Consider the following 57,671-nt stretch of genomic DNA (forward strand, 5'->3'; position numbering starts at 1 on the left):
ACACCCTGAATTTGCATAAATATTAAATAATAGCCTTACAATGTCACAACCATTATCCGACAGAATTAAAAGTTTACCCGTTTCACAAACTTTGGCGATGGCAGCCAAAGCAAGGGAATTAAAAGAACAGGGAAAAGATATTATCAGTTTAAGCCTGGGAGAGCCAGATTTTAATACTCCCGAATTTATTAAAGATGCTGCAATTCAGGCCATCAAAGACAATTACAATTCATACAGTCCTGTCAACGGATATGCTGATCTGAGACAATCGATCTGCAGAAAGTTTAAAAGGGATAACAATCTTGATTATAATATCAATCAAGTTGTCGTTTCGACAGGAGCAAAACAGTCCATAGCCAATGTGGCCATGGTACTGTTAAATCCGGGTGATGAAGTAATTCTGCCCGCTCCTTATTGGGTAAGTTATTCGGCCATTAGTATTTTGGCGGAGGCCACTTATGTTGAAATTCCTTCAACTATTGAGACCGACTTTAAAATAACTCCCGAACAACTTGAAGCAGCCATCACGCCGAAAACAAAAATGATCTTCTTTAACTCACCGAATAACCCCAGCGGAACGGTTTATACTGAAGAAGAATACAGAGCGCTTGCCAAAGTATTGGAAAAGCACCCTCAGATTTTCATTCTGTCTGACGAGATCTATGAACATATCAACTATGGTGTGCCTAATTTTAGTTTTGCTGCCATAGAAAGCATGTACGACAGAACCATTACCGTAAATGGAGTTGCCAAGGCATTTGCCATGACAGGATGGAGAATCGGATATATCGGAGCACCTGAATGGATTGCGAAGGCATGTAACAAGATGCAAGGGCAAATTACATCAGGAGCAAATTGCATCGCCCAAAGGGCAACCATTACTGCCCTGGATGAGCCTGTTTCAAGAATCCAGTATATGGTAGATGAATTCAAGATCAGAAGAGATCTGATTATCGGGTTATTGAGCAACATAGAAGGAATAAAAACCAATGTCGCGCAGGGAGCATTTTATGTGTTTCCTGATGTTTCTCATTATTTTGGAAAGACTATTCAAGGAACCAAAGTAGAAAATGCTTCAGATTTCGCAATGCTTTTGCTTGAAAAAGCTAATGTGGCGACAGTGACCGGGGAGGCATTTGGAGCTCCCGACTGTATCAGGATCAGTTATGCGGCTTCCCAGGATGAGTTAAAAGAGGCTGTTAAAAGAATTGCCGCTCTCTTATCTTAATGAAACTTTTTATTTAGATGAGTTATAAAGTTTCTTTTCTTACACGCTGGTCAGACTTTGACCCTAATAATCATTTACGCCATAGTGCCTATAACGATTACGCAGCTGAATCGAGGGTGAGATTATTCACTAAGTACGGTCTTTCACTAAAGGAATTCAACAAGCTTCATATTGGTCCGGTTCTGTTTCAGGAAAAAACAAATTTTCTTAAAGAAATAGCTATGGGAGAAGACATTATAGTTGAAGTATTGTTACAAGGCAGTTCTACAGAGGGTGAACGTTTCAAATTTCTGCATAATATTTATAGAAGCGACGGGGAGCTCTCCGCTCAGATAGAAGTTTTTGGAGCCTGGATGGATCTTTCAAAACGCAAACTGACAACACCTCCACCCATTATAATTGAGGCATTAAAACAGATGACCAAAACTGATAAATTTGAGATTATTCCTTTACCTCAACATTATCCAAACTGAAAAATGCCCCCTTGTTTTCTTTTCTCGCCATAGATTGATGCACGATTAAATAAGCTACAGCATTCAGGTTCCTCAATTCACAGATTTGTGGGGAGAGTTTTGACTTCTCATAGGCTTTCTCGGTATCCTGAAACAGGTAATTCAAATGATCAAGTGCCTTTTCGAGCCTTTCATTTGATCTTACAATTGCCACAAGGTCTGTCATGATGTTCTGAATGGTTTTCCTGTTATGTGAGATCAACACTTTCTCCTTTGGAACCATAGTGCCCTCTTCATCCCATTCAGGAATCAAAAGTTTGCTATTAAAAATCATGTGAGCCCTGTTTTGAATGATCTCTTGTGCAATTTTATTGCCAAAAACCAATGCTTCCAACAAAGAATTAGACGCCAACCTGTTTGCACCATGAAGGCCTGTTCTTGAGCATTCACCACAAGCAAATAAGTTTCCTATAGAACTGTAACCATTTGTATCTACTTCTATTCCGCCCATAAGATAATGTGCTGCGGGAATTACCGGAATCCATTGAGATTCGGGATTAATTCCTAAGCTTTTGCATTTTTCGTAGATATTTGGAAAATGCTTGATGAATTCGGGCATATCCAGGTGAGTACAATCCAAGTATACGTGCGGGTCGCCTGTAAAGATCAACTCACTGTTTATGGCTCTCGACACTATATCTCTTGGGGCAAGCTCCGCCCTTTTATCTATGGCAAGCATAAAACGCTCACCTTTTTTATTCCTAAGGAAGGCTCCAAAACCCCTAACAGCCTCAGAAATTAAAAATGAGGGGCTTTCTCCAGGTTGATAAAGTGCAGTTGGATGGAACTGCACAAATTCCATATCCGTGATTTTTGCCTTGGCCCTGTAGGCCATGGCAATTCCGTCACCTGTAGCAATCACGGGATTTGTTGTGGCAGCATAAACCTGGCCTATTCCACCTGTAGCCAGAACTACTGAAGATGCAAGGTAAGTATCAATTTTATTTGTTTTCTGATTCAGTATATAAGCGCCATAACAGGATATGCTATCTTGAGAATGTTTTTTATGTAAATGGTGATCTGTAATCAGGTCAATCGCAAAATGATAGGGTAAAAGTTTTATATTGGGCAACTTACTTACCTGTTCCAATAAGGTTTTCTCCACCTCAAAACCTGTTATATCCTTAAAATGCAAAATTCTGTTGGCTGAATGACCTCCTTCTTTTCCCAGGTCTATTTCCCCTTCCTTATTCTGATCAAAATCCGTACCCCAGGTGATAAGCTGTTTCATACAGTTAGGTGCTTCTTCAACCACCATTTTCACCACATTCTGATCAGACAGATAATCTCCGGCCACCATCGTGTCTTTAATATGATCTTCAAATGAATCGAGTTTATCCCAAACCGCAGCGATGCCTCCCTGGGCGTACTTTGTATTTGATTCACTTTCATCTGCCTTGGTAGCAACCAGTATTGACTTTTCAGGTAAGGAAGTTGCTGTTTTAATCGCAATGGAAAGTCCGGCAACGCCCGAACCCAATATGAGTAGATCAGTTTTAAATACAGACATTTTATTTGGAAGATATATCCAGCATTCTTTGGATTGGGATTAATGCCTTTTTTTGTATGTCTTCAGGTACATGAATTTCGGGCAACTCATATTTCATACAGAGATACAGTTTTTTCATTGTATTCATTTTCATGTAGGGACACTCACTGCAAGCGCATGTATTATCTTCGACCGCTGGTGCAGGATACAAGGTTTTATCGGGTACTTTCTTTTGCATTTCATGCAGTATCCCGGCCTCAGTGGCCACGATAAATTCCTGGGCCGGATCGGTTTTGGCATAATTGATCAGGCCGGAGGTTGATCCTATATAGGCTGCTGTTTTTAAAATGTGATCCTCTGATTCAGGGTGCGCAATAATCTTGGCCTTTGGATGGGCATGATGAGTTTTCAATAGCTTGTCTATGGAAAATGCTTCATGAACAATACAGGCTCCCTCCCATAATAACATGTTTCTCCCAGTGACTTTATTAATGTAAGCACCCAGATTCTTATCGGGCGCAAATATGATAGGCTGGTCAAGGGGAATAGAATCGACGATCTTTTTGGCATTTGAAGAAGTGCAGCAAATATCACTTATTGCTTTCACATCAGCCGAAGTATTTACATAAGTAACAACTATATGATCCGGGTGTTTGTCTTTAAAAGCCTGAAGGTCTTTGGCCGTGCAGGCTTCTGCAAGAGAACATCCGGCATTTAAATCAGGAAGAACCACTTTCTTGTCAGGATTGAGAATCTTTGCTGTTTCGGCCATGAAGTGTACGCCTGCAAAAACGATCAGATCGGCGTCAACTTCTGCTGCTTTATATGAGAGTTGCAAACTATCCCCAACAAAATCAGCAATATCCTGTATAGCCGGTTCCTGATAATAGTGCGCCAGGATAACGGCATTCTTTTCTTTCTTAAGCTTTACGATTTCTGCCGCATAGTCGATTTCATCCGATAATTTCAAATCCAAAAACCCCTTCTGATTCAATTCTTTTACAGCTTGTTCAAATTCCATTTTCTTTATTCTTTTTACAAGACTAAATTACTACTTTTTAAACAAACTAATACATAGTCTTCGCTTTAGAATTCAAGCCTTCGACACTGAGTCTGATTCTTTGATTCCCCTGGATTATTGATACTTACAATACGGGAGGCTAACTCAGAAAAAAGCCATTGAGAAACTAACTTTGTCAATTTCATAATATTTTAGTATATTCGGCTCATTATTAACAGCTTATAAAATGAATTTTTAACACTTTAATTGACTCTAAAAAAAATACAACCAGCTCGTCTAAAGCCTTAAACCTCCTCAAATGAACTCCCCTGCAAAAATCTTGATCGTAGAAGATGAAATGATTATTGGTGCCAATATTTCTCTGCAACTTTCCAAACTTGGTTATGAAGTAACCGGTATAGTATCAAGAGGAGAGGAAGCGATAGCTTATGTGAGCCAAAATAAACCTGATATTGTACTTATGGACATACAATTGAAAGGAGAACTTGACGGCATACAAACCGTCATTAAAATGCAAAGTGAAACTGAGGTTCCCGTTATTTACCTTACTGCAAATGCTGATGAAGAAAATTTTGAAAGGGCGAAGGCCACGAATCCATATGCTTTTATTTCCAAACCTTTTAAAAAACTTGATCTACAACACGCCATTGAGTTGACAATGGACCGTATTGGCAGGAAGAATAAGGTTGAAGAAGAGCCGACTTGTATATCTCCCTTTGTTCAAAGTGACTGTATTTATGTCAGAAGAAATGAAAGAATGATCAAAATAATGATCGACGATATATATTATTTTGAAGCCGACCGGAATTACTGTAAAATCTATGCTAAAAATAAAGAATGCCTTTTGGTGATGACGCTTAAAGAGATTGACGACAAATTACCTCCAGAGCACTTTTTGCGTATACACAGGTCTTTTATCATAAATCTTCGTCATGTTGATGAGGTTGCCGGGACCCATGTCGTCATAGGTAAAAAAGCGGTTCCTTTGAGTAAAACGTTACGGCGTGAATTAATGAATCGTTTGCAAACCTTTTAGTCCAAATCAAACTCCATCCTTGTTTTTGTTCCCAAACCATTTATGGTCATAATGGAGCCATCCAGTTGCTGGATAAGCAGATCGATCAATTGAGTGCCAAAACCGCGGCCCGCATCATCCTCCTTATCGAACTCCAGCAAACCTATTCCATTATCCCCAACTTCGAGGAGTATGCGGCTTTCTGTTATATGACGGCAGGTAATACTAATCAAACCTTTAACATTTTTGGGAAACGCATGCTTAAAAGAATTTGTCAATAATTCATTTACGATCAGGCCCATAGGAATGGCTGAATCTACATCAAGCTCCATTTCCTCAAGATCGTAGTTATAAGATATTCTTCCGTCACCTCCATAGGAATCGGATATGTGCTGACTTAAATCTATAAGGTATTCTTTCATTCCAATGGATGAGAGATTCAATCCCTGATAAAGCTTTTGATGAATCATACTCATTGAATACACCCTGTTTCTGCTTTCCTCGATCGCTGAGATAATTTTCGGGTCTTTAATCTTCTCAGCTTGCAAATCGAGCAAACTGGAAACAATCCCTAAATTATTCTTTACCCGATGGTGTATTTCCTTTAAAAGAAACTCCTTTTCTTCATTTTGTTTTTCAAGCAGGATATTTTTCTTTTTATTATTTTCATAGGTAACATACAATACCATAAGCAAAATAAGCAAGAGGCCGGCAATGATCGTGATAAGCGTTTGAGTCGAGCTTTGTTTTTTGATCCTTTCTTCCATTCCTTGGATTGTGATTTCCTTGTCGGCAAGGTCAAATTCTGTCTGAAGCAGGGACATTCTCTTATTTGAATTTTCAATAAAAACCAGCTTTTTTAAAGAATCATAAACACCAAAAGCATCGATCGCCTTTTTATAACTGTGACTTTTGGCATATGCCCTGCTCAACCTTTCATAAGCCTGGCTTAAATAAAACTTATCCCCAAATTCAGGAGTAGCGACTTCCAGTGATTTATTGAGCGTATGTATGGCATCATTATACTTTCCCTGAAAATATTTTAACCTGCCCAATGCAAGCAATGAGCGCATCATTAAAAAATCATTATCGATCAACTTTGCGTATTTGAGAGCTTCCTTACCTGCTGATTCAGCTTCATCATATTGGTTAAGATCGGTGTAAAGGTCAACAAGTGAAATGTTAATATCACATAAATTATTGTAGAAGCCATATCGCTTTCCGATAGAATTCGCATGTTGAAAATACCTGAGGGCCTCCTCATATCTCTTCAGGCTTAGCAGGTTATTTCCTACCACATACAGAACAAAATCATATTCCATATCGTTTAAATTGCGTCCTTCAAAAAATTTTACCGACATCAAACCATATTCAAGGCCTTTATCAAAATCAGAATATTTCCAATACAAATTACTCAAGTCACTGTAAGCCTGTCCAATCGCTCTTTTATCATTTAATTCGGTACCAATCCTTTTCGCCTCCAGCGCATAATCAGCAGCCCTCATGATGTCTCCATTTCTTTCAAATACATATCCCAACTGAGTAAATAAATGTGGTAAATCCTGCTTTTTAACCTTTCCCTTTGCATCCTGAAGAATTGCAAAGGCCGTATCGAGTTGTTCCATTCTCAGGAGTATGGCACCTTCCGTGATCTGAAACCTTCCTTCCCAAAGTATATTCTTCTTTTCCCTTACCATTTTGAGCCCTGATCGCGTAAATTCAAGAGCCTTGTTCAGATCTCTTGTATGGGTGTAATAAGCCAGGTCATTCAAGGCTGCATATTTGAGGCTATCCGTCTTTAGTTTGGGGTAGCCTGCTTCAAGCTCCTCGAGATAGGAAGATCCAAAATTATCTGTGTCGACAAAAATTCTGTTATACGGATTCGATCTGTCAGGGTCAATGAGCTGCTGGGCAGACATTACCCCTAATCCTAAAAATATAAGGATAATAAAAAATTGAAAAATTAAATATTTCTTATTCATACTAAGGTCTGTTGATCCTGTCAAATTATTAGCCACATAAAATCTTGACATCGATAAAAACAAATGAAGAAAACGATAAAAGCCAAGCCTACTGACACATAATTTTGAGAAAGTTACAAATTTAAAGTCAATTTCATTTGATAAATAAAACTACCTCTTCGGACAAGAAAAGGAATCGTTTGTCCTAAGAGGTTTGTTAAATTACTGGTAAGAGAAGTAACTTTAGATAACTAAAAGATCCATTACTCAACTGAATATCCCGCACCATGTCTAAACAATATCGTATAGCATTTTTCTTTCTGCTTCTGTTAGGATGCAGCAATACGGCCTATCAGGAAGAAAAAGAATCACAACATAAAAAAACAGTACTCGATTTTATAGATACGGTTTGGAATAAAAAAGACCTGAATAGCCTTGATCTGTTTTTTTCATCAGAATTTACGCGAAAAGTGAACGATATCGAGGTTGCGACAGAAAATGCAGATTTGACAGCTAATATCAATGTGCTCTTCATTGCTTTCCCTGACCTGAAACTTTCAGTGGAATCAATAGTTGCCGCTGAGAATACCGTGTTTGTGAATTGGAATATAAAAGCTACAAATACTGGTGTATTCGGTGATAATGAGGCTACCGGTAAAAAAATAATAATCAGCGGATTGTCGAGAATTGATTTGAATGAAGAAAGTAAAATCATTTATGAAAACGTATTTTATAATGAACTTTCGCTCCTTCAGCAACTTGGTTATCGCCTTTTAAAACCAAATACAGAATAAAATATTAACTAAAATCAACACAAAATGAAACTTCTAAAACTTTCCCTTATTACACTCGTGATGTTAATTTTACCTGTTTTATCTTCTGCTCAGGAAGAAAATAGCTACCAGACTTACTGGATCCATGAAGACCGGGTTAAACCAGGTATGACAGATGAATACGAGCAAATCGCCAAAGATCTCGTAGCTGCCTGCAAGGAACATAATGTTCAGGAGACCAGATGGCTGACTTTAGCTCTGAATGACAATTCATATTTGTATGTGACTCCCATCAATTCATTTGCAGAACTGGATAAAACAGGCTTCGAAACACTATCCGAAAAAATGGGAGCTGATAAACTGAATGCCCTTTTCGCAAGGTTTAATTCAACCTATGACGAACATGGTGACTATATTGTTTATCTCAACAAAAATTTATCGTACATGCCAGATGGAGTTTCACAAACCATTGAAGGCCAAAACTACAGAACAATGTATTATAATTATGTCACACCAGAAAACAATAAAGGCTTTGTCGAAACAATGAAGAAGATGAAAGCCGCATTTGAAAAAAACAATTCAAAGATACATTACAGGGTTTATAAAACCGGTTTCGGGGTGATGGGTACCTATTATATGATTGCTGTTGCTGCAGAAAATAATTTAGACAGCGCCAAAAAAGGAGATGAAAACTGGAAAGCCATGAAAGATGATTTTGAACCCTTATTAAAAGAAATGAGCAAATACACATGGAAAACCGACGAAAAAAGAGGATGGATGAGAGAGGACCTGGGGTATATGCCTGCCAAATAATAAAATCAACTGATCAAACCTTTATAAACAACCGCTAACCAAACCTTTTGAAATTTAATATGAAAAAAGTATTATTATTTGCATTGCTGCTTTTTATAGTTCCCAGCTGTCAAAATAAATCACCCGAAAGATTTAAAACTGCATCTGCAGAAATAGACCTCTTGAAGAAAGGACTTACCGACTATGAAAATGCCAACTGGGAAGAATGGTTTAAACAGTATGCTGATTCTGCAAAAATATTTCAGAATACCTGGTCTCAATTTGAAAGCCCGGAAGGAGTCATGAAGAGACATCAGGAATTGATCACAAAATTGTTGAGTTACTCATTCGATAAAGAAAATCTATTCTTCGAACAAGTCATTGATGATAAAGGCAGGACCTGGGTGAATTTCTGGGGTCTATGGACCGGCAAGTTAAAGGCCAATGAAAAAATAATTGAAATACCCGTTCACTTAAATTTCCAATTCATAAATGGAAAGATCGTAAAAGAATATGGTTATTGGGATACAATACAATTGTACGAAGAGCTCAAGAAAGCCGAATTCGTGTCTTCTCATAAAGTCGCAGAAGAAGACTCAAAAATGGCACCCTGATGAAAAGAAGAAAATTTGTTTTATTGTCATCTGCTATTGGAACCGCAATCGTTTTAAAAGCCTTTGCTTCGTGTGAAAATGCGCTAAACCCTGAATTCATATCGGGGGCAAATTCCTTACATCTCATATGGAATCACGACACCATAAAGGATATTGGCGCAAAATACCGTGCCCTCTTCCCAATGGAAAACATTGGTGAAAACCTTAAAAAATCTTTGAAAGTAGATGTTCTAAATGAATATTCCATTAGGCTGGAACTTGAAAAAAGAATCACAAAAGATTTTGAAACCGATCAAATCGTCATCCTCGACGGCTGGTTGATTTCGCTGACTGAAGCCCGTCAATGTGCTTTGTATTCAACATTAATGATTTAATTATGCATGTAGACGCAAGAATATTACCTAATGGCTCCATTATTGAAGGAGACATTTGCATCATTGGTGCCGGAGCGGCAGGTATCAGTATGGCTTTGGACTGGAAAGACCTTAAGCAAAAAGTCATATTGCTGGAAGGAGGTGGCTTTGAATATGAAAGTCAAATTCAGGACCTCAACAAAGGAAGTCTGTCGGGTCAAAAATATTACCCGTTAAGATCCTCAAGATTACATTATTTTGGAGGTACAACGGGTCACTGGGCGGGTATGTGCGCCCCCTTTGACGAACTGGATTTCAAAAAACGCGACTGGGTGCCTCACAGTGGCTGGCCAATCTCGAAAAAGGAATTAGATCCATATTATGCAAAGGCCCAAAAAATTTACCAGCTCGGACCTTATAATTACGACCTGAGTTTCTGGGAACAACAGGAAAAAAATTACAATGCGCTCCCATTTAATGAGCAAGTGATCTGGAACAAAATGTGGCAATTCTGTGAATCCTCAAGAATCGGGCAAGTATATGCAGATACGATCAAAGAAGCCAAAAATATTCATTTATACACCTATGCGAATGCGACCAATATAGTGTCGAATGAAGCACTTAACAAGATTACAGAAGTCGAAGTAAAAAACCACGAGGGAAAGAACCATATTGTCAAAGCCAAAAAATTTATTCTGGCTTGTGGCACCATACAAAATGTCAGGCTGCTGCTGGCCTCAAACAAGCAGGCCAAAAGGGGCCTCGGAAATGAAAACGATGTTGTGGGACGTTACTTTATGGAACACATAGAAACATCAACTTCAGACCTTTATCTCTTTAAAGATTTTAAAACAGATCTGTATAGCTGGCCCAGCAATCCCAGATATACAAGAGCTGAATTAGCCTTTACTGAGGAAACCCAAAAAAAACACGAGTTACTTAACGGTACCCTGGGCTTTTTACCTCTGAAGGTAGCAAAACACTTCAAGCCAAGAATGCTCACCTGGCAAAATGAAGATCCAAGAAAATCAGCCGACAACATGTTTTCTAACTGGAGGGAAGCCGATAAACTTTCAAAAAAGAATCCGGATTCTGAAACTGATAAAGCCTATCAGCTGGATATAAGAATAGAGCAGGCCCCGAATCCCAATTCCAGGGTGACGCTAACGTCTGAAAAAGATGCATTGGGAGTTCCTCTTCCTAATCTCAATTGGGAATTGACAGCACTTGATAAAAAGAGCATACGAAGGCTCAATAAGCTATTTGCCCAACAGGTAGGGCTATCCGGTATAGGAAGGGTGCAAATAAGAGATTGGTTAAGAGATGAAAATGACGATACCTTCCCAGAGCATACCAACGGTGGGTGGCATCACATGGGCGCGACAAGAATGAATGAGAATCCTAAAATGGGGGTTGTTGACAGGAATTGCAAAGTACATGGAATAGCAAATCTCTTTGTTGCCGGGGCTGCATGTTATCCCACCTCGGGAGCTCCAAATCCGACACTTACATTAACTGCACTCACCCTAAGGCTTTCTGATCACATAAAACAAAACTTTAAAACATAAGCTATTATGAGCACAATAGACCCTTCAAAAATTATGCAAATTGGCATGGGCTTCTGGGCCTCTAAAACACTGCTTACCGCTGTAAATATGAATCTTTTTACCCATCTTGCCACAGGGGAAAAATCAGGTCAACAAATTCAACAGTTACTTGGTCTTCACAAGAGATCGTTATTTGACTTCCTCGACACGCTTGTGGCCCTTGGGTTTTTACAACGAAAAGGAATCAAAGAAAATGCGATGTACAGCAATTCTCAGGACGTTGATCTCTTCCTTGATAAAAACAAGCTGACGTATATTGGCGGTATCCTTGAAATGTCAAATAATCGCCTGTATCCTTTTTGGAATAACCTGGAAGAAGCCCTTAAAACGGGAAAACCTCAGAATGAATCGAAATCCGGTGAAGCCCCTTTATTCGAAGCCATATATTCGGATGAGAACCGGCTAAAAGAATTTTTACATGCCATGGGGGGTGTTCAGGCAGGTAATTTCGATTTTTTTGCCAGGAATTTTGATTTCTCCGGTTTTAAATCCCATTGCGACATTGGGGGCTCCGGGGGGAACCTGTGCGTTCATATCGCTAAAAATGATCAGCATATCAAGAGTATTTCTTTTGATCTTCCGCAGGTGGCACCTATTGCCGAAAGTAATTTTAAAGCCTTGGGGTTGGACCATAGAATAAAGGCGGTTTCAGGTGATTTTTTTAAGGATGATCTCCCAAAAGCGGAACTTATTACCATGAGCAACGTTTTGCACGACTGGGGTCATGAAGATAAAAAAATGCTTATTCAAAAGGCCTATGATGCCCTGCCGGACCATGGAGCATTTGTCGTCATTGAAAACGTCATAGACAACGAAAGAAACAAAAATGCATTTGGATTAATGATGTCACTTAACATGCTCATTGAAACTGATCAAGGCTTTGATTACAGCCTTGCAGACTTCGAAGAATGGGCAGGGGAAGCAGGGTTCAAAAAAATAAGTGTCATGCCTTTAACAGGTCCTGCCAGTGCCCTGATTGCCCGGAAATAAAAATGAAGTTATATGAATTCCTCAATAAAAAGAACGGGTCAGATAAATGCTTACTGTGAATACATAAGCTTGGGACCAGATATCAACAACTTGACAAGTGCACGTATTTTGAAAATGATCAAAAGGGGGAAAGGTTTCATTATACGTGTCTTGTCTTTTATTCGTTTTCATTCTTTATCTGTTCTGCAAAAAGTATATGCAATATAAACCCAGTCATCCTGAAAAGTGGTGGCTACTTTATTTATAACTATTTTTCATCATTTGTGTGCCCCAATTAAACTGATATCACTATGTTCACAAATCAAAATTCACCGTCATGAAAAAAACCTTAATTCTCATCCTGCTCGTTTTGCTATCCTGCAAAAAGGAAGAACCTGAAAAAACTTATCTTGGCATTGTAAATATTGAGGTTACCGGAAGTGAACTTGCTATTCCTCATTTTGAAAAAGGGCTTTTGCTCCTTCACAGTTTTGAATACACCGATTCCAGAGAGGCATTTTTAGAGGCCCAGAAAGAAGATCCTTCCATGCTGATGTCTTATTGGGGAGAGGCAATGACTTATAACCATAGCCTGTGGTCGGAACAGGATTATGACAAAGGAATAGAAGCCTTGAAAAAACTTAAATCGGTAAGCGCTGCAGCTCAGATTTCACAACTCGAAAGTGACTTCATTGAAGGGATACATATTTTATATGAATCTGACTCCTTGAAAACCACAAGGGATCAAAATTATGCAGACTACATGTCTGGACTAAATAAGAAGTATCCCGACAACCACGAAGTTGCAGCCTTTTACGCCTTATCACTTTTAGGGTCGGTTGCCGATGGACGTGATGACAAGATTTATGGAAAAGGGGCTCAGATCGTCAAAGGAATCCTTGAGGAAAACCCAAATCATCCAGGGGCCCTTCACTACCTCATTCATTCTTATGATGATCCTGAACATGCAAAACTAGCCCTCTCGGCCGCAGATTCTTATTCAGTTGTGGCTCCCGATGCAAGTCATGCGCTTCATATGCCTTCACATATTTATGTGGCTCTTGGCATGTGGGATAAGGTCGTAAGCAGTAATGAAAACTCTTATCAGGCCAGTGTGAACAGAATGATTGCCAAGAACCTTGCGGCAGATGGCAGGGGTTTTCACGCCTTTCACTGGTTAACATATGGTTATCTCCAGCAAGGAAGGATAGAGGATGCCAAAAAACTGGTTATCGATATGGAAGGCTACGCCAAAGAAGCTCCCAGCAAATATTCAAGGGCGCATTTGGTATACCTAAAAGGCACCTATTTGGTAGAGAGTGATGATTGGAACAGTGAGATTGTGACTATACCGGTTGACGTTAAAGATCTTAACCTCACAACACGATCAAAATACAACTTTATAGAAGGTATGAAGGCCTTTAAAGAAGATGATAAGGCTTCTCTGGATACAGTTATCAATGAACTAAAAAAAGATCACGACAAGGAATCTTATTTGGTGAGTTACGATAATGCACCATTCTGTTCGGGAGCCAGCCGTTACGTTACATCACCTTCCATGTTATTGGAAACCGAAATCATGATGTATCAGCTTATGGCATTAAGGTCATGGCTTGACGATGATTCAGAACAGGCCGAAACCCACTTTAAGAAAACCCTCGAGCTTGAAGAGAACCTCAGCTATAGCTACGGCCCGCCTGTTATTCAAAAACCAACGACCGAATTATATGCAGACTGGCTTTTGATCCAGGGAAGGCCTCAGGAAGCAAGGGAACAATATGAAGCAACCCTTTTAAGAGCCCCTAAAAGGAGAAAAGCTCTGGAAGGAGTTTCGGCATGTGAAACAAATATGAGTGGACAAACCTGAACCCGGGGAATTCTTAACAATCAAGAGCAAAAATTCGAATATAAGCTTCATCTCCCTTGAGCAAAGGTTGACTCAATTTTCATGTCTAAATAAGTAACAATTTAGATTCATAAGCGTCATTTATATAACCAAAATAAATACTTATGAAATTATTGCCATTACCCTCATTGATCATTTTTATCATTTCATTTTCCATTTTGGCATGTGAAGATGATAGTTGTATAACAGGCGAAGGAATTATTGAAACCAGAACCATAGAGCTTGCTTCATTTGATAAAGTAAGTTTATTAGGCGTCGATGATCTAACGGTCAAGCAAGGAGACATTCAAGCAGTAAAGGTGACCGGTTATCCGAATATTATTGATCAACTCAACACGAACATCGCAAATAAAGAATGGGAAATAAGACTGAAGAATGGCTGTTATAAAAACGCCAATATGGATATCGAAATAACGATTCCAAATCTGAAAGCTGCAAATTTAACAGGATCCGGCAGTATAAAAATTGAAGAATTCACCAATCAGGAAAATCAGCTTTTCGCAGTCAGTGGTTCCGGAGATATTGAAATTGCCGGCAATAGTGGTACGAAAGAAGTTCTTTTTAATATTACCGGAAGTGGAAACATTGTTGGTACAAATAATTTTACAGATCTGGAATCTGTAAAGCTTAACATTTCCGGATCAGGAGATTTTGATGCCTTTGCTATAGAATCTTTATCGTATGAAGTAATTATTTCGGGCAGCGGTAATGCTAATGTGCACCCTTTAAATCAGCTTCATGGTAACATTACCGGTTCGGGTAATATCAATTATTTAGGTACTCCCGAAGTAAATGTATTGATTACCGGCTCAGGCAAAGTGAACAATGTAAATTAATAATTAACGACATATTAATGTTTTTTTTTAGACTCATATTTTATATATATTTACCGCAAACGTGATTTGCTGCCTTTTTTCCAATTTTCCTTTAATACTTTTCTCAGGTTTGAATTGATGCAGTAATCGTACAACCAAAAATATGGATCGAAGAAAAGCACTGAAAAATTTGGGGCTCCTAACCGGTGGAGTTGTATTATTCCCTTCCTGCGATTTTTCAGAAGAAAAGGTAAGCTTGGCCTTGAACAAATTAAGGATTACCGAAAGTCAGGAAACATTAATGAAAGAACTTGTAGGCTGTATCATTCCCGAAGGAGAAATTCCGGGTGCCGTAAGCCTTAACGTTCATGACTTTGTTTGGATAATGGTCGATGACTGTATGGACGAACCTTCTCAAAAATCTTACCTGGCAGGACTTAACAACTTTGACAACAGTATCAAAAATATAAGCGGAAAACGATTTGGCAAACTGATACCAGAGGACCGCATCAAGGCATTGTCGGGCATACTGGAAAAGGCAGGTGGCACACTGGAACCTGCGGATCAGGATCTGGTTAATTTCGTTCAAACAACCAAAAATTTTACTTCACTTGGTTATATGCGTTCTGAATACATGATGACCGAGGTGATGCCCTATACCCTAATTCCCGGTACATATGGTCCATGCGAGACAATTGACAACTCTAAAAGAATAAATATAAATGGCTAATTTCAATATAGACGCTAACGACGCAAATACCTATGATGTAATTGTTATAGGTTCGGGAATGAGCGGGGGTTGGGCCGCAAAGGAATTCGCTGAAAAAGGCCTGAAAACCCTGGTTATTGAAAGAGGCCCTGAGGTGAAACACAACGTTAATTACCCTACTACCAACATGAATCCATGGGAATTCAAACACAAGGGAATTATTCCGGAAGATGTTAAGAAAGAAAATCCCATTGCAAGCAAATGTTACGTTTTTCAGGAAGATGCCCAACATTTTGTTTCAAAAGACAAAGAGCATCCCTATATACAGGAAAAACCTTTTGACTGGATCAAGGGCTATCAAACAGGTGGAAAGTCTCTTTTGTGGGCAAGACAAACCCAAAGAATAAGTCAGTATGATTTTGACGGGCCGGCTCGAGATGGTTTTGCCGTTGAATGGCCCATCACTTACAAGGATCTTGCGCCCTGGTACAGTCATGTAGAAAAATTTGTGGGAATTGCCGGCAACTATGACGGTATAGATGTTTTGCCTGATGGTGACTTCCTTCCGGGCATGGACCTCAATTGCCTCGAGGAACATTTTAAAGGGGTCGTTGAGAAAAATTATTCAGGAAGGCATGTTATCAGCGGAAGGTGTGCGCATATCACTGAAAACAGAGAGATTTTCGCCCAACAGGGAAGAGTACAATGCCAATACAGAAATCTCTGTCAGCGGGGTTGTCCTTTTGGCGGGTATTTCAACAGTAATTCAAGTACCTTGCCATGGGCCATGAAAACTGGTAACCTTACGATGATACACGATTCTGTGGTCCACTCTATCACCTATGACGAGCAAAAAGAAAAAGCGAGCGGAGTGCTGGTCATCGATGCTAAAACCAAGGAAACCAAAAATTATTATGCTCCTGTCATATTTGTAAACGCCGGTACTTTAAATACGAATTTGATTCTGCTCAATTCAACTTCCAATCGATTTCCAAACGGGCTTGGCAATGATAATGGTCTGCTCGGAAAATTCATTGCCTTTCACAATTACAGGGCACAGCTATTTGCTGAGTACGAAGGTTTTGAAGACAAACATACAACCGGAAGAGAACCTACCAGTGCCTATGTTCCAAGGTTTAGGAACGTACAAAAACAGGAAACAGATTTTTTAAGGGGATATGCAGCCACCTTTGGGGCCAGAAGACAGGTTCTTCAAGACAACAGCGGACTAGGCGAGAAATTGAAAGACGGGTTGCTAAACCCAACATACGGACCGTGGCAAATGGGGGCTCATATGATGGGAGAAACAATTCCAAAAGAAGAGAGCCGGGTAACATTAGATGCTGAAAAAGTTGATGACTGGGGTGTTCCATTACTTAAAATTGATGTGGATTATGATGAAAATGATGAGAAAATGATACAAGATTTTTATGAGCAATTCACAGAGATGTTTGAAGCAGCCGGATTCAGCAATATCAATACCTATGATTCAAAACAGGCTCCTGGATTGGATATTCATGAAATGGGCGGAGTAAGGATGGGCAAGGACCCAAAAACTTCACTGCTGAACAAATGGAACCAACTTCATTCCTGCAAAAACGTCTATGTTACCGACGGCGCTTGTATGACCTCAACTTCAACTCAAAATCCGTCATTAACTTATATGGCATTAACCGCCAGAGCCTGTAATCATGCCATCAAGGAATCAAAAAAGGGATAGGTAGCAGCTCAAAACATCCCGGAAACAGCAAGTAGGGTTCCAACTTTTTTTTCTTAACTTGTTGTTATGAAAAAATATCTGTTTTACGTGCTTTCTTTTTTTACCCTGTTTGTATATGCTCAAGACCGGCAATTGTCACTTGCGGCAGATGTATGGCCACCTTTTACAGATATTGACGGAGAAAAATCAATCCTTTCTGATCTGGTTCAAGAAGCATTGGGCCGAATGAAAATCAATTCAACCATTGAGACGATGGAGTTTGCCAAGATCTTTATCGAGATAAATTCTGGCAGATTCGATGGTAGTCCAGCCTTATGGATAAGTGATGAAAGAGAAAAATATTATTTTTTTTCAAAACCTTATTTTTATAACCAATTGATCTTAGTTGGTAAAAAAGGCAGTGATGTCAGCGCTGCTTCTTTCGATGAGTTAAGCGGCAAGAAGATAGGTGTGATCAATAATTATGCCTATGGTGATTTTGACAAAAATCAGGAGGTCGAGGTTGTCTCAGATCTGAGCAACCAAAAAAATCTGGAGAATCTCCTGTCAGATAAAATTGATTATATGCTGGTCGATGCTTTACTGATACAATACATGCTTACATACCAATTGAATGATGTAACAGAGTTCCTCGCCATTGGCAAGAAGCCTTTGCTCGTTAAATCATCGCATCTGGCATTGGGTAAACATGTCCAAAACGCTAAAATAATCCTGGAACACTTTGATGAAAAAATTAAAGAAATGATCGCTGATGAAAGTTATAACCGAATCCTTGAGTTGAACTGGATCAAGGCTGATGTTGATGGAGACGGAAAAATGGAATTGGTCCTTGGAGGTAATAAAGCCGGAACTTCAGCACCTCAGAATATCTATGGACTGATGCATGATAACAGCTATAAAGAAAAGAATCCTCCACAACGCTATTATGTGGATGGAAAACTATATGAAACCTGGGACAATATTCCTAATAACTACAAATTGGATCTCGTGGTAGACTCAACCCCAAGCATAGAAGACACTTATATCAGATTGGATTTTTTAGACTGAATTGAATTCTTTGTGCTCACTTATTTTATGGACTTGAAAATTTTTGTTTTAAATTAATAAAGGACTAATCAGTTGAACTAGCATAAAGCATAAAATCATGGACTTAAAGGAGGTATTAAAGGAGCTCGAATCTTATGCGGACGAAAGAACCAAAAATACACACATAAAACACGGGGCTAAAGAACCTTTGTATGGCGTACGGGTGGCTGACCTTAAAACGATCTTGAAAAAAACGAAAAAGAACCACGAACTTTCTTTGGCCCTTTTCGAAACAGGAAATTCTGATGCTATGTACCTGGCAGGCCTTATGGCGGATGAAAAAAAAATCAGTAAGGAACAACTCAATCAATGGGTAAAAAGGGCATATTGGTATTATTTAAGTGAATATACGGTTCCGTGGGTGGCTGCCGAAACCCCTTATGGCTTGGAATTGGGCTTGGAATGGATTCGTTCTAACAAAGAAACCATCGCTTCAGCCGGATGGTCGACCTTGTCTAATTATGCCAGTATCGCTGACGTTTTAGACCTTGAAATCTACACATCTCTTCTTGACGAAGTTGCAGAAAAAATTACTGATGCCCAAAACAGGGTCAGATACACCATGAATGGATTTGTCATTGCGGTTGGCTGTTATATTCCAGAACTCACTCAAAAATCAAAAGAAATAGCCTTAAAAATTGGAAAAGTAGACGTTTTTATGGGAGATACATACTGTAAAGTTCCGTTGGCCCTTGATTATATCAAAAAAGTCGAAGAAAGAGGCAGTATAGGCAAAAAAAGGAAAATGGCAAGATGTTAATCAGAATATAAAATGTTTCTCTTGAATGGAAAAGATTGCCTCAACAAAATTCCATTCATAAGCCTAACTATTCTTGACATATGTATACGGCATTCCTTATACATTTTTAAAACCTATCTTTGAGAAGATAATAGAAGTATATGGGCTATAAAGTTGTCATTACCGGAACCACCGGGATGGTTGGAAAGGGAGTTTTACTTGAGTGCATGGACCATCCGTCCATCGAAAACATCTTAATTGTAAACAGAAGCCCTTTGGGTATCACGCATCCTAAAGTAAAGGAAGTTCTGATCGAGGATTTTTTTGACCTATCATCAGTTTTAGATGAGCTAAAAGGATTCGATGCCTGTTTCTTTTGTCTTGGAATTACTTCAATAGGGCAATCAGAAGCTTCCTATACAAGAACCACCTACGATCTTACCATAAATTTTGCCGAAGCTTTTATTGATCAAAACGTCAAAAGCATATTTTGTTATGTTAGTGGAGCAGGAACCGACAGCAGTGAAAAAGGAAGCTCCATGTGGGCTCGTGTAAAAGGAAAAACTGAAAATCGATTGCTCGAAATGCCCTTTAAGAGGACTTATTTGTTCAGGCCGGGTTATATACAGCCGCTTCGGGGCATAAAATCAAAAACTCAATGGTATGCATTATTATACATGATATTCAAACCCATCTATCTTATTCTGAAGCATTTCCCGTCAGCCGCAACCAATTCAACAAATATGGGTTTGGCCATGATCAATTCCCTGGACGGAAAGTATGCCAAATCAATATTGGAAAATAAAGAAATCAATGAGCTTGCCCAACAGTAAAAGTTTAAGCCGTTTCGTGAGGGTCTTCACAAAGAATCCGCTGTGAATCTGGCAAAAATTCATTACATTGAATCAACTTTAGCAATAGACACATTATCATGACACGATATCCAAAAAAAGCGAAAAGCGAAATTGGGCTTTCCCCTACTGAACTTGTTTTCAGAGGCGAGAAAAAGGTCGATCAAATTCAAATGGGTGTAATTGATTTTGACGAAACTTCGGTTGAGGAAAAAACCATTCAGAACGTCAAGGAAATCGCAACCTTTGCTCATAAGAAAACAGTAACTTGGTTCAATATTTACGGCTTACATGATATTGAAATACTCAAGGAAATAGGTGAAGAATTTAATTTCGACAAACTCATTCTGGCTGATGTATTGGAAACACAATCACGCCCAAAAATTGAGGATTTTAATAATTTTGTGTTTATTTCATTGAAAATGATTCAGTTCTCAGAGGAAAAACAAGATATCACTGTCGAAAACTTAAGCCTTCTATTCAATGATAATATACTCTTTTCCTTTCAGGAGAAAAAAGGGGATGTGTTTGAACCGGTGAGAAACAGAATAAGAAACCATAAAAGGAAACTGAGAAGTTCACGGCCCGATTACCTGGCCTTTGCTTTGATTGACACGGTCATTGATCATTACTTATATTTGCTGGGCATGTTGGGAGAAAAAATAGAATCTATTGATGATGTGCTGATCGATCACCCTAATACCAGTGTTATCGACGAAATCAAATCCTACAAAAAGAAAATAAATTATATCCAAAAAGGTATCAAACCTGCAAAAGAAATGATACTGGCTTTATCTAAACTGGAAAGCGATTTTATCCACAAAAAGAATAAGATCCACTTTAAGGAGCTCGTCAATAATATAAACCAGGCAAGCGACAACGTTGATAGTTATCGCGAATTATTGTCTGATCAATTAAATGTTTACCATATGATGATCAGTAGCAGGCTCAATGACATCATGAAATTTCTGACCATATTTTCGGTCATATTTATCCCTCTCACCTTTATTGCCGGGATTTACGGTACTAATTTCGATGTACTGCCTGAATTGCATTTTAAATACGGGTATTATATAATGTTGGGGTGTATGGCTGTAATAGCCATCGCCATGTTGCTCTATTTTAAACGAAAAAAATGGTTGTAAACTTAATTTCTAGTGGTGCCTCTTTTGATCAAAGTCGTCTCAATAACCGTTGTGGTAAAATCTAAGTTCTTATTTTCAAGACGGTTTATCAGTTTTTGAGTTGCTACTTTTCCTATGTCCTTTCCATGCTGGCTAATTGTGGTTAAAGGCGGATTGCTGTTCATCGATAATATCCCGTTTGTAAATCCGATGATAGAGATTTGTTCCGGAATCTTAAAGCCCAGTCTTGTGGCTATATTTATAGCTGATATTCCGGTAAGTTCATTAGCAGCGATGATGGCATCAATTTTATCAGCTTTTAATATTCGCGTGAGATCGTCCGAAAAATCCCTGTACTCTTCTATATGAAGCACTTTCTCTTTAAGATTGCCCCTTTCTTCCAGGGCGAAAGCATAACCACGGTACCTGTTTTTACCAATTGTAGTCGTGCTGATAGGTGATATAAACAGGATATTTCTGGCACCCGACTTAAGCAAAAGTTTGGTCGCATCATAGGTAGAATCAAAATCATTGATGATCACTTTGTCACATTGAATTCGTTCATCCACCCTGTCAAATAAGGTTACCGGGATACCATTTGAGATCAATGTATTCACATGGTCAAAATACTGTTCAACCTGGGATTCCTTTGACAATGACATTAAAATCCCGTCGACATTTCCCTGTGAAAGCATATCCAGTATGGCCTTTTCCTTGGAGAGAGACTCATCAGAAAAACAAGTTAAAATATTGTAGCCCTGAGCACTGGCCTCCTTTTCAATACCTCGTAAAACCCTGATAGAGAATGGGGCACGCATATCGGGTATCACCACACCTAAGATTTTGGTCTTTTTGGTTTTCAAGCCCTGAGCCAATAAATTAGGAGAATAATTATACTTAATGGCGGCTGTCTTAACTTTTTTCTTTGTGGCCTCACTAATTTCATAACTATCGTTTAAAGCCTTGGAAACGGTTGATACAGATACCTTTAAAATACCAGCTAACTCCTTAAGGGTTATCTTTTTATTTATCATTCTCTTAAAAACTGAATTTAAAAAACGTCAGGTCGAAAGTTAGCAAAAAAAACAAGATCCCCTATATTAATTTTATGGGGTGATCCACCAGGATTAATGTGCAAAATATTTCAAAGCTTTAAAGGCAGGTTAAACTAAGAGAAGAAGAAAGCGGAAAAAGAATAAATTGAAGCAAAGAGAAATATTTTGAAATTATTGATTAAATTGAAGGATCTAAATTCTACCCTTATCTTATACAACAACATGTGAATCAGGGTATTCAAGAATCTAGCCAAATATTTTTATCACTGATAACGCATGTTTACGGAATATCTATCGATTTTAGATTCATACAGTCCTCTCAGTAGCAGTAGTAAGGAAGCGCTTTTGGAACATATCACGCTAAAAAAATTTGCCAAAGGGGATATCATATTGAGCCATGGAGAAATATGCAGGCATATCTACTTTGTGCACAAAGGGTTTATCAGAATCTTCTATTTTAAAAATGGAAAAGAAATAACCGAATGGTTTGCAGATGAAAAACAATTCTTCTTCTCCATTATAAGTTACTTTGAAGCCAAACCAAGTAATTTAATTATTGAAGCCATTGAAGATTGCGAAATCATAATGCTTTCCAAAGAGGGCCAGGATAAATTGCGAAAATGCAATCTTGAAGTCTCCAATCTCATTATTTATTTCTATTCTCTTTCTCTTATGTTATCTCAAAAGAGAATGGAATCATTACAGTTTGAAACTGCTGCACAGCGGTATCAGAATTTACTTCTTGACCAACCAAAAATCCTCCAAAAAGTAGCCCTTCAATACATAGCCTCCTTTCTGGGTATTACCCAGGAGACCCTCAGCAGGATCAGAGCCAATAAATAATTTTTGTTTTATGACAATTGTCAAGTGAAATTATTTTAATAATCAGGAAATTTGAAAACACTAAATTTTTTGACGATGAAATACACATTCAAATATCAATGGGCCCTTATCACTATGCTATTATTGAGCTCTTTTCAACTTCTCGCACAGGACAAATTCGGAGGATTGGCACTCTACACAGTGAGAGAAGATATGACAACAAACCCAAAAATTGCCCTCGAAAAGATTTCAGATATTGGTTATACATATATCGAAGCCGCCGGTTATCAAGATGGCAAGTTTTACGGTATGCAGCCCCTGGAATTCAGGAATACCCTTTATGATTTAGGCCTGATACCCATAAGCAGTCATCAGCCTACAGTAACCCTGGAGAATGCAGATCAGATGATTGCTGATGTCAAAGCTGCAGGTTTCAGGTACTTTGTAATTCCTATCCCTCCAATGGGTCATTTTCAGTTTGACAAAGAAACCAGAAGCATGAACATGAGCGAAGATCTTGAACTTTTGACAAACATATTAAACACCATTGGTAAAAAATGCAAGGATGCAGGTTTGGAACTTCTGTATCACAACCATGATTTTGAATACAAAAAGAACGCAAAAGGGATTGTTCCTATTGAATATTTTCTTGAAAATACAAATCCTGAGTACGTCAATTTTCAAATGGATCTATTCTGGGTCCTCAAAGCAGGAGCTGATCCCGTTGTCTATTTCAATAATTATCCCGGAAGGTTTAAACTTTGGCATGTTAAAGACATGGATGAAGAAGGGAAGTTTGCACCCGTTGGAACAGGAACGATAAACTTTGAGAGAATTTTAAAAGAAAAAGATCTCTCAGGCATGAAATTTTATTTGGTGGAACAAGATATGACGTTTGACGAAGAACCTATTGAGGCCGTGAAAATAAGCCATGGCGGATTGTTGAAGTTAGGTTTTCAATAAATCCAATATCGATAGTCACTTTAAGTCAGATTAAAAAAGTATATCATGATTCAAAAAAAAGTATATCTGGGAATTGTAATTGCAGGTTTTCTCATGAACAGTTGCGTCCCTAAATTTACTGAAGAAAACAACGGAGATTTTATTACGGTAAAAAATGAGTCGGGAAAGGTCCTGGGCTATCACCCTGATTCGGGTGTTTCATTATTAACCAAAGACAGATATGCTTTTAAGGATTTAAACAAAAACGGCAAACTGGATACCTATGAAGACTGGCGTTTACCGGCAGAAGAAAGAGCTGCTGATCTCGCTTCAAAAATGTCGGTAGAGCAGATCGCCGGATTGATGCTCTATAGCGGACATCAGTCTATTCCGAGCAGCGGCGGGTTCAGAGGTCCCTCCTACTACAACGGTAAGCCATTTGATGAGAGCGGTGCAAGCCCTGGCGATCTTTCAGATGAGCAAAAGAAGTTTTTAAAGGAAGATCACCTCAGACATGTACTGATCAGGAGTTTCTCTTCTCCTTCAATTGCTGCACAATGGAACAACAATGCGCAGGCCATGGTTGAGTCTATTGGCCTGGGAATCCCGGTTAATTCCAGCTCAGATCCGAGACATGGGAGTGATTCCTATGCAGAATTCAATGCCAGTGGCGGAGATCTCTCTGTCTGGCCAAGTACATTGGGTATTGCAGCATCCTTTGATCCTGATTTAATGTATGAATTCGGAAAAATCGGATCACAAGAATACAGGGCTTTGGGTATTGCCACGGCGCTTTCCCCCCAGATAGACTTAGGTACCGAACCACGATGGTACAGATTTGATGGCACCATGGGTGAGGACCCGGATCTGACAACCGATATGGCACGTGCCTATATCGATGGATTTCAATCAACCGATACAGAAGGATCAGATGGATGGGGAACACAAAGCGTGAATACCATGGTAAAACACTGGCCTGGAGGAGGTACCGGAGAGAGCGGCAGGGATGCCCATTACGGGTATGGGGCCTATGGGGTATATCCGGGTAAAAATTTAAAACAACAGATACAGCCCTTTTCAGAAGGAGCATTCAAATTAAAAGGCCAAACTAAAATGGCATCGGCGGTCATGCCTTATTATACCATTTCATATGACCAGGATTCTGTAATTGGTGAAAATGTGGCCAACGCTTATAATAAATACCTGATCACAGACTTACTGCGTGGCACCTATGGCTATGAAGATGTCATTTGCACTGATTGGAGAGTAACCGGAGATGTAAATTCATTGGACCAATTTCAAGGCAAGCCCTGGGGAGTTGAGCATTTGACTGTGGCGGAAAGACATTACAAGGCCCTGGAAGCCGGGGTTGACCAGTTTGGAGGCAACAATGAAAAAGCTCCTGTATTGGAAGCTTATAACATGGGTGTTAAAGAGCGCGGAGAAGCATATATGCGTGAACGATTTGAAGCTTCTGCTGTACGTTTGCTTAAGAATATTTTTAGGGTAGGTTTGTTTGAAAACCCATATCTGGATATTGCTGTAACAGATCGTATTGTTGGCAGTGAAACCTTTAAAAAAGCAGGATTTGAAGCCCAGCTTCGTTCCATAATTCTTTTAAAGAATCATAAAAAAACACTTCCATTACAAGCACAGCAAAAAGTATATATCCCCGTGAGATACATTGCTGCAAGCAAAGATTGGTTTGGAAACGAGATTCCGGAAAAATGGGAAATGCCTTTTAATCTGGAAGTAGTTAAAAGATATTTTGACGTAGTTGAAGATCCTGATGCAGCAGATTTTGCCTTGGTGGGCATCAGCAACCCTGACACAGGTGTAGGTTATGATCGAAATGATCTTGACAATGGAGGAAATGGTTATGTACCTATCAGCCTGCAATATGGAACATATACAGCTCATGAGGCACGTGAAGTTAGCATGGCAGGCGGAAGCCCCCTCGAAAATTTCACGAACCGCAGTTATAAAGGAAAATCAATAATTGCGACAAATATATCAGACATGAAAATGGTACTCGAAACCAGGAAAAAAATGGGAGATAAGCCTGTCATAGTATCCATAAGGGTCTCAAAACCCATGGTGTTTTCCGAAATTGAACCTGACGCTTCTGCTATTTTGATCCATATGGGCGTTCAGGATAAGGCCTTGCTGGATATCATTTCTGGAAATACAGAACCTTCGGCCCTGTTACCATTTCAGATGCCTGCCGATATGAACACCGTAGAGACGCAATTTGAAGATGTTCCAAGAGATATGAAACCTTATGTGGATTCTGAAGGAAATACTTACGATTTTGCCTTTGGCCTGAACTGGCAAGGAGTCATTACTGATGAAAGGGTTGAAAAATACAGATAGTCAAATTTATTCTAAACCTTTGGTCTAAAAAATAGTCTAAAAAGCAAACCATTTGCCATGCTGAAAAAAATTTTAATTGGATTGGGAGTGATACTGATCATCATACAATTCATACGGCCCGAAAAAAATGATTCCAAAGATCTCACTTATGATGTATCTACAAAATATCAGGTTCCTGAAGACGTAAACAGGTTGTTGCAGGTTTCGTGTAACGATTGTCATTCGAATACATCGGTATATCCCTGGTATTCGAATATTCAACCCGTTGCATGGTGGCTTGACGAGCATATTACAGATGGAAAAAAGCACTTGAATTTTTCTGAGTTTACAAAACTTCCAATCGCTATTCAGCATCATAAATTCGAAGAAATCATCGAAGAGGTTAAAGAACACGAAATGCCCTTGGAATCTTATACTTATTTAGGCCTTCACAAAGAAGCAAACCTTTCGGATGAGCAACGACAGATTTTGACCAATTGGGCCCAGAATCAAATGGATATGCTAAAAACAACTTATCCGGCCGACAGCCTTGTGATGCCCCGAAGGCGTGATTGACAAGCAAATAGAAAACGACTATTTTGCTTTATTTTTAGATCACAAAAATATCTTTCTCCCAGAGTTACTTCTTTCAGGTGGGTGGAATTGAACTTTTGATTCATTCTAAACCTATTTGCAGCACTCATTTTACTGTTACAAGACAAATTCTTAGGTTTTGACGATTGATGATCCTTTAAACGGATTTAATTGCTGGCATAGAAATTGATATTTGCATTTATGATTTGAATAATGGGTGTTTGCATTGAAAAAAGATGAAACTACGCTGATACAAAAAAAAGCACGATCAGAAGGCTAAAAGGGCCCTAAAAAATGAAGAACCCTTTGCACTGGAAAAATAACTATCATTCTCTTGCTGATTGCAATAATATCATCTAAGCCATAAAACAATCATGAAAACTAAAGACTCCCTCCTGTTTTGCATTGCATTTTTGATTTTTCTAACTGGCAGTGGTCAACATGAAAAATCGTATGACTCAGTTAGTGTATTCCAAAAGAATTATAAGAAGAATCGCTTTGAAATGAATCTCCCCTCCATCAAAAAGATTACAATTACTCAGGAAAAACCACGAAGAGATTCCTATCCTGCAGGTGAAATTCTTGAAGATATAGGAAGAGTTGGTCTGACCTTAGTCATGAATGCTATTTGGGGTCAATATACCGATACCTCACTCGATGATACTGATGAAGTCGATTGGGTACTTTCGAGCCAAATAAAATTTCCAACCAACAGTTATAACTGGGAACTTCAGGTTTTTACAAAAGGCATACATTACAAAGAATTTTATGCCAGTGGAAGTGACATTGGTTCAAACAGCGACCGGGAGGTTTGGTGGGACGAAAACACAAAAGCAATACTCCTGGACCAAAAAGATACGATTTCCAGGTTCGTGATGCTTGTGAATCCGGACATTAATAAATTTATTGAAAAAATCGCTCCTGACGATTTTGAGGAAAGAAAAATGCACATCATGAGTGAGCTTATGAGCACATTTAATCAGGGAGGTCTTTTTCTTTGGCACATGGACTTTGCGCTTATTGGCAATTTCAGAGGAGAAGATTTTGCCGCAGTTTGCAGCGAGGAGGCCGGGAAATATTGGATCTTTAAAAACGGGATCGTTCAGGCAATTCTTCAGTTTCCTGAAAACATGATTTTTAAACCTACGAAAAAATCGGAAGAGCGCCACTTATTGATTGCAAAAGAAAATCATATAAATCAGTTGGACGTTTTGAGGTTATCTTTGCTTTATTACTATTTTAGACCCTATTACCAATAGAAACAGCCAAAGAAAAAGTTTCCCGAACCAAAGCGTTTTCCGATTTGAAGATGTTTTTCCAATATTTCAATATAAACATTGGTAACTAAGATCTTTTATGATACTTATTAGAAAGCATAGTATGATAATTTTAAGTAAATTAGAACCTTGTGCTTTAATGTTACTTCACTGATAAAATACAGAATAAATTGAAACCGTTTCAGCAAAACAGAAACATTGCGATTGCAATATTACCCTTTCAGGTAATGACCAAAGAAGAAAGAATCAAGAACCTTTTCTTTGGATTCACCGAAGATCTTATGACCAGCTTTTCAAAGTTCATAGGGCTTTCGGTGATTTCCTCCTATTCTACCCTTCAAATTAAAGATGTTACAAATCAATCAGAAATTGACCAGTTAGCGGCCGACTATTTAGTGTTTGGCAGTGTACGACATATTAATGATACGCTTCGGATCTCTATTCAACTGGTAAATTCGAAGGATAAAAGTCTCGTTTTTGGAGAACAATACAATGAAACGATTTATTCTCTTTTGGATGCCCAGGATACCGTTGTTCAGCAAATCGTGAGTGTTCTTCAAGAAAAGATCAATTATAATTTACTATCGCACTCCTATAAAAAGAATGCTGTTGACCTTGCCGCATATGAGAACTATTTAATTGGAATGAGTATATTAAAAAAGGGCTCTGGTGATAACGACAAAAAATCAAGAGATTATTTTAATGCAGCACTGAAAATCGATCCAAATTATTCTCTTGCCTATACGGGCTTATCATTAAGTTATTTTAATTTTTGGTCATGTCTTCTATGGGATCGCTGGGACAAAAGTATGAAAGGCGCACATACGTATGCCCTGAAAGCTATTGAATTAGACCCGAATGATTACACGGCTTTAGGGGTTTTGGGAAGAACCTATGTGTATCGCGGAGATTATGAACAGGCTGAACATTGCCTGCGCAAATCACTTCGCATGAATTCAAACGATGCCTCCAACTTACTCCGGGTTTCTTTTTCATTGATGTATTTGGGATATGCTGATGAGGCGGTTAAGCTTTATTTAAGAGCGATTAAGATCAATCCTTTTCACAAAGATGTGTATTTCGCATATGGTTCTAATTATTACCTAGAAGTCGGTGACTTTGAAAAAAGTATTGCGCTTAGTAAAAAGGTACCATTCAATTGCTGGACAGATTTTCCTGCCTGGGTGGCAGCAGCATATTTACAGGTTGAAGATTTTAATCATCTATGGAAATGTTGGAACATTTTCCTGAATCAGTTTGAAAATAAGGCCTATACAGGAAAAGAGACGCTTGAAAAGGAGGCCATTGACTGGTTGATCATTTTAAATCCATTTAAAGGCAAAAACTACCTTAGCCCGTTGTTTGACTTCATTAGGTCACATAAAAACATAGAAAATCCTGTTGAGCAAAAGCCACTGCAACGCAGCAATTCATCTTTCTTGTTAAAAGGAGATGTATGGGTTTTAAATTATAAACACAAATCCATCACATTGAAAGATGCAAAAGGATACCGCGATATTCATAAATTAATAAGCCAGCCTTTTTATGAGTTTCATTGTTTAGATTTAATGGAAAGTGCCGTCGATGAAAGCATTTCAACCGAATCGATTGATGCCAAAGCAAAAGCCCAGTATATAAGCCGTATCAAAGAATTACAGGAAGATATTGATGAAGCCGAGGAGATGAATCAATCTGAAAAAATAGCTTTATTGCGACATGAATACGATACTATTCTTGATTACCTCTCCCAGACTTTAGGCCTGGCCGGTAAAACACGAAAAGTAGGCTCTACAGTCGAAAAAGCCAGATCTGCGGTTACCTGGAGAATCAGAAATGCTATAAAAAAAATAGAAAATAATCATCCTGAACTGGGAAACCACCTTTCCAAATCGATTAAAACAGGAACCCTCTGTGCTTATAATCCTGAATTAACAGTTCACTGGATACTATAAGGATCCCAACCTTACATTTTTATTTTAACAACTCACACCGTAAGTTAAAAACTTACGCCTTAGTAGGTGAAAGCAATTGTTAATTTAAAACCGATAAATCATGCCCACACCACTAGAAATCTTATTAGATCCTATTTCTCTGATCGCATTATCAATGTATGCCCTATTAATTATTTGGGAAGCATTATTTCCGGCATCGGAATTACCAAAAGTAAAAAACTGGAAATTAAAAGGGTTGTTTTCCTTTTTTGTTTATTTCTTCCTGTCCTCTTATTTGCCTTTACTAACAGATCCGTTTCTGTCCAAATTTCAACTTTTTGATCTCACGGGCCTGGGAAATGTGGGAGGTGGAATTTTAGCAATAATTCTTTATGAGTTCGGATTGTTTTTTTGGCATTGGGCCATTCATAAGTCAGACATTTTATGGAGAGTATTTCATCAAATGCATCACAGTCCCGAGCGTATGGATACCTATGGGGCATTTTACTTCAGTATTTTCGATATGATTGGATTTACTTTCCTCGGAAGTATTTGTCTGGCTTTATTCATTGGAGTAACACCACAGGCGGTCACCATTATGCTACTTACAACAATGTTTTTAGCCATTTTTCAACATACAAATATACGTACGCCACAATGGCTGGGTTATATAGTACAAAGGCCCGAAAGTCATACTGTTCATCATGCAAGAGGAGTTCATAAATACAATTATTCCGATCTGCCGGTTTTTGATATGATGTTTGGCACCTTTAAGAACCCTAAAGGTTATGAACACGAAACCGGGTTCTATGAAGGAGCATCTTCAAAAATAATAGAAATGCTGACTTTTCAGGATATCAATAAGTCTAAATCACAAGCTCAGAAATCATGAAATCAATAATAGACAGAATAAACGCGAATACCTTCTTGACCGACGGAGGTCTTGAAACCGATATGATCTTTACAAAAAATATTGACCTACCTCATTTTGCCGCATTCCCAATGCTTGACAATCCAAAACACATACATATGCTTCAAAATTATTACAGGGAATATTTGGATATGGCTAAAAAAAATGGAACAGGATATATTTTAGAGAGCCCAACATGGCGTGCCAATAAAGACTGGGGATTTAAACTGGGCTATAACGAACAAGACCTTTTCAGAGTTAATCAAAAGGCTGTACAATGCCTTAAGGAACTTAAAGAAACCTATAAAAATGATATCCGTGATATTTTTATAAGTGGACAAATTGGACCAAGAGGAGATGGCTACCGAATAGACAGTACTATGACAGCATTGGAAGCGCGCGCATACCATCTTTTACAAATTAAAGCTTTTAAAATGGCTGAAGTGGACATGGTTTCGGCCATTACACTGACCTATACTGAAGAGGCCATTGGTGTGACCCTTGCGGCTCAAGAGCACGATTTACCAATCGTAATATCCCTTACCGTTGAAACAGATGGCAAAATGCCAAATGGTGACAGTTTAGAAGATGCCATTTACAAAATTGATCACGCTACCAATGCCTATCCCTTTTATTATATGATCAACTGTGCACACCCATCGCATTTCATTGATGTGATCAGAAGTGGTCACAATTGGACATCCAGAATTAAAGGAATCAGGGCTAATGCTTCTTGCAAAAGCCATGCTGAACTGGATGAGGCTACAGAGCTGGACGCCGGCGACGTTGTTGAACTCGGTCAATGGCACGCGGTATTAAACAAATATTTGCCCGAACTCAGGGTCTATGGCGGATGTTGTGGAACCGATGCTTCACATGTTGAATCTATTTGCAAACACATTTTAAAACCAGCCAATAGTCATGGAATCTAATGGAGTTCAAAATCATTTTCACTTGTACATCAATGTACTCAAGCAATGTTCCGAAGCCTAAAAGGAGCTTGATCAAACTAAACAAAGCCTCGCGGAATGAATTCCATTCTTAAGTCATAATAATCTATTTGGTCCTTGCAGAAATAATGATCAATCATCATTCAAATAAAATTTCATTAACTTTAATTTTTATTTGACCGAATGACACCTGAGAATAGTGATTATTATAGATATTTAGAAGTTTTGAAACGATCCTCATTTTTAAAGGATTCAAGTACCGAATCGCTCGAAGACCTTTTAACTCTTATGACTAAGGAAGAGTGGAAAGCGAAAGAGTTTAAATCTAGTAAGGAAGTTGCTTCGACTTTCCACTTTATAATTTCGGGAAGGCTCAAGGTATTCAAGTCGAATCCTGATACCGGCAGGGAGCACACAGTATTTGTCTTATCTACTGGGGATGTTTTTGATGTTCTGTCGCTGTTGGATACAGAACCCCATGATGTATATTGGGAAGCCTTGGATGTATTGGAAGTTTTAAAAATTCCCATGGACCAAATGCGTTTATGGATGAACAAATATCCTGTAATCCATAAGGCAATTTTATACTATTTAGGAGAACGCATGCGACGGTTAATAGACGTTGCAACCGATATTACCCTTCATAGTACCTTAGTTCGTCTTGCTGTCTTACTACTTAAAAATATTAACGGTGAAACCCGTAAACTGGAATTGATCAATAACTTACCTAATGATGAAATTGCAGGCCTCATTGGCACTACCAGGTCTGTAGTTAGCAGACATATACAAGAATTGAAACGCTGCGGGGCTATTTCGGTAAGTCGTAAAAAAATCAATGTCAAGAATGTAGATATACTTTTTTCTATTGCTAAAGAAAAACACATTACATAAGATGATTTTTTAACAAAATCTCTTCTTTTTTCATCATTTCTTATAATTACTTAGCCTTAGGTGGTACCTAGGTAGCTGTTCTGTAATGAACAATCACGTATCTTTGTTGATTCTGTAAAGTCATGTTGGGTCCATCCTATTATTAGTTTTGACCTACTAACTAGTCATACATCTATCTACTAGTGATACATCTACTTAATTTTTTAACCTTTACAAAGGTGGAAAACCAATGTTTGCTGCATGATTGAAATTTGGAATTAAGTCCAGAATCAATGTAGAGCAAAAAAACAGGCCAATATTTTAAAAGAATGCTTAAGGGTTTAAAATCAAGACTCTGGGTCAAAACATACAATATAAATTGAAATAGGTAGTATAGCGCTTAATTACATCTACCTTGTAAAAAAATGAAAAAAAAATAGTGAAATTGAAATTAACTAAATCTCAGGAGCTCCTGAATCGGAGAAAAGAGGTTGTGGCTAACGGTGTTGGAGTGTTTAATACCACTACAGTACAGGATGCCAAAGGAGCAATTATTATTGATGCCGATGGGCGAGAACTTATTGATTTTGCAGGAGGCATAGGGGTTGTAAATGCAGGCCACTGTCCGGAACCTGTTGTAGCAGCGATAAGAGAGCAGGCAGGTAAATATTTACATACAAGTTTTAATGTGGTTACCTATGAACCCTACATTGAGCTATGTGAGGAATTAATTAAGATACTACCTCATGGAGAAAAAACCAAAGCCATGCTGGTTAGTACCGGTGCAGAAGCCGTGGAGAATGCCATAAAAATTGCGAGGCAAGCAACAAAGAGACCTGCCGTAATTTGCTATACAGGGGCCTATCATGGGCGTACCATGATGGCAATGACTTTAACAAGCAAGGTTAGCTATAAATATGATTGTGGCCCTTTTGCCCCCGAAGTTTACAGACTTCCTTTCCCTAACTTTTATCGTTATGGAGGCACTAGAGATGAAGCTACCTTTGTAAAGGATGAACTCAAGCGATTGCATGAAAGTGCCCTTAATTTGGTGGATATCAAAAATGTTGCAGCTATTATTTTAGAACCAATTCAAGGAGAAGGCGGTTTTAACCCCGTTCCACAGAAATATCTGGAAGGACTGAGAGCATTTTGTGATGAGCATGGAATTCTACTCATAATGGATGAAGTTCAAAGTGGTTTTTGTCGAACAGGACATTGGGCCAGTTGGCAGCATTATGGGGTAGAGCCAGATATAAGCACCTACGCCAAATCTATGGGTTCTGGCCTGCCAATTGCAGCTGTTGTAGGACGTGCCGGCATTATGGATATGGCTGCATCCGGTTCTATAGGTGGCACCTATATAGGCAGTCCAGTTTGTTGTGCATCAGCTTTGGCTACGATTCAATATATGAAGGATATCGATCTTAACGAACAAGCCAAAATCATTGGTCATACGATCATGACGAGATTAAATAATCTAATGAAAAATACCCCGCAAATTGGAGATGTAAGAGGAATTGGTGCCATGATAGCGATCGAGTTTGTTAAAAACAGTGACCCTGGACAACCCGATGCTGAAATCTGCTCAAAAATCGTGAAAGGCTGTTCCGAAAACGGTTTAATCATGTTAAGTGCAGGAACCCATAAAAATATTATCAGAATACTGTCTCCGTTGGTTATAACCCCGCAACAATTAGATAAAGGGATGTCTATTTTAGAAAAAGAAATTAAAAACGCTATAAACAAATAAATTATGAAACCATTCGCAATTGCAGGAATTCAAATGAAAGTATCAGCTGTCGCTTCTAATGTAGAAATGATGAAGTTGAAACTTGATATCACTATGAACCTTTACCCATGGATCGAAATGGTTATGTTTAGTGAACTATGCGCATTCGGTCCATTAACTCATACGGCCCAGCCAATACCCAATAATTTTGAGGCAGAAATGCAAGCAATGGCTAAAAAATATGGAATTTGGTTGCTGCCAGGTTCTATCTTCGAAAAAAGTGAAGGCAAGATCTACAATACTGCAACCGTTATTAATCCTAAAGGTGAAATCGTAAACCGCTATCGGAAAATGTTTCCCTTTTATCCTTATGAGACAGGGGTAACCCCAGGAAAGGATTATTGTGTGTTTGATGTGCCCAATGTTGGAAAATTTGGAGTGTCCATTTGTTATGACATGTGGTTTCCTGAAACCATACGTACTTTGGCTGTCATGGGTGCAGAAGTCATCTTACACCCAACCATGTCGGGAACCATAGATCGTGAGATTGAATTATCAATTGTTAGGGCTATGGCTTCTGTGAATCAATGCTATTTCTTTGATGTCAATGGTTTAGATACCGGAGGATGTGGACGATCAATCGTTTGTGGCCCCGATGGCCGTGTTTTGCATCAGTCTGAAGGCACCGAAGAGATCATACCGCTTGAGCTGAATATAGATAGGGCAAAAAGAAGTCGTGAATTGGGAATACTTCGTTTGGGACAACCTTTAAAAAGTTTTAGAGACCATCTGAAGTCAAATCATTTTGGCATCTATCAACCCAATTTAGCAACGCCATACCTTGATTCTTTAGGGCCATTGATAAAACCTTCAAGACTTGATAAAATTACAGAATTAAAAATCAAAGAAAACGCTTTAAAACAACAAGGCTCGCCAATCCACTACAAAGGGGATGGTGTAATTTAAAATATAAAATATGGGTGGAACACCAATGAATAAAAAGAATAAAGGAACTGCAATTAAAAATTATGTCAGTTGGTTTGAAATACCGGCGATTGATTTTCAACAAGCGGTACATTTCTATAATCACATATTTGCGATTGAAATGACTCAAAATATAACGGATGCTAATGCCATGGCTTTTTTTCCAGTGACGTCAGGAATTGGTGGAGCCGTAATTGCAGGTTCCGGATCCATTCCTTCTGATAAAGGTCCTTTGATCTATCTCAATGGAGGTAAAGATCTCAATAATGTGTTAAATAAAGTAGAAGAGGTGGGCGGACGAATAGTAATGCCAAAAACCCTTATTAGTGAAGATGCTGGCTATTTTGCCATGTTTATTGATAATCAGGGAAATAAACTTGCCTTGCATTCAAAAAATTAAAACGTGATTAAAACTAAAAAAAATATTGCCCCTTATTATAATATCGGACAACTTCGGGTTGAATTTTGGAACAGATTAAAAATTGAAACTTCCGAACTTACTCGTTGTCATAAAGGATCTCAAAATGAAAATAGGCACAAACAAAATATAAAACAGTTATTAATAGACTTGCAAAGCGTCGAATGCTTTTTCGCATTCCCAGGAAAAGAGCGATTACAAAAACTTGACAATGCCTTTTCCAGTCATGAATATGCCTCCCTATCTCATTTGGTTGCTGAAACAACAAGGCAATTGTTAGGAGATAGTTATAAAAGCAATCCTGAGTTTATTGATTTAGATGAGCATAGCATGGAATCTGCTGAGGAACATGAACAGCATAATAATATTAGAAAAAACCATTTCGAAGTATTGTTTGTGGACAATATTTCTGAACAGGAAGAATATAAACTGAAGCATCGGTTAAGAACGCTACATACTCCAAATGACAAGTTCAGTTATGGAGTTGTATTACAACGTTCTTTTCAAGACGCTATGATTACTTTACTTTTTAATCATAATATTCAAGCAGTGGTGGTACGTTATGCGCCTCCTTTTCATTCTAAACTTATTACACCTTCTATAAAACCTTATATCGAAGAAATCAATAAGCATGATTTTTCATCAAAACCAGAAACCGATCTCGGCCCAATCATTGGTGAGTTCGTAAAACAATTACGACCCGAGTTAGATATTTATTATGTCACTGATTCTTCGCTTGGGCATCTAAAAGATAATACTATTAAAGGTTTCAAACGCATATTTTATCAATCCGAAGATATCCAAGAGATGCATCTAACTATTATGCGAGGTATCGCCGAACGTTACAACACGCCTTTCTTTACAGCCTTAGTAGAATATAGTCAAAAACCAACCGGGGTGTTTCATGCCATGCCAATATCACGGGGAAATTCGGTCTTTAAATCGAGATGGATCAATGATTTTGGCGATTTTTACGGTCGCAATATGTTTTTGGCAGAAACATCCGCTACAACTGGTGGTCTTGATTCCTTGTTGCAACCAACAGGGCCTCTTAAAAAAGCCCAGGAGATGGCTAGTGATGCCTATGGGTCACTTAATACTTATTTCGTAACTAACGGAACATCTACTGCTAATAAAATTGTTATGCAGGCCTTGGTTAAACCAGAGGATGTCGTACTTATTGATAGAGATTGTCATAAATCACATCACTACGGATTGGTATTGGCAGGTGCTTATCCCGTATATTTGGATTCCTACCCGATTGAAGAATACTCCATGTATGGAGCTGTTCCTTTAGAACAAATAAAAACCAAGTTGCTAAAGTTAAAAGAAGCAGGAAGGCTTGATAAGGTAAAGATGTTACTACTAACCAATTGTACTTTTGATGGTTTGGTGTATAATGTGGAGCGGGTTATGGAAGAAGTCCTTGCTATTAAGCCTGATATAGTTTTTTTATGGGATGAAGCATGGTTTGCTTTTGCAGGATTTGCATATCATTACAGGCAACGTACCGGCATGTTCACTGCAAATAAGCTTTATGAAAAATATAACAGCACCAATTATAGAAAGCAGTACAACGAGCATATAAAAGGATTGAAAAACGGAGAACAATCCTTATTGCCTGACCCTGACAAGGTAAAAATACGAGTTTATTCTACCCAGAGTACCCACAAGACTTTAAGTAGTTTTAGACAAGGTTCCATGATTCATATTTGGGACGAGGATTTTCGTAGAAAAACAGAAAACACCTTTCTTGAAGCCTATATGACCCATACGTCTACATCTCCAAACTACCAAATGTTGGCCTCGCTGGATGTTGGAAGACGGCAAGTACAGCTCGAAGGATTTGAATTGGTTGAAAAAAGTATTGAAATGGCCATGGTACTTCGCGCCAAAGTAAATGATAATCCTCAATTGAGTAAATACTTTGATGTTTTGACTGTGAAAGATTTTATTCCAAATAAATTTCGTCAAACAGGACTTAAGGAATACTATTCTAAACATGAAGGATGGAACAATATGGACGAGGCATGGGATAAAGATGAATTTGTTTTAGATCCTACCAAAATAACCCTGTATATCGGAAAAACGGGTGTTGATGGTGATACTTTCAAAAACAAATATTTAATGGATAAATTCAATATACAGATTAATAAAACATCTCGGAACACGGTTTTATTTATGACGAATATTGGTACCACAAGAGGTAGTATTACTTATCTTATAAATGCGTTATTAAGAATTGCAGATGAATTAGATGATGAATTTAAGGCATTGAACGACCAGGAAAAGGAAATAAGGAATAAAAGGATTCATTCCTTGACAAAAGAGGTGCCACCCTTACCGGATTTCAGTTATTTTCATCATTCATTTCAGGCCGTACCTGGTGTTCCTGGAGGTAATTTACGAGAAGCCTATTTCCTGGCCTATGATGAAGAAAATTATGAATATGTAGCCTTAAACGAATGTCTGTCCGTCATGAGTTCGGGAAGAAATTTGGTTGCTTCTACATTTGTAATTCCCTATCCACCAGGCTTTCCAGTATTGGTACCCGGGCAAGTGGTAAGCGAAGAAATTATCAATTTCATGACCGTTTTGGATGTTAGTGAAATCCATGGTTACCGATCTGATCTGGGTCTTAGAGTATTCAAAGAAAAGGTACTTAACAGACATAAGATTACTACATCAATGGGCAGTATGCCTGTTGGATAAATGAAAAAACAATTAATTTAATCATTGAAAAATATTTACATGACTACTAAAAAAACAACAGTTATAAAAAATACCTCAAAACCAATTAGTAAAAAAACAGCACCCAGAAAAAAAGCCTCTTCAGCCGAAGTACTTAATGGAGTTGCTGATATAAGACGATTCTTTTATAAAAACGAGACGCCTCTTTATTTTATAAGTGCCACTAATTTTAATATGCTCGGTGCAGATGAATGGATCAAGGGATTTAAGTTTATCTGTCAAATTGAATGCTTTGATGGCCAGCATCCCAATGTGTTTTCCCCTAAAGAGGAAATTCCGCATGACGAATTTACAAGTATTGAAGATATCAACAACTACCTCCTTCAACATCCTGAGGTTCAGGATTATTTGAAAACACGGAAAAAAGGAAAGAACACCGGAAAAGCCATGTTTTTAATGTTTGATGAGAAAACGGAGAAACTGGCAAAAAAATTAGGGCTTCAAATCATGTTCCCTACTGCCAAAATGAGAACTTTGATGGACAATAAAGTGAATACAAACCGAATTGCCGAAAAGGCCGGTGTACCTTGCGTCCCCTATGTACTATCTAAGGTGCAGGACTATAAACATCTGACTAAAATTTCTGAGGCTCTTGGCAGTGACCTGGTAATCCAAACACCATTTGGTGATTCTGGTCATACTACTTTTTTCATCTCCAATGAGAAAGAATTTAAAAAGTATGAAGAGGATATTGTAAAAGAGAAGGAAGTAAAAATAATGAAACGTATAAATTGCAGAGGTTCCGCTATTGAGGCCTGTGTTACCAGACACGGTACAATCGTCGCACCTCTGATGACCGAACTTGTAGGTTTTAAGGAAATGACCCCTTACAAAGGTGGTTGGTGTGGCAATGAGATTTATCCCAACGCATTTAATCCTGAAATCAGGGAAAAGGCAACAAAATACACCCAGCTTTTTGGTAATCAATTAAGAAAAGAAGGCTATAAAGGCTATTTTGAATTGGATTTCCTTATTGATCAAGACAGTGGTGAAATTTATCTTGGTGAATTAAACCCAAGAGTAACAGGTGCAAGTTCAATAACCAACCATGCGGTTTTTGCACTGGCAGATGCACCTCTTTTTGTATTCCATATTTTGGAATGGATGGATGTAGATTATACATTGGACGTAAAAGAACTTAATGAGCGATGGGCTGTACAAGAGAATATTGATGGGTGGAGCCAATTAATTATTAAACATACTGAAGATACCATTGAATATGTATCAGAGGCCCCGAAATCTGGAATTTGGAAAATGTTTGACAACGGCCACATACAATTTGACAGGATGGATACCCATAGAAGAGCCGTAGAGACTGAAAAGGAGGCCTTTTTTCTACATATTGCAAAAGAAGGGGATTATTTATATGAAGGGGCTGATTTGGGTATTTTGGTATCCAGAGGTCGAATGATGACAGATAATTTTCAGCTTAACGCACGTGCAAAAAATTGGATCAAAGCCATCCATGGAAAATACACATCAAATATCGTGGAAGATAAAAGGGAAAAAATGGTGCTTACCGGCAGTTTAACTAAATAAGTAAAATGCCCGGCTTTAAGTACAGCGTTGATTTATTGGAATTAAAAGAGATTCAAGACATGACGGAGGCATGGACTTTTGACGATTTTTTTGGTTTGTTGAGCTACATGGAATATGATGATGCAGCATCTGTTCCGCAGAATGAACTAAAAGAAATGGTTTGCCTGGCCTTATCAGATTTTGAAACTGAAGATGCGGCAATAAAGATTTTGGAATTTCGCCTCGAAGAGAAACTTAACAAAGGCCAAAGACAAAATCTTGCTGAGGAGTTAAAAGAGGATAGGCTTTGGGAAGAATATTCAGACATTACACTCCATGAAGAGTTGTTTAATGTTGCCTGCCTGCTTTATTGGACCTTTCCAAAACATTTTTCAACGCCTGATATGGTTAGACTCAAGGTAAGGATTGTTTCATTAAACAAAGAATCCAAAAACAATTTGATACATCCGACCCCGTCTTTTTTAGCTCGAATATTAAATGACGGAATGGATAATAGCAATATCATGTATCGATTATTTGGTGACAATATTACTTCGAACAGTTTTCCTGAAAGTGAGCATATCATATGGAAATTTGAGGAATCTGGCTTTTCAGAAGAAGAAAATTCCAATACATTTATCATTTATACATCTTGGAATTGGGTGAGAAAGCTCAAAGGGGTAGAAGAATATGAATCTCTGGCATTTTCGGACCAAAAAATATAAAATTTATGGAATTTAAAAGTGTTAATCCTTACAACGGTGAGGAGGTTGGTTCATATAGTTCTCTTACTCAGAAAGAGCTTATTGAAAAGCTTGATAGAAGTCAAATTGCCTTTGAATCTTGGCGAAAAGTATCCCTTGCTGAACGATGTAAGCTTATTAAAAAAGCTGGTCAGGTATTGCGTGATCATATAGAAACGTATGCTAATATTATTACCATAGAAATGGGCAAACCCATCTCTGAATCCAGGTCGGAAGTCAGCAAGTGCGCTTGGGTTTGTGATTACTACGCCGAAAATGCCAAAGCTTTTCTCGAAGATGAAATCATATCTACAGACGCTGATGAAAGTTTTGTACGGCACGATCCAATTGGAGGTGTTTTAGCTATAATGCCTTGGAATTTCCCATTTTGGCAAGTATTCAGGTATGCAGCACCTACATTAACCGCAGGCAATACTGGTATATTAAAACACGCCCCTAATGTATTTGGCTGTGCTCAACTCATTGAAGAAGTATTCTCCAAAGCAGGGTATCCAAACTATGTTTTCCAAAATTTGATCGTTCATCACGATCAAACAGAACTTATCATTTCGAATAAAGCTATAAAAGCGATAACCCTTACTGGAAGTGAAAGAGCTGGTTCTGCCGTTGCCGAAATAGCAGGACGTTATATAAAAAAGACTGTGCTGGAACTTGGTGGAAATAATGCTTTTATTGTTTGGGAAGATGCCGATATTGATAAGAGTGTTGAGTTAGCCCTGTCTGCTCGTATGCTTAATTGTGGGCAGAGTTGTATTGCAGCAAAACGTTTTATTCTAGTGGAGAATATCTATGACGAATTCGTTCAGAAATTCACCCAAGCCCTAAAAAATATGAGATATGGAGACCCCTTGGATGAAATCACCAATATCGGGCCGCTGGCAAGGCCAGACCTTGCCGATCAATTGAACAAACAAGTTAAAGAGTCAGTCGAACAGGGTGCTAAATTATTACTGGGAGGTATTCAAAAAGGTTGTTTCCATGAACCGACCATTTTAGGGGATGTGGTGCCTGGCATGTTAGCATTCGACCAGGAAACTTTTGGACCTTTAGCAGCTATGGTCAAGGCCAAAGATATAGATCATGCATTTGTGTTATCAGAAAATTCAAATTATGGCCTTGGAGTAACGGTATGCACCAAAAATTCTGAAAAGGCCCTTGCATATGCACACAAAGTTAGTGATGGTGCCTATTTTATTAACGAATTGGTGAAATCGGATCCGAGATTACCATTTGGAGGTACTAAAAATTCGGGATACGGACGTGAATTAGCAAAAGATGGGATGATGGAGTTTGTAAATAGAAAAACAATTTATGTTAAACGCTAATTTATACTTCTAAAGTCAATCTATATATGACAAAACAAAAAAGCCTCTCGAAATGAGAAGCTTTTTCTTTGTGCGGGCAGGACGGAGCGTTAAGAAAATGTCTAGCAGACATTTTTAGCGAACGGGCCAGCTGGCGCGGTGGCCGCCCGCCCTTTCGCTTTATAAAACTCATTATTTCAATGCATAAAAAAAGCCCTTCGATGTGAAGAGCTTTTTTGTGCGGGCAGGATGGAGCATTAAGAAAATGTCTAGCAGACATTTTTAGCGAACAGGCCAGCTGGCGCGGTGGCCGTCCGCCCTTTCGCTTTATAAAACTCATTATTTCAATGCATAAAAAAAGCCCTTCGATGTGAAGAGCTTTTTTGTGCGGGCAGGATGGAGCGTTAAGAAAATGTCTAGTAGACATTTTTAGCGAACAGGCCAGATGGCGCGGTGGCCGCCCGCCCTTTCGCTTTATAAAACTCATTATTTCAATGCATAAAAAAAGCCCTTCGATGTGAAGAGCTTTTTTGTGCGGGCGAAAGGACTCGAACCTTCACACCGTGAGGCACTAGATCCTAAGTCTAGCGTGTCTACCAATTTCACCACGCCCGCAAAAATTAGGATTGCAAATATAATCATTTTTACAAATTAGCAAACAAAGATTTAGAAATTTGTTGCTCTTTTTAAAAAGTATCTTTGATCCAGTTATAGGGTTTTCTTTTTACCCATAGCCCACGCGTAAAATCAGGAAAATCCTGGGGTTCACCATTGTTCTCAATAGACAGTTCAGAGAGGGGTGTAACCGCACTCCAGGCTGCTGCATCATAAACGTCAAGCGGAGGTGCTATTTGTTGCTTCACAGATTCAACAAAGGCATGAATAACAAAGAAATCCATACCGTTATGTCCTGCCCCCGCGGCTTGTTCCCCATACTTTACCCAAAGCGGGTGCTCATATTTTTTTAACCACAGATCAGCATCGTCCCATTGATTAGGTTCGGATACTCCTTCAACATACATGCGGTTACCATCGACTTCCCATAGACCTTTGGCTCCCTGAGCTCTAAAACCCAGGGAATAAGGTCTGGGCAAGCTCGTATCATGTGTCACGATGATGGTCTCTCCCATGGCTGTTTCTATTGTACTGGTAATTATGTCGCCCATCTTAAAATTTAGTTTTGCATTAGGATGATCGGCGCCTCCGTTCTCAACAATATAGTTATGCAGGCCCCTGCTTTTTGTAGCGTGAGAAGTCATGGATAAAAACCTGTTTCCCCTGTTGATATTTGTCATGGCGGCAATCGGGCCAAGGCCATGAGTCGGATATACATCGGCATTTCGCAATAGTGAATGCTGCGTGCGCCATTTAGATTCAGAAATCCCCTTTTCACCAAATTCCACTCCCTTGCCATACGCTGATTTTCCATCATTGAGTTTTACAAAACGCAGGTCGTGCTGATAGCCGCATCTAAAGTGCATCATTTCTCCCAAAACATTTTGTCTCACCATGTTGAGTACGGCCAGGACATCCCTTCTGTAATTCACATTTTCCAGAATCATCAAATGCGTGCCCGTTTGTTCATGTGTATTCACAAGGTCCCAGCATTCTTCCATGGTATTGGCTGCAGACACTTCCAATCCTGTATACTTACCGGCTAGCATGGCGTCTTTGGCCATACGCGCGTGCCATAACCAAGGTGTTGCAATAATCACTGCATCCAATTCTTTAATCTCAAGAAGGTTTTTATAATCAAGTTCATCCTTTCCAAAAACCTCTGGTTTCTTCTTTCCGGCCTTATCCATTAGATCGAGGTTCAAAAAAATCCTTTCCTGATCAATGTCGCAAATAGCCATTATATGTACATCTTCCCTGAGGAGTAAATTATTAAGGTGATTAGTTCCCCTCAAACCAACTCCGATTATACCAATATTGATTTTATCATTTGCGGCAGGCTTACCAAAGATAAAATTGGGAACAACGGATACTGCGGCGCTTGCCAGCGCTGTTTTTTGGATAAAAGTTCTTCTAGTTTTCATTTACCTGTTTTTGCATGAAACATATTATTTTTTATTCTTTTGGACCATAAAAATAGGTCTTTTCTTTTGTCTATATTTGTTCGCATAAAAAATAGTACTCTCGCTTATGTCAGCAATAAAAACTTACATCGATCAAAATAAAAACAGATTTATTGAAGAGTTGATCTCTTTGTTAAAATTACCATCGGTAAGCGCCGACAAGGCATACCAGCAGGATGTGTTAAACACAGCCGACGCTGTTAAGAATTATCTGGATAAAGCCGGGTGCAAAAAAGTGGAAATCTGTGAAACGCCGGGCAATCCGATTGTTTATGGCGAACATATTATCGATGCGGGTTTGCCAACAATTCTTGTCTACGGCCATTATGATGTGCAACCGGCCGACCCCATTGACTTATGGGATTCCCCCCCTTTTGAACCTATTATCAAAAAGTCTGAATCGCATCCTGAAGGGGCCATTTACGCGAGAGGAGCTTGTGACGATAAAGGACAGATGTATATGCATGTAAAAGCCTTTGAGATCATGATGAGCCTGAAGACCCTCCCTTGTAACGTTAAATTCATGATTGAGGGAGAAGAAGAAATAGGTTCTGAAAGCCTGGAATGGTTTGTAAAAAGAAATCAGCAAAAACTGAGCAATGATGTAATCCTTATTTCTGATACAGGGATGATCAGCAATGAACAACCCTCAATCACTACAGGATTAAGAGGCCTGAGTTATGTTGAAGTAGAGGTCACCGGACCAAACAGAGACCTGCACTCAGGTCTTTACGGTGGTGCAGTTGCAAACCCGATCAACATCCTGACGAAGATGATTGCTTCTTTGCACGATGAAAATAACCATATCACCATTCCCGGTTTCTATGACAAAGTGATTGAGGCTTCGAAGGAAGAAAGACTAGAAATGGCCAAGGCTCCCTTTTCTTTGGAAGCTTATAAAAAAGCGCTGGATATAGAAGACGTATACGGGGAAGCCGGATACACAACCAATGAAAGAAACTCCATCAGGCCCACCCTGGATGTCAATGGAATCTGGGGAGGTTATACCGGTGAAGGTGCTAAAACAGTCATTGCCAGTAAAGCCTATGCTAAAATCTCCATGCGCCTGGTGCCCGACCAGGATCCGGATGAGATCACCCAATTATTCAAGAATCACTTCGAAAGTATCGCCCCAAAAGCAGTGAAAGTAAAGGTAACGCCTCATCATGGTGGCCATGCCTATGTAACCCCAATTGACAATATCGGGTACCAGGCTGCTAACAAAGCCTATACCGAAACTTTTGGTGTACCGGCAATTCCTCAAAGATCTGGTGGCAGTATCCCGATTGTGGCTCTTTTTGAAAAAGAATTAAAAAGTAAAACGATTTTGATGGGCTTTGGATTAGACAGTGACGCCATTCATTCTCCCAATGAACATTTTGGTGTTTTTAACTACTTAAAAGGAATTGAAACCATACCCCTGTTTTATACATATTTTACCGAAATGTATCTGAACCAATAATCGATTAAGATATCTTTTTTACATATTTGGTAATGATCACGATTTGAGTCGGGCCAACCTTGCCTTCAATATATTCGGCATTGTCTCTGTCAAGCGAAATCCTGCGTACTGCGGTTCCTTGTTTCGCAACCATGCTTGAACCTTTCACTTTCAAATCTTTGATCAATACCACCGAGTCTCCGGCTTGTAATACAACGCCGTTCACATCTCTGTGAACAATTTTATTTTCACTTTCTTCATCTTCACCGGTCGCTTTTGCCCATGCCAAATCTTCTTCATTGAGGTACATCATATCCAATAAATCCCGTGGCCAGCCTTCTGGTCTCAGACGCGTAAGCATCCGCCAAACAACTACCTGTACAGGAGCTACCTCACTCCACATACTATCATTTAAACAACGCCAATGGTTAACTTCTGTATTGTCGGGGTTTTCAATTTGATCAGCACAGGTATGGCAAATCAAAATACTGTCGTTTTCATCTGCTGTTGACGATGGTGGTACCTCATAAATGGTCAACTGTTCTTCTGAACTGCACAGTTCGCATTTTGAATGGCTTCGTTCCTGTAATTTCTTTAATAAACTCATCGGTGTGTTTTAAGACGGCAAAAGTACATATATTAAAAATGCTCGCAAGTTTTACGATCAAATCCCTGTTGTTTTTCAAAAGAATTGAAATTTTAACAAAACTTTATCATAACAAAGACAATAACTGAGCAACATATAGAGGGTAAATTTCGTTGTTTTAAACTAAACCCTCCTCTATTATGATAAAAGAATTCTTCTGGATGTGCTCCGGCGCAGACACAGACCTGCTTCAGGAAAGTCCAAAATCTGAACAAATTAAATATGCCGGTATTGGTGGTACCGTTTTTTTTACGGCAATCATGGCCTTGGTTTCGAGTGCTTATGCCTTATATACTGTATTTGACAATGTCTATATGGCGCTCCTTTTCGGATTGATCTGGGGCTTGCTGATATTTAATCTTGACCGTTTTATTGTTTCCACAATTAAAAAACGGGATAGCTTTTGGCAGGAACTGCTTCAGGCATCTCCTAGAATTGTATTGGCATTGATTATTGCCGTGGTTATATCCAAACCTCTTGAATTAAAAATATTCGAAAAAGAGATCGACCGCGTCTTACTGGAACAAAAAAACGAAATGACCTTGTTGAATCAGGATCAAATCGCAGAACAATTTACTCCTGAAATCGCTCGGGTTGAAGGGGAAATTAATCTCATTCAGCAAAATATAGCCGCAAAAGAAAAAGAGGTCAATGACCTGTATGACACCTATATAACTGAAGCGGAAGGTACCAAAGGCACAATGAAACTGGGAAAGGGCCCTGTTTATAAGGAAAAAAGAGAAAAACACGATGCCCAACTCAAAGAATTACAGCAACTTAAAGACAGCGGTGCGGTTAAGATCTCCGGAAAAGAAATCTTACTGGGTGATTTAAGGGAAAAACAAAAACTGCAAATCGCAAACAGTCAACCCATCATTGATGGATTTGATGGACTCATGGCCAGAATCAATGCCCTTGAAAAACTTCCGGCGCTTCCTTCTATGTTTATTCTGCTGCTCTTTATTGCTATTGAAACAGCTCCTGTGTTTGCTAAGGTTATGGCGCCTAAAGGGGCCTACGATTTAAAATTTGATGAACAGGAAGATGCATTAAAAGTATGGGTGACCCAGCAAAAAAATCAAAGAGCCGAGGTCTTGTCTACCGATACAACACTGAACGAAAAAGTGTATTACGATGTGGCCAAGGATGAAGAGATCTATGAATATAAAAAGCAAAAAGCCAAGGATCTTTTAAAGCTTCAGTCTGATACTTTCTATAAAAAACAACGCGATGTATTAGGCTAAATATTTAAGTTATATTTGATGTTTAAACGGCCCCTATGATTGTTTTAAGCACTGAGAGACTTCTTATCAAAAAAATCACGCCTGCCGATGCCCCTTTTCTTTTGGAATTGATGAATGACAAAGACTGGATCGAAAACATTGGCGATCGCGGCATTAAAACCATCGAACAGGCTCAGGTATACATTACCAACAGATTTCTAAAAAGTTACGAAGAAAAAGGATTTGGGTTTTATGGTATTGTATTAAAGGAAAGTTCAGAAATGATTGGTACAGCGGGCCTGGTTCACAGGGAAGGTTTAGATGCTGTAGATATCGGTTATGGCATGTTACCGGCCTTTAGAGGGAAAGGATATGCCTTCGAAGCCACCAAGGCCGTATTTGACTATGGATATAACGTCTTAAGACTGGATAAGATCGTTGCCATAGTAAACCCCAGTAACAAGTCATCCATCAAACTCCTGGAGAAACTGGGCCTTAGATATGAAAAAATGGTGCGTCTTCCGGATGAAGACAAAGACATTAAACTCTTCTCCTGAATATTTTTATATAAAACATAAAATCGGGGTCAGCAGATCATCTGACACTGGCCTTTTTGGGGCCGATTGATCGTATTTTTATCTAATTCTGTGCCTAAATAGGAATACTAACAACTAATAATTACTTTTATTAAAAAAATTAAATGGATCAATTTCCATACATCAACAGCGAATTCATGGAGTCAAATACTGACTTCAAGGAGTTAATCAACGCTTTGAAGAAGGGGTTTTCAAAAAAGACAGTTGAAACCCCTATGCGGCATCATCATGATTATCCCAATCCAGAGGAAGAAATTGATTCAACCCTGTTATTAATGCCCTCCTGGGAAGCCGGAAAAGACCTTGGGGTTAAGATTGTTTCGGTAAACCCACATAATGGAAAATTCAACTTACCTTCCATTCAGGGCACCTATATCTATATCGACGGTCACAAAGGAACAGTCCGGGCGATCCTGGATGCTAAGGCGCTAACAGCCAAAAGGACTGCAGCCGCTTCAGCACTGGCAGCTTCTTATCTTGCAAAATCAGATGCTTCAACGATGTTAATGCTCGGAACGGGGGCCCTTTCGGTAAACCTCATCAAAGCACATGCTTGCGTGAGGCCCATTAAAAAGGTCTTTGTCTGGGGGAGAAATTTTAAAAAAGCAAAACTGATCGCCGGACAATTTGAAGACCTGGCCATTGAAGTGATTCCCGTAGAGGATTACCTTCAGACACTCCCTGAAGCAGATATTATTTCGTGTGCCACCTTATCAAAAGAGCCACTTGTTCCTGGAAAACTACTAAGGCCGGGACAGCACCTGGACCTGGTGGGAGCCTATAAAAAAGATATGAGAGAAGCTGATGATGAAGCAGTAATCAGGTCTGTAATTTTTCTCGATACCTACCAGGGAGGTTTGAAGGAATCAGGAGATATTGTCATACCTATGAGGCTTGGAATTCTTCAGGAATCGGATGTCAAAGCCGATCTTTTTGAACTTTGTTCCGGGTCGAAAAAAGGAAGGGCATCAAACCAGGAAATTACTTTTTTCAAATCAGTTGGGCATGCCTCTGAAGATCTAATCGGGGCAAGGTATTTTTACGGACAGTGGGAGGCGATAAAACAATCAAATAATGAAAAAGTGAGCTAATGGGTACTTTTCAAAATATTCTATCTAAGAAGCAATTTGAGCCTGATCCGAATTGGCTTCAAATCAAAACCATTGACATGCATACTGGTGGCGAACCCCTAAGAGTTATAACCGAGGGCTTCCCCGAGCTCAAAGGTAGTTCAGTCCTGGAATACAGAAGGTATTGCAAAGAACATTATGATCATTTGAGGACTGCCTTGATGTTTGAACCCAGAGGACATGCCGATATGTATGGTTGCATACTGTGTCGGCCCAATGATGAGGAAGGAGATTTTGGCGTTATCTTCCTCCACAATGAAGGCTATTCAACCATGTGTGGTCATGCCATCATTGCCCTGACTACGCTTTGTGTCGAAATGAAATGGATTGAGGTCAAAGAGGGCGACAATATGGTTAAAATAGATGCACCCTGTGGCAGGATTACTTCCTTTGCTCATATTAAAAACGGGGTCCTCACCGGCGTAAGGTTTCATTGCGTCGCCAGTTTTGTAGTCGGGCTGGACCAGACGGTAAAGGTTCCCGAACTTGGAACTGTTACTTATGACCTGGCTTATGGCGGGGCATTCTATGCTTATGTTGATATGGATAAAAACAATTTCGATTTTGATTTGTCGAAAAATTCGTATCAGCAACTGATCCGTAAAGGAATGGATATCAAAAAAGCTGTTATGCAACAAGATCACAAGATCTTGCATCCTTTTGAAAATGACCTCAGTTTTTTATATGGAACCATTTTTACCAAAAAATCGGATAAAAGGTCCATTGACAGCAGAAATGTATGCGTTTTTGCCGATGGTGAAGTCGACAGGTGCCCCACAGGATCCGGAGTTTCGGGCAGAATGGCTATTCACAAAAAAAGGAATGAAATTGATTTTGGGGAAACAATGAGCATTGAAAGCATCACTGATTCAGTTTTTATTGGATCTGTTGTTGAAGAAGTTGATTTCGGTCCTTTTAAGGCAGTCATTCCTCAAGTTGAGGGGACGGCAAATATTACGGGAATGCATACCTTTGTGATTGACCCTAATGACCCCATGAAACATGGTTTTATACTAAGATAATATGATGTATTCAGTTGAGATCTCAGATTCAAATAATTTATTGGATCATATACACATCTATGATAAAACATTATCTGCAAGGATTTATCCCAACCTGGGAGGCAGTATTCAGCAACTTATTGTCAACAATGTAAAAATCATTGACGGTATCAGCAACGATCAAAAAGGACTTGAAGATTATGCAGCCAGCTATAAATCATCAGTGCTCTTTCCCTTTCCAAACAGGATAGAAGATGGTTCTTACCAATATCTGGGCACAAAGTATCAGTTAGCAGTAAATGAGCCATCGGTCAATAACGCAATTCACGGTGTGGTTTACAACAAAGCATTTGAAATCAGCTCAATTGAGTCAAAAGAGGATGTCTCCAAAACAGTGTTGACCTACAATTCCAATGGTTCAACTGCTGGTTTCCCTTTCTTTTTTGAATTAAAATTAACTTATGCTATAAGCGGTACAGGAAGCCTGAAACTTAAATTTGATATTTTGAATAAAGGAGATAAACCTTTTCCCTATGGCCTGGGATGGCACCCTTATTTTTTGGCCGACTCACTTAAGGATTGTATCCTGTCGTTTCCATCAAGGTATTTTTATAGCTGCAACAAAAGGAGCCTGCCTGTAAATAAGGCTACTTCGGAGCTTTCTGAATCGTTTAAAATAGGCGACAGCTCTTTTGACGATGCCTACTCGCTCAACCGTCCCGAATGCCGGTTTGAATCGAACAGCTACAGCCTGGCTTTGGCATTTGATTATCCCGAAGACACCTATTTACAGGTCTATACCCCTCCTCACCGGAAAAGTATTGCCCTGGAACCCATGACCTGTATTGCCAATAGTTTTAATAATCAAATCGGCTTAAAAGAACTGCTTCCGGGCAAGTCAGATTCCTGGACCATACATATGGACCTCAACGTTAAATAATGAATTGTCTTTATGCAAGAAAACAATTATAATAACCTCACTATTGAACCTTCCATTGCTGAAAAAATCCTGTTTGATACATACCGGATAAGAGGAAAGGCCAGTTTATTGCCTGGGGAATATGACCTGAATTATAAGATTCGCATTGATGAAACAGATCAATATGTTTTGAAAATATCAAGGCCCGATACAGATCGTGAAGCTCTTGATTTTCAGCAAAAACTTTTAACGCACCTGGAAGAAGGCCCTGAAAAAATCAAGGCACCCCTTGCAGTCAAGGATAAAGCGTCAAATTTGGTGTCGACATTTATCGACAGTTCAGGCCGCAAAAGACCCGTTCGTTTATTGAGCTGGATCCCTGGACGGATGTATCATGAAGTGCAACCCAAACGCGATAGCTTAAGGCTGAGCCTTGGCAGCATTTGCGGAAAACTTTGTAAAGCCCTTCAGGGGTTCGGGCATCCAAAAGCCCATAGAACCTTTGAATGGGATCTTGCATCTTCCTTATGGACCATTGAACATGTCGACCTTTTTTCTGAAAATGAAAAAAAAGTGGTCACTTATTTTCAGCAACGATTTTCAAAAGCCCAGGAAGGGTACAGGCTATTGCGAAAATCGGTCATTCACAATGATGCCAACGATCATAATTTAATTGTGAGCGCAGATCTAAAGGATCCTCTCGTTGTTGCGGTAATCGATTATGGCGACGCCATCTACTCACAAACCATCAATGACCTGGCAATTACCTGTGCCTATGGAATGATGGAACAAAACGATCCATTATCGGCTGCTCTTCCCATCGTAAGAGGCTATCATCAGGGTATGGAACTTTTAGAAAATGAATTAGCTTACCTCTATGACTGTATCGCTATGCGACTGGTTATTACAGTTACAAAATCGGCTCTAAATAAGATCAGGGAACCCAATAATAAATACCTTCAGGTAAGTGAAAATTCGGCCTGGAACCTTCTTCAAAAATGGAAAGACGTGAGTGCCGATTTTGCTCATTATGGTTTTAGGGATGCCTGCGGTTATACTGCCCATCCGAAGGAGGAATTATTCAGGTCATGGGTTTCAAAAGTAAACCCGGGTCTTGATCTGCTCTTTCCGAGCAGGAACTCTAAAGAATGCCTGTACCTTGACTTAAGTGTTTCAAGTAAATGGTTGGGGCATTTAAGTGAATTTGCGGATTTTGACCACTTTGAGTATAAAATTAATAGACTTCAAAAGAAACATCCCGGCAAGATCATTGGAGGGGGTTATCTGGAACCTAGGCTTGTTTACACTACGGCTGCGTATCAAAAAAATGGAAACGAAAGAACAGAGAACAGGACCGTTCACTTAGGATTGGATTTTTGGGTATCTGCCGGCACTCCGGTTCACGCTCCCTTAAAAGGTGAAGTTGTGGTGGCTGTAAACGATGCGGGTGAGAGAGAATATGGAGGACTGATTATTTTAAAACATCATCTGAAAAATTTCGCTTTTTTTAGTTTATACGGTCACCTTTCGGTAGCTAGTGCAACTGCCAAAAGCATTGGTGATATCGTGGAGGCAGGAGAACAGATTGCTGTTATTGGAGACTATCCTGAAAACGGAAACTGGCCGCCTCATCTGCATTTTGAATTGATGCTTTCTCTATTGGATTATACATCAGATTTTCCCGGGGTAGCCTATAAAAGTGAACTGAGTATTTGGAAGAGCATTTGTCCCGACCCTAATCTGCTTTTTAAGCTTGATGCCTTGCAGCAAAAAACTCCGGCAGATAATAAAACACTGGCAGACTATAGAAAAGCTCATCTGGGAAAAGGAATGAGTTTATCATATCAGGACCCTATTCAAATAGTAAGAGGCTCTGGCCCCTTTCTTATTGATCAATTCGGGGCACTTTATTTGGATACGGTAAACAACGTGGCTCATGTGGGCCACGAACATCCTCATGTGGTAAAAGCCGGGCAGGAACAGATGGCTTTGCTCAATACAAATACGAGGTATTTACACGAAAACATCAATTTGTTAGCTAAAGAATTACTCGAAACGTTGCCACCTGAATTAGCAGTGGTACATGTTGTAAATTCAGGAAGCGAGGCCAATGAACTTGCTTTGCGCATGGCAAAGGTTGTTACTGGGAATAAAGATATCCTGGCCTCCGAAATGGGCTATCATGGCAACACAAATGCCTGTATAGAGATCAGTTCGTATAAATTTGATGGTAAAGGCGGTGAAGGATGCCCTGAGCATACGCATATATTTCCTTTACCTGATAGTTTTAGGGGCCTTTACAGAGGAGCAGACACCGGAGAAGCTTATGCAAAAGAAGTTAAAAAGAAAATTTCAGAACTTCAAAAAACGGGAAGAGCACCTGCTGCATTTATTATAGAACCTATTATCAGCTGCGGGGGACAAATTGAATTACCATCCGGGTTTCTTTCAAGAGCCTATAATGATACGCGAAGTGCAGGAGGTTTGTGCATTTCTGATGAAGTTCAGGTAGGATGTGGAAGAATGGGTTCAACTTTTTGGGGTTTTCAATTACATGACGTCATTCCTGATATAGTGACCATAGGAAAACCTTTGGGCAACGGACATCCTGTTGCGGCAGTAGTTTGTACAAGGGAGGTTGCTGATAAATTTGCCAACGGCATGGAATATTTTAATACTTTTGGAGGAAACCCCGTTTCCTGTGCAATTGCGACAGAAGTTTTAAAAACTGTAAAAAGAGAAGGTTTACAAGCCAATGCTTTAGCAGTAGGAGATTATCTTAAGAGCGGGCTAAAAGAATTAGCGAAGACATCCTCCATTCTGAAAGATATTAGGGGCCAGGGCCTGTTTTTGGGTATAGAATTAACCGATGATCAACTAAAACCTCTGCCTGAAGAAACTAAATATCTCTCTAACCGTATGAAGGATAAGGGTATTCTTATGAGTATTGACGGCCCGGATCACAATGTTCTTAAGATCAAACCTCCTTTGGTATTTTCAAAAGAAAACGCCATGCAGCTGTTAGGAACCCTAAGTGAAGTACTCAAGGAAGATTATTTAAAAACTTAAAATATAATATCATGAAAAATGCTTTGTTAGTAGCAAGTCTGCTTCTTTTTACCTCTTTTACAACCACCATTGTGGATGATGAAACAGCCATTAGAAAGGTTTTGGAAGATCAACGACAGGCTTGGAACAATTACGATTTAGAAGGTTTTATGCAAGGCTATTGGAACTCGGAGGAACTTAAATTTTACGGAAGTAACGGTGTCACCTATGGTTGGAAAAATACACTTGAACGATATAAAGCTGCCTATCCTTCGAAAGCACATACGGGAACATTAAAATTCGTGCTCAACGATATCTCGAAAATTAACAAAGGATCTTACTATGTTATGGGAGAATACCACCTTGAAAGGTCGGTGGGAAATGCAGACGGAATCTTTATGATCATTCTTAAAAAGATTGACGGAGAATGGAAGATTATTGCAGATACGTCTTGTTAAGCTTTACTTTGAACTAGAAAATTTAAATCCTTTATTCATGTATTTCATCAGAAAGGCAACTTTAAGTGATCTCAGCAAACTTCTGGAATTTGAAAAGGCCCTGATCAATGTTGAACGTCCCATGGACTTGACGATTCGGGAGGGTGACATTTCTTATTACGATATCAGTGCTTTTATAGTGGCAGATGATACCGAGTTAATTGTGGCCACTCATAAAAATGAAATTGTGGCCTCAGGTTATGCGAGAATAAAAGATGACCGTCATTATTTAAAACATAAAAAGCAGGGCTATCTTGGATTTATGTATGTAGCAGAGGCCCACAGAGGAAAAGGGCTTAACAAACGAATCATCGATGCTTTGATACAATGGTGCAAAGACAAAGGTGTCTTTGAGATTCGACTTGACGTGTATCAGGAAAACCCAAAGGCCATCAAAGCCTATGAAAAGGCCGGATTTAAGAAACACATGATAACCATGCGGCTGGATGCCGGCAAAAGTTAAGGCTGCTGCTTATTTCATTAACGCTTCAATCTCTTCTATCTCAATGGGCATTTTGGCCGTAAGATTAATCGCCCCGTTTTCTGTTATCAAATAATCGTTTTCAAGCCGGCAGCCTATACCTTCTTCAGGTATATAGATACCAGGTTCGCAGGTGAGCACCATGCCAGCTTCGAAGGGTCTGGAATACAGGCCCACATCGTGAACATCAAGGCCGATATGATGCGCCGTGCCATGCATAAAATACTTTTTATACAAAGGTTTTTCAGGATCCTGAACCGCTATGTCAGAAGTTTTAAGTAAGCCCAGATTGACTAATTCATGCTCAATTAGCTTGGCCATCTGCTCCTCATAGTCAGCAGAAAGTATACCCGGCTTCAAAAGCCGGGATCCCAGTTGTAAACAGTTCAACACGGCTCGATAGACCTCTTTTTGTCTTTTTGTAAACTTGCCGTTTACCGGAAAACACCTTGTGGTATCTGAATTGTAGTTCCCATAACATACCCCAAAATCCATCAGGATCATTTCGCCATCGGCACAAGTTCCGTCATTGCTGTTATAATGCAATGCACAGGCATTGCCACCACAGGCAACAATTGGTTTGAAGGCGTGTCTGACCGCTCCCCTTTTTAAAAATATATAACTCAGTTCAGCCTCCAACTCATATTCCATCATACCCGGTTTTACCGAGCTCAACACTTTTTCAAATCCCTGAATACTGATATCCGCCGCTTTTTGGATCATGGCAATCTCTTCCGGTCCTTTGATCTGCCTCAGTGTTCTTGTTATTTTGGCTGCCCTGTGGTACTCGTGAAGAGGATATTTTATTTTGCACCATTTAATTAACCTGTCTTGCCTGGTTTCCAAATCTTTGGTCGATCTCTTGATATGCTCATTATGACCCAGATAAAAACCATCTGCTTCAAACGCGATGAGCTGTAGTATTTTTTCAAAATCTTCCTCCCATTCTACCCTTTTTATACCTGAGATCTTTGAAGCATCTGCTTTGGTCAATTTATCCCCTTCCCAGATCCTTATGTCTTCATCGGTTTTTTTTATAAACAGAATCTCACGATTCTCTTCTTTATAGGCATCGGGGTACATCAGTAAAATGGATTCCTCCTGATCAATACCCGACAAATAGAAGAGATCATTATTCTGGGCAAAACCCATGCTGTCATCGGCATTGGTAGGTTGTATATCGTTGGAACAAAGCAGGCCAATGGTATTGCCATCCATGGCAGCGGTAAAATTACGACGGTTAGAAACGAATAGATTGCTGGAAATGGATGAATATCTCATGGATAAGGAAATTTAAAATGTTCTGTCAGGGCTAAAAGGATAAAGGTCAAGAGAAGTTTTTTTGTTTGAAATGATCTCCGAAACCAACCTTCCCGTTCCGGTTGCCATTGTCCAGCCCATCATGGCATGACCTGTCGCTATGGTAAGATTTGAGCATTTCTTCGTCCTGCCTATATAGGGTAATCCGTCAGGTGATAAGGGCCTTAAGCCTGAAGAGGCGTTCTTCATTTCATCTTCAGTAATCGATACTTGTTGATAGTAGCCATGAGCAGCTTTAGCAATGGCCCTCACCCTTACAGGGTTCACCTCATTATTGATGCTGTTGATTTCCATGGTACCGGCAAACCTTGTAAATCCGTTCATGGGAGTTACAGCCGCCTTGGCTTCAACAAGAATCGCCGGAAGTGTAATCTTGGTCTCTCGCTCCACATTGATCCTATACCCCTTACCCGCCTGAAGTAAAAGTCTCATGCCAAGTTTTTTAGCTACAAGCCCTGTCCACGAACCTGCAGCCAGTATGTATTCATCTGCCATATAACTACCCTGACCGGTCATTATTTTCGTTATTGAGCCCTCTTTTATTTCCAAATCAAGAACCTCTTCATTGCTCTTTATGGCAACTCCTTTAGCCAGAAGATGGGTTTTCATTTGTTTCATGAATTCATGTGGGGTGGTATGGGAATCACAGGAATAAAAAGTAGCTCCAATCACATCGTCACTTACTGCCGGCTCCAGAACTCTTAGCTCATCTTTATCAAGAACTTGTGACTGAAGGTCAACCTCCCTGGCCAATTGTGCTATTTTGATCTCCTCTTCAAGCATTTTTTGGGTTTTACAGAGCATCAATAATCCTTTCTTTTCAAAATGAAAAT

The 57,671-nt window shown here is 39.1% G+C and carries 51 protein-coding genes and 1 tRNA gene (2 of these 52 cut by a window edge); 43 read left to right on the forward strand and 9 right to left on the reverse strand.

Annotated features, from left to right (window positions below):
* The 3 genes in view from AABB81_RS09990 to AABB81_RS10000 are tightly spaced (at most 21 nt apart) and all read left to right on the forward strand, a layout consistent with a single transcriptional unit that may run on beyond the window.
* On the forward strand, positions 1-19 hold the end of the coding sequence (locus AABB81_RS09990) for a fatty acid desaturase family protein (RefSeq protein ID WP_342160302.1). 1,073 nt of this gene lie to the left of the window's left edge; 19 of the gene's 1,092 nt are visible here — the last part of the coding sequence; the start codon falls outside the window, past its left edge; it ends in the stop codon at positions 17-19.
* Between the two features lie 21 nt (positions 20-40).
* Complete coding sequence (locus AABB81_RS09995) at positions 41-1,228, forward strand: pyridoxal phosphate-dependent aminotransferase (protein WP_342160303.1); 1,188 nt, start codon at positions 41-43, stop codon at positions 1,226-1,228.
* A 17-nt stretch (positions 1,229-1,245) separates the two neighbouring features.
* Complete coding sequence (locus tag AABB81_RS10000; RefSeq protein WP_342160305.1) at positions 1,246-1,701, forward strand: acyl-CoA thioesterase; 456 nt, start codon at positions 1,246-1,248, stop codon at positions 1,699-1,701.
* Here the strand turns inward: AABB81_RS10000 and nadB are convergent.
* Both nadB and nadA read right to left on the reverse strand, forming a co-directional pair.
* On the reverse strand, positions 1,670-3,250 hold the full coding sequence (nadB, locus tag AABB81_RS10005) for an L-aspartate oxidase (RefSeq protein WP_342160306.1): 1,581 nt from the start codon (positions 3,248-3,250) through the stop codon (positions 1,670-1,672). The two genes, AABB81_RS10000 and nadB, sit on opposite strands and share 32 nt — an antisense overlap.
* Before the next feature lies 1 nt (position 3,251).
* Positions 3,252-4,250 (reverse strand): quinolinate synthase NadA, encoded by a 999-nt coding sequence (gene nadA / locus AABB81_RS10010; protein ID WP_342160307.1) that lies wholly within the window; start codon positions 4,248-4,250, stop codon positions 3,252-3,254.
* Between the two features lie 298 nt (positions 4,251-4,548).
* On the opposite strand from nadA, the gene AABB81_RS10015 reads away from it, so the two are divergent.
* Positions 4,549-5,286 carry a LytR/AlgR family response regulator transcription factor gene (locus tag AABB81_RS10015; RefSeq protein WP_342160308.1) on the forward strand — a complete coding sequence of 246 codons (738 nt, stop codon included), beginning with the start codon at positions 4,549-4,551 and terminating at the stop codon, positions 5,284-5,286.
* Here AABB81_RS10015 and AABB81_RS10020 read toward each other — a convergent pair.
* On the reverse strand, positions 5,283-7,247 hold the full coding sequence (locus AABB81_RS10020; protein ID WP_342160309.1) for a tetratricopeptide repeat-containing sensor histidine kinase: 1,965 nt from the start codon (positions 7,245-7,247) through the stop codon (positions 5,283-5,285). The genes AABB81_RS10015 and AABB81_RS10020 overlap by 4 nt on opposite strands.
* A 266-nt stretch (positions 7,248-7,513) precedes the next feature.
* Between AABB81_RS10020 and AABB81_RS10025 the strand changes: the two genes are divergently transcribed.
* The 14 genes from AABB81_RS10025 to corA all read left to right on the forward strand — a co-directional run bounded on the left by AABB81_RS10025 (position 7,514) and on the right by corA (position 21,305).
* Positions 7,514-8,020: an ester cyclase gene (locus AABB81_RS10025; protein ID WP_342160310.1), complete on the forward strand. Its 507-nt coding sequence runs from the start codon at positions 7,514-7,516 to the stop codon at positions 8,018-8,020.
* Between the two features lie 24 nt (positions 8,021-8,044).
* Positions 8,045-8,812, forward strand: a complete 768-nt coding sequence (locus AABB81_RS10030) for a hypothetical protein (RefSeq protein WP_342160311.1) — start codon at positions 8,045-8,047, stop codon at positions 8,810-8,812.
* Between the two features lie 59 nt (positions 8,813-8,871).
* Positions 8,872-9,405 (forward strand): nuclear transport factor 2 family protein, encoded by a 534-nt coding sequence (locus tag AABB81_RS10035; protein ID WP_342160312.1) that lies wholly within the window; start codon positions 8,872-8,874, stop codon positions 9,403-9,405.
* Positions 9,405-9,779, forward strand: a complete 375-nt coding sequence (locus tag AABB81_RS10040; RefSeq protein WP_342160313.1) for a hypothetical protein — start codon at positions 9,405-9,407, stop codon at positions 9,777-9,779. Before AABB81_RS10035 ends, AABB81_RS10040 begins: the two co-directional genes overlap by 1 nt.
* A 2-nt stretch (positions 9,780-9,781) precedes the next feature.
* Entirely contained in the window at positions 9,782-11,326 is a 1,545-nt protein-coding gene (locus AABB81_RS10045; RefSeq protein ID WP_342160314.1) for an FAD-dependent oxidoreductase, read from the forward strand.
* A gap of 6 nt (positions 11,327-11,332) precedes the next feature.
* The gene (locus tag AABB81_RS10050) at positions 11,333-12,355 is read left to right on the forward strand and encodes a methyltransferase (RefSeq protein ID WP_342160315.1); all 1,023 of its coding nucleotides are present in this window, start codon (positions 11,333-11,335) and stop codon (positions 12,353-12,355) included.
* Positions 12,356-12,671: 316 nt separating this feature from the next.
* Positions 12,672-14,201 (forward strand): tetratricopeptide repeat protein, encoded by a 1,530-nt coding sequence (locus AABB81_RS10055; RefSeq protein ID WP_342160316.1) that lies wholly within the window; start codon positions 12,672-12,674, stop codon positions 14,199-14,201.
* Between the two features lie 143 nt (positions 14,202-14,344).
* Positions 14,345-15,076, forward strand: a complete 732-nt coding sequence (locus AABB81_RS10060; RefSeq protein ID WP_342160317.1) for a head GIN domain-containing protein — start codon at positions 14,345-14,347, stop codon at positions 15,074-15,076.
* A 142-nt stretch (positions 15,077-15,218) separates the two neighbouring features.
* Positions 15,219-15,785, forward strand: a complete 567-nt coding sequence (locus tag AABB81_RS10065) for a gluconate 2-dehydrogenase subunit 3 family protein (protein ID WP_342160318.1) — start codon at positions 15,219-15,221, stop codon at positions 15,783-15,785.
* On the forward strand, positions 15,778-17,484 hold the full coding sequence (locus AABB81_RS10070; RefSeq protein WP_342160319.1) for a GMC oxidoreductase: 1,707 nt from the start codon (positions 15,778-15,780) through the stop codon (positions 17,482-17,484). The genes AABB81_RS10065 and AABB81_RS10070 overlap by 8 nt, the downstream gene beginning before the upstream one ends.
* A 66-nt stretch (positions 17,485-17,550) precedes the next feature.
* Positions 17,551-18,531, forward strand: coding sequence for a substrate-binding periplasmic protein (locus AABB81_RS10075; RefSeq protein WP_342160320.1), 981 nt, complete (start codon positions 17,551-17,553; stop codon positions 18,529-18,531).
* A 97-nt stretch (positions 18,532-18,628) separates the two neighbouring features.
* Positions 18,629-19,330 carry a DNA alkylation repair protein gene (locus AABB81_RS10080; RefSeq protein ID WP_342160321.1) on the forward strand — a complete coding sequence of 234 codons (702 nt, stop codon included), beginning with the start codon at positions 18,629-18,631 and terminating at the stop codon, positions 19,328-19,330.
* Between the two features lie 140 nt (positions 19,331-19,470).
* The gene (locus AABB81_RS10085) at positions 19,471-20,142 is read left to right on the forward strand and encodes a Rossmann-fold NAD(P)-binding domain-containing protein (protein WP_342160322.1); all 672 of its coding nucleotides are present in this window, start codon (positions 19,471-19,473) and stop codon (positions 20,140-20,142) included.
* Between the two features lie 98 nt (positions 20,143-20,240).
* Positions 20,241-21,305: a magnesium/cobalt transporter CorA gene (gene corA, locus AABB81_RS10090; RefSeq protein WP_342160323.1), complete on the forward strand. Its 1,065-nt coding sequence runs from the start codon at positions 20,241-20,243 to the stop codon at positions 21,303-21,305.
* A 2-nt stretch (positions 21,306-21,307) separates the two neighbouring features.
* Here corA and AABB81_RS10095 read toward each other — a convergent pair whose 3' ends face one another.
* Entirely contained in the window at positions 21,308-22,318 is a 1,011-nt protein-coding gene (locus AABB81_RS10095; protein ID WP_342160325.1) for a LacI family DNA-binding transcriptional regulator, read from the reverse strand.
* Between the two features lie 297 nt (positions 22,319-22,615).
* On the opposite strand from AABB81_RS10095, the gene AABB81_RS10100 reads away from it, so the two are divergent.
* The 16 genes from AABB81_RS10100 (at position 22,616) to AABB81_RS10175 (ending at position 42,479) form a co-directional block, all read left to right on the forward strand.
* Positions 22,616-23,182 (forward strand): Crp/Fnr family transcriptional regulator, encoded by a 567-nt coding sequence (locus AABB81_RS10100; RefSeq protein ID WP_342160326.1) that lies wholly within the window; start codon positions 22,616-22,618, stop codon positions 23,180-23,182.
* A gap of 75 nt (positions 23,183-23,257) precedes the next feature.
* On the forward strand, positions 23,258-24,124 hold the full coding sequence (locus AABB81_RS10105) for a sugar phosphate isomerase/epimerase family protein (RefSeq protein ID WP_342160328.1): 867 nt from the start codon (positions 23,258-23,260) through the stop codon (positions 24,122-24,124).
* 45 nt (positions 24,125-24,169) lie between these two features.
* The gene (locus AABB81_RS10110) at positions 24,170-26,476 is read left to right on the forward strand and encodes a glycoside hydrolase family 3 protein (RefSeq protein ID WP_342160329.1); all 2,307 of its coding nucleotides are present in this window, start codon (positions 24,170-24,172) and stop codon (positions 26,474-26,476) included.
* 57 nt (positions 26,477-26,533) lie between these two features.
* Positions 26,534-27,031, forward strand: a complete 498-nt coding sequence (locus AABB81_RS10115; protein ID WP_342160331.1) for a heme-binding domain-containing protein — start codon at positions 26,534-26,536, stop codon at positions 27,029-27,031.
* A 392-nt stretch (positions 27,032-27,423) separates the two neighbouring features.
* Positions 27,424-28,308: a hypothetical protein gene (locus tag AABB81_RS10120; protein WP_342160332.1), complete on the forward strand. Its 885-nt coding sequence runs from the start codon at positions 27,424-27,426 to the stop codon at positions 28,306-28,308.
* A 188-nt stretch (positions 28,309-28,496) separates the two neighbouring features.
* Positions 28,497-30,278, forward strand: coding sequence for a tetratricopeptide repeat protein (locus AABB81_RS10125; RefSeq protein ID WP_342160334.1), 1,782 nt, complete (start codon positions 28,497-28,499; stop codon positions 30,276-30,278).
* Positions 30,279-30,378: 100 nt separating this feature from the next.
* A complete protein-coding gene (locus tag AABB81_RS10130; protein WP_342160335.1) occupies positions 30,379-31,149 on the forward strand; it encodes a sterol desaturase family protein in 771 nt (256 codons plus the stop codon).
* Complete coding sequence (locus AABB81_RS10135; protein WP_342160336.1) at positions 31,146-32,099, forward strand: homocysteine S-methyltransferase family protein; 954 nt, start codon at positions 31,146-31,148, stop codon at positions 32,097-32,099. The genes AABB81_RS10130 and AABB81_RS10135 overlap by 4 nt, the downstream gene beginning before the upstream one ends.
* Before the next feature lie 201 nt (positions 32,100-32,300).
* Entirely contained in the window at positions 32,301-33,008 is a 708-nt protein-coding gene (locus AABB81_RS10140) for a Crp/Fnr family transcriptional regulator (RefSeq protein WP_342160337.1), read from the forward strand.
* Positions 33,009-33,426: 418 nt separating this feature from the next.
* On the forward strand, positions 33,427-34,740 hold the full coding sequence (locus AABB81_RS10145) for an aspartate aminotransferase family protein (protein ID WP_342160339.1): 1,314 nt from the start codon (positions 33,427-33,429) through the stop codon (positions 34,738-34,740).
* 3 nt (positions 34,741-34,743) lie between these two features.
* Positions 34,744-35,685, forward strand: a complete 942-nt coding sequence (locus AABB81_RS10150) for a carbon-nitrogen hydrolase family protein (RefSeq protein ID WP_342160340.1) — start codon at positions 34,744-34,746, stop codon at positions 35,683-35,685.
* 10 nt (positions 35,686-35,695) lie between these two features.
* Complete coding sequence (locus AABB81_RS10155) at positions 35,696-36,103, forward strand: VOC family protein (protein ID WP_342160341.1); 408 nt, start codon at positions 35,696-35,698, stop codon at positions 36,101-36,103.
* A gap of 3 nt (positions 36,104-36,106) precedes the next feature.
* Entirely contained in the window at positions 36,107-38,833 is a 2,727-nt protein-coding gene (locus AABB81_RS10160) for an aminotransferase class I/II-fold pyridoxal phosphate-dependent enzyme (protein ID WP_342160343.1), read from the forward strand.
* 39 nt (positions 38,834-38,872) lie between these two features.
* On the forward strand, positions 38,873-40,411 hold the full coding sequence (locus AABB81_RS10165) for a biotin carboxylase (RefSeq protein WP_342160345.1): 1,539 nt from the start codon (positions 38,873-38,875) through the stop codon (positions 40,409-40,411).
* 5 nt (positions 40,412-40,416) lie between these two features.
* The gene (locus tag AABB81_RS10170) at positions 40,417-41,115 is read left to right on the forward strand and encodes a hypothetical protein (protein ID WP_342160347.1); all 699 of its coding nucleotides are present in this window, start codon (positions 40,417-40,419) and stop codon (positions 41,113-41,115) included.
* A 5-nt stretch (positions 41,116-41,120) separates the two neighbouring features.
* Positions 41,121-42,479 (forward strand): NAD-dependent succinate-semialdehyde dehydrogenase, encoded by a 1,359-nt coding sequence (locus AABB81_RS10175; RefSeq protein ID WP_342160348.1) that lies wholly within the window; start codon positions 41,121-41,123, stop codon positions 42,477-42,479.
* A gap of 512 nt (positions 42,480-42,991) precedes the next feature.
* On the opposite strand, the gene AABB81_RS10180 is transcribed toward AABB81_RS10175, so the two are convergent.
* A tRNA-Leu gene (locus tag AABB81_RS10180) sits at positions 42,992-43,073 on the reverse strand.
* 71 nt (positions 43,074-43,144) lie between these two features.
* Positions 43,145-44,497, reverse strand: a complete 1,353-nt coding sequence (locus AABB81_RS10185) for a Gfo/Idh/MocA family protein (RefSeq protein WP_342160349.1) — start codon at positions 44,495-44,497, stop codon at positions 43,145-43,147.
* Between the two features lie 106 nt (positions 44,498-44,603).
* Here AABB81_RS10185 and AABB81_RS10190 point away from each other — a divergent pair, with 106 nt between their 5' ends.
* Positions 44,604-45,998 (forward strand): dipeptidase, encoded by a 1,395-nt coding sequence (locus AABB81_RS10190; protein WP_342160350.1) that lies wholly within the window; start codon positions 44,604-44,606, stop codon positions 45,996-45,998.
* 4 nt (positions 45,999-46,002) lie between these two features.
* Here AABB81_RS10190 and AABB81_RS10195 read toward each other — a convergent pair whose 3' ends face one another.
* Positions 46,003-46,584: a PhnA domain-containing protein gene (locus AABB81_RS10195; RefSeq protein ID WP_342160351.1), complete on the reverse strand. Its 582-nt coding sequence runs from the start codon at positions 46,582-46,584 to the stop codon at positions 46,003-46,005.
* 179 nt (positions 46,585-46,763) lie between these two features.
* Between AABB81_RS10195 and AABB81_RS10200 the strand changes: the two genes are divergently transcribed.
* The 8 genes from AABB81_RS10200 (at position 46,764) to AABB81_RS10235 (ending at position 55,500) form a co-directional block, all read left to right on the forward strand.
* Positions 46,764-47,867: a DUF4407 domain-containing protein gene (locus AABB81_RS10200; RefSeq protein ID WP_342160352.1), complete on the forward strand. Its 1,104-nt coding sequence runs from the start codon at positions 46,764-46,766 to the stop codon at positions 47,865-47,867.
* 35 nt (positions 47,868-47,902) lie between these two features.
* The gene (locus AABB81_RS10205; RefSeq protein WP_342160353.1) at positions 47,903-48,403 is read left to right on the forward strand and encodes a GNAT family N-acetyltransferase; all 501 of its coding nucleotides are present in this window, start codon (positions 47,903-47,905) and stop codon (positions 48,401-48,403) included.
* Between the two features lie 143 nt (positions 48,404-48,546).
* Positions 48,547-49,533 (forward strand): bifunctional Delta(1)-pyrroline-2-carboxylate/Delta(1)-piperideine-2-carboxylate reductase, encoded by a 987-nt coding sequence (gene lhpI / locus AABB81_RS10210; RefSeq protein WP_342160355.1) that lies wholly within the window; start codon positions 48,547-48,549, stop codon positions 49,531-49,533.
* A complete protein-coding gene (locus tag AABB81_RS10215; protein WP_342160357.1) occupies positions 49,533-50,594 on the forward strand; it encodes a proline racemase family protein in 1,062 nt (353 codons plus the stop codon). Before lhpI ends, AABB81_RS10215 begins: the two co-directional genes overlap by 1 nt.
* A 1-nt stretch (position 50,595) precedes the next feature.
* Complete coding sequence (locus tag AABB81_RS10220) at positions 50,596-51,513, forward strand: aldose 1-epimerase (RefSeq protein ID WP_342160358.1); 918 nt, start codon at positions 50,596-50,598, stop codon at positions 51,511-51,513.
* 12 nt (positions 51,514-51,525) lie between these two features.
* Positions 51,526-54,561, forward strand: a complete 3,036-nt coding sequence (locus tag AABB81_RS10225; RefSeq protein ID WP_342160359.1) for an aminotransferase class III-fold pyridoxal phosphate-dependent enzyme — start codon at positions 51,526-51,528, stop codon at positions 54,559-54,561.
* A gap of 11 nt (positions 54,562-54,572) precedes the next feature.
* The gene (locus tag AABB81_RS10230; RefSeq protein WP_342160361.1) at positions 54,573-54,998 is read left to right on the forward strand and encodes a YybH family protein; all 426 of its coding nucleotides are present in this window, start codon (positions 54,573-54,575) and stop codon (positions 54,996-54,998) included.
* 37 nt (positions 54,999-55,035) lie between these two features.
* Positions 55,036-55,500 (forward strand): GNAT family N-acetyltransferase, encoded by a 465-nt coding sequence (locus AABB81_RS10235; RefSeq protein WP_342160362.1) that lies wholly within the window; start codon positions 55,036-55,038, stop codon positions 55,498-55,500.
* 9 nt (positions 55,501-55,509) lie between these two features.
* Here AABB81_RS10235 and AABB81_RS10240 read toward each other — a convergent pair whose 3' ends face one another.
* Positions 55,510-56,799 carry an aminopeptidase P family protein gene (locus tag AABB81_RS10240; RefSeq protein WP_342160363.1) on the reverse strand — a complete coding sequence of 430 codons (1,290 nt, stop codon included), beginning with the start codon at positions 56,797-56,799 and terminating at the stop codon, positions 55,510-55,512.
* 12 nt (positions 56,800-56,811) lie between these two features.
* A protein-coding gene (locus AABB81_RS10245) for an NAD(P)/FAD-dependent oxidoreductase (RefSeq protein WP_342160364.1) crosses the window boundary here: on the reverse strand, positions 56,812-57,671 show its 3' portion. The gene runs 385 nt beyond the window's last position; 860 of the gene's 1,245 nt are visible here — the last part of the coding sequence; the start codon falls outside the window, past its right edge — the gene reads right to left on this strand; its stop codon occupies positions 56,812-56,814.

The sequence above is a fragment of the Lutimonas vermicola genome (assembly GCF_038433205.1).
In the GTDB taxonomy this organism is placed as follows: domain Bacteria; phylum Bacteroidota; class Bacteroidia; order Flavobacteriales; family Flavobacteriaceae; genus Lutimonas; species Lutimonas vermicola.

What these genes read in the sequence shown, in the direction of transcription:
- AABB81_RS09995 (WP_342160303.1), top strand. Translation starts at nt 41, where the DNA reads ATGTCACAACCATTATCCGACAGAATTAAAAGTTTACCCGTTTCACAA.
- AABB81_RS10000 (WP_342160305.1), top strand. Translation starts at nt 1,246, where the DNA reads ATGAGTTATAAAGTTTCTTTTCTTACACGCTGGTCAGACTTTGACCCT.
- nadB (WP_342160306.1), bottom strand. Translation starts at nt 3,250, where the DNA reads ATGTCTGTATTTAAAACTGATCTACTCATATTGGGTTCGGGCGTTGCC.
- nadA (WP_342160307.1), bottom strand. Translation starts at nt 4,250, where the DNA reads ATGGAATTTGAACAAGCTGTAAAAGAATTGAATCAGAAGGGGTTTTTG.
- AABB81_RS10015 (WP_342160308.1), top strand. Translation starts at nt 4,549, where the DNA reads ATGAACTCCCCTGCAAAAATCTTGATCGTAGAAGATGAAATGATTATT.
- AABB81_RS10020 (WP_342160309.1), bottom strand. Translation starts at nt 7,247, where the DNA reads ATGAATAAGAAATATTTAATTTTTCAATTTTTTATTATCCTTATATTT.
- AABB81_RS10025 (WP_342160310.1), top strand. Translation starts at nt 7,514, where the DNA reads ATGTCTAAACAATATCGTATAGCATTTTTCTTTCTGCTTCTGTTAGGA.
- AABB81_RS10030 (WP_342160311.1), top strand. Translation starts at nt 8,045, where the DNA reads ATGAAACTTCTAAAACTTTCCCTTATTACACTCGTGATGTTAATTTTA.
- AABB81_RS10035 (WP_342160312.1), top strand. Translation starts at nt 8,872, where the DNA reads ATGAAAAAAGTATTATTATTTGCATTGCTGCTTTTTATAGTTCCCAGC.
- AABB81_RS10040 (WP_342160313.1), top strand. Translation starts at nt 9,405, where the DNA reads ATGAAAAGAAGAAAATTTGTTTTATTGTCATCTGCTATTGGAACCGCA.
- AABB81_RS10045 (WP_342160314.1), top strand. Translation starts at nt 9,782, where the DNA reads ATGCATGTAGACGCAAGAATATTACCTAATGGCTCCATTATTGAAGGA.
- AABB81_RS10050 (WP_342160315.1), top strand. Translation starts at nt 11,333, where the DNA reads ATGAGCACAATAGACCCTTCAAAAATTATGCAAATTGGCATGGGCTTC.
- AABB81_RS10055 (WP_342160316.1), top strand. Translation starts at nt 12,672, where the DNA reads ATGAAAAAAACCTTAATTCTCATCCTGCTCGTTTTGCTATCCTGCAAA.
- AABB81_RS10060 (WP_342160317.1), top strand. Translation starts at nt 14,345, where the DNA reads ATGAAATTATTGCCATTACCCTCATTGATCATTTTTATCATTTCATTT.
- AABB81_RS10065 (WP_342160318.1), top strand. Translation starts at nt 15,219, where the DNA reads ATGGATCGAAGAAAAGCACTGAAAAATTTGGGGCTCCTAACCGGTGGA.
- AABB81_RS10070 (WP_342160319.1), top strand. Translation starts at nt 15,778, where the DNA reads ATGGCTAATTTCAATATAGACGCTAACGACGCAAATACCTATGATGTA.
- AABB81_RS10075 (WP_342160320.1), top strand. Translation starts at nt 17,551, where the DNA reads ATGAAAAAATATCTGTTTTACGTGCTTTCTTTTTTTACCCTGTTTGTA.
- AABB81_RS10080 (WP_342160321.1), top strand. Translation starts at nt 18,629, where the DNA reads ATGGACTTAAAGGAGGTATTAAAGGAGCTCGAATCTTATGCGGACGAA.
- AABB81_RS10085 (WP_342160322.1), top strand. Translation starts at nt 19,471, where the DNA reads ATGGGCTATAAAGTTGTCATTACCGGAACCACCGGGATGGTTGGAAAG.
- corA (WP_342160323.1), top strand. Translation starts at nt 20,241, where the DNA reads ATGACACGATATCCAAAAAAAGCGAAAAGCGAAATTGGGCTTTCCCCT.
- AABB81_RS10095 (WP_342160325.1), bottom strand. Translation starts at nt 22,318, where the DNA reads ATGATAAATAAAAAGATAACCCTTAAGGAGTTAGCTGGTATTTTAAAG.
- AABB81_RS10100 (WP_342160326.1), top strand. Translation starts at nt 22,616, where the DNA reads ATGTTTACGGAATATCTATCGATTTTAGATTCATACAGTCCTCTCAGT.
- AABB81_RS10105 (WP_342160328.1), top strand. Translation starts at nt 23,258, where the DNA reads ATGAAATACACATTCAAATATCAATGGGCCCTTATCACTATGCTATTA.
- AABB81_RS10110 (WP_342160329.1), top strand. Translation starts at nt 24,170, where the DNA reads ATGATTCAAAAAAAAGTATATCTGGGAATTGTAATTGCAGGTTTTCTC.
- AABB81_RS10115 (WP_342160331.1), top strand. Translation starts at nt 26,534, where the DNA reads ATGCTGAAAAAAATTTTAATTGGATTGGGAGTGATACTGATCATCATA.
- AABB81_RS10120 (WP_342160332.1), top strand. Translation starts at nt 27,424, where the DNA reads ATGAAAACTAAAGACTCCCTCCTGTTTTGCATTGCATTTTTGATTTTT.
- AABB81_RS10130 (WP_342160335.1), top strand. Translation starts at nt 30,379, where the DNA reads ATGCCCACACCACTAGAAATCTTATTAGATCCTATTTCTCTGATCGCA.
- AABB81_RS10135 (WP_342160336.1), top strand. Translation starts at nt 31,146, where the DNA reads ATGAAATCAATAATAGACAGAATAAACGCGAATACCTTCTTGACCGAC.
- AABB81_RS10140 (WP_342160337.1), top strand. Translation starts at nt 32,301, where the DNA reads ATGACACCTGAGAATAGTGATTATTATAGATATTTAGAAGTTTTGAAA.
- AABB81_RS10150 (WP_342160340.1), top strand. Translation starts at nt 34,744, where the DNA reads ATGAAACCATTCGCAATTGCAGGAATTCAAATGAAAGTATCAGCTGTC.
- AABB81_RS10155 (WP_342160341.1), top strand. Translation starts at nt 35,696, where the DNA reads ATGGGTGGAACACCAATGAATAAAAAGAATAAAGGAACTGCAATTAAA.
- AABB81_RS10165 (WP_342160345.1), top strand. Translation starts at nt 38,873, where the DNA reads ATGACTACTAAAAAAACAACAGTTATAAAAAATACCTCAAAACCAATT.
- AABB81_RS10170 (WP_342160347.1), top strand. Translation starts at nt 40,417, where the DNA reads ATGCCCGGCTTTAAGTACAGCGTTGATTTATTGGAATTAAAAGAGATT.
- AABB81_RS10175 (WP_342160348.1), top strand. Translation starts at nt 41,121, where the DNA reads ATGGAATTTAAAAGTGTTAATCCTTACAACGGTGAGGAGGTTGGTTCA.
- AABB81_RS10185 (WP_342160349.1), bottom strand. Translation starts at nt 44,497, where the DNA reads ATGAAAACTAGAAGAACTTTTATCCAAAAAACAGCGCTGGCAAGCGCC.
- AABB81_RS10190 (WP_342160350.1), top strand. Translation starts at nt 44,604, where the DNA reads ATGTCAGCAATAAAAACTTACATCGATCAAAATAAAAACAGATTTATT.
- AABB81_RS10195 (WP_342160351.1), bottom strand. Translation starts at nt 46,584, where the DNA reads ATGAGTTTATTAAAGAAATTACAGGAACGAAGCCATTCAAAATGCGAA.
- AABB81_RS10200 (WP_342160352.1), top strand. Translation starts at nt 46,764, where the DNA reads ATGATAAAAGAATTCTTCTGGATGTGCTCCGGCGCAGACACAGACCTG.
- AABB81_RS10205 (WP_342160353.1), top strand. Translation starts at nt 47,903, where the DNA reads ATGATTGTTTTAAGCACTGAGAGACTTCTTATCAAAAAAATCACGCCT.
- lhpI (WP_342160355.1), top strand. Translation starts at nt 48,547, where the DNA reads ATGGATCAATTTCCATACATCAACAGCGAATTCATGGAGTCAAATACT.
- AABB81_RS10215 (WP_342160357.1), top strand. Translation starts at nt 49,533, where the DNA reads ATGGGTACTTTTCAAAATATTCTATCTAAGAAGCAATTTGAGCCTGAT.
- AABB81_RS10220 (WP_342160358.1), top strand. Translation starts at nt 50,596, where the DNA reads ATGATGTATTCAGTTGAGATCTCAGATTCAAATAATTTATTGGATCAT.
- AABB81_RS10225 (WP_342160359.1), top strand. Translation starts at nt 51,526, where the DNA reads ATGCAAGAAAACAATTATAATAACCTCACTATTGAACCTTCCATTGCT.
- AABB81_RS10230 (WP_342160361.1), top strand. Translation starts at nt 54,573, where the DNA reads ATGAAAAATGCTTTGTTAGTAGCAAGTCTGCTTCTTTTTACCTCTTTT.
- AABB81_RS10235 (WP_342160362.1), top strand. Translation starts at nt 55,036, where the DNA reads ATGTATTTCATCAGAAAGGCAACTTTAAGTGATCTCAGCAAACTTCTG.
- AABB81_RS10240 (WP_342160363.1), bottom strand. Translation starts at nt 56,799, where the DNA reads ATGAGATATTCATCCATTTCCAGCAATCTATTCGTTTCTAACCGTCGT.